Source organism: Shewanella sp. NFH-SH190041, from assembly GCF_024363255.1.
GTDB lineage: Bacteria > Pseudomonadota > Gammaproteobacteria > Enterobacterales > Shewanellaceae > Shewanella.
Map to the genome: position 1 here is coordinate 3,976,106 of NZ_AP026070.1, position 57,671 is coordinate 4,033,776.

Sequence of the window (57,671 nt, forward strand, 5' to 3'; positions counted from 1 at the left end):
AACCAGCATCAGTAGCAACAAAGGTAATATCATCCAACAGCCCGGGCATTTCATTTTCAGATGGCAACATTTTCAGTAACTCAGCAAATTGACTTTCCATCTCGGTGAGTTGCTGTCGATATAATGGCAAATTGGCTGCCAATTGATATTTACTGGCAAAGTCCGTTTTCAACTGCAGTTCCTGCGCCTGCTCAGCAGCTAAACTATCGAGCGCATCCGAAATAAAAAACAGGTAACTGCCACCAAATACCGTCAAGGCTAAAAATACACTAAACACCACTTTAACTAGCCGAGGCCAAGCACCGATATTGTCAAAATCAATATCATTAAATTGGCTCAAATCGATTTTCATTTCGTCGATGCCTCACTGGCCAATAAAGGTGGAGCTTCCCGGACGGTAATATTCAAATCAAATCGCTGTAAACTGCGCTGAGTATCTTGGTCAGAGACAATAGACTGCATATTGGGTTCATGGAGCCAATCAGAGCTGTTCACCCGACGCATCATATTGGCAACATTATTATTTGACTCGCTACGACCATTGATCCACAACATGCTGCCTTTCTTTTCAACTTCGGACAGATAAATCCCCGCAGGCACTACCCTAACCAACTCGTCCAGTACATGTGTCGGTAAATTTCTGGCTTGCTGCAGATCAAGAATAATCTCCGTACGCCGCTCAATATTGGCTTTACGTTTTTTTATTTGTCGAATTTCAGCAATCTGCTTTTCCAACAACTGAATTTCAGACTGCAGATAGTGATTTCGTTCCTGCTGCTGCTCGATCAACATATTTATCCCACCAAGGAACAGGTAGACGCATAAAGCACTCATTAGGAATACCAACACCAGTATTCCCATATAATCACGCTTTTGTTTCTCCCTCGCTTCTTCCCGCCAAGGTAGCAAATTTATGTTCGCCACTGACCATAGCTCCTCAGGGCCAAGCCACAGGCCACCATATATTTACCAATCCCGGTCTCCAGCCCCAAACGAATATCATCATCAGCAAAAAGACATCCCTGAAATGGGTTCGCAACCCGGGTTTGAATTGCCAGTTCACTGGTCAGCAGACTGGCCAGCCCATCGAGTTGCGCCGCGCCGCCACAAAGCACAATGTAATCCACTTTGTCTTTATCGCGGGAAGAACAGTAAATCTGCAAAGTACGTTTAATTTGCTGCACAAGCTGTGCCTGAAAAGGAGCATGTACATCAAGCACATAGTTTTCTGGTAATTGACCGCTGATTTTAGCTTTCTCGGCCTCTTCGTAAGTCATGCCATAACAGGCCTGAATAGATTGGGTAAAGTGCTCTCCACCAAAGGTCTGCTCACGCACAAATACGGTTTCGCCATGGTCAACCACAGCAAATGAGGTAATATTGGCTCCAACATTAACTAATGCCAGCGTTTTATGATGGGCGCCGGATGGTAGCTGGTTATAAATAAGCTCTGCCGATCGGCCTAGGGCATAGCTTTCGACATCCACAACTTTAGCTTCTAGACCAACCGCATCCAATGCATCAACCCGCCCATCCACATTTTCAGTACGACAGGCACTGAGTAACACATCGACTTTGGCAGAATCGGTACTGTTTAGCTGCAAGGTTTCAAAGTCGATACTGACTTCATCTAGGGAGTAAGGGATAAGATTATCGGCTTCAATTTCAATCTGGGCTTCCATTTCTTCTTCATTGAGGGAAGCATCCATATAAATCACTTTCGTGATCACTGCCGATCCTGATACAGCTACCGCAGCGTACTTCACACCTTTAGGAAGTTGCCGCACCAACTGCCGTAAGGTTTCAATAACAGCTTCAGGATCGCGAAGATCGTGATCAACTACTGCGCCCTTTTTTATCGGTACGCAAGCATAGCCAACCACTTTATATCCATCTTCCATCTGCTCAAGCAACATAGCCTTAACATCGTGAGAACCGATGTCAATTCCGACCATTTGCGGCGCATGACGATTCCATAGCTTTGCCAACATAATCCTTTGCCAATTTGTTTTATTTTTTATATTCCCTAACCCTGCTAGCGTAGCACAAATCCTGTTGGTAAAAACCTTTTGTCTAGAATGTTAACCATACGCTACTAACATCCTCAAGAGGGTGGCTATTTTGCTTCACCCGTGGAGATGAGCCTTATATACTATTTAGCTTTAAAAAATCTGTCGGGAACTCAAACGTGAAGTGGTTTAAACGCGCAATTATTGCTCTGTTCAGTCTGGCTCTGTTGGGGATCGGTGCCATCACTGCAGCGTATTTTTATGTTTTACCAGACCTGCCAGATGTTGCAACGCTGAAGACTGTCCAATTGCAGACCCCACTGCGAATTTTCAGCCGGGACGGTAAACTCATCTCACAATTTGGTGAAAAACGCCGAATTCCAGTCTCTCTCAGCGAAGTTCCTAAGCCTTTGATTCAAGCCGTTATAGCGACGGAAGATTCGCGGTTTTATGAGCATCATGGTATTGATCCTGTCGGTATTCTCCGGGCGGCAGTGATATTGATTACTACAGGTCAGAAACGCCAAGGGGCAAGTACGATTACCATGCAGGTAGCACGTAACTTCTTTTTGACCCGGGATAAAACCTACATACGTAAAATCAAAGAAATTTTTATCGCACTACACATTGAGCAATTGCTAACCAAAGATGAAATTCTGGAACTCTACATGAACCGGATTTATCTAGGTCAACGTGCCTATGGTTTTGGTGCTGCTGCGCAGGTTTACTATGGTAAAGAGCTAAAAGATTTGACTCTGGCTCAACAGGCTATGCTGGCCGGTTTACCTAAGGCGCCTTCATCCGTCAATCCAATTACCTCTCCTTCCAGAGCAGAGCGACGTCGCAATGTGGTATTAGGGCGTATGTTGGAAGTAGGCTATATCACCCAGGCTGAATACAACAAAGCCATTGAAACCCCAATTACAGCACGCTATCACGGAGCTGAAATTGATCTTTATGCGCCTTATATCTCAGAGATGGCTCGTGATTACATGGTGCAAAAATATGGTGAGGAAGAAGCCTACACCGGTGGTTATGATGTATATACCACCATTGATTCCCGTCTTCAGCGTTTAGCACAACAGGCTATGCGGAATAATGTTTATGCCTATGATCAGCGCCATGGCTATCGTGGCCCTGCCGCAGTTTTGTGGACTGGTGTTGAACCAACATCCGATACCATCATTGCCGCGCTGAAAAAAATCCAGGCAGTCGAAGAGCTGCAACCCGCTGCGGTATTGAAAGTTACAAAGCAACAGGCTGATGTAATGACTGTGGATGGCCGTATCCATACGCTGGAATGGGATGGATTAAAATGGGCTAGAGCATTTATCTCTGACAAGAAGCAAGGACCGCTACCTAAAACGGCTGCAGATATCCTCAAGGTAGGTGAGCGTATCTGGATCCGAAATAATGGTGAGTTCTGGCAACTGTCGCAAATCCCACAGGTCTCCAGTGCTATTGTGTCATTAGATCCACATAATGGTGCGATCCGCACTTTGGTCGGAGGTTTTAGCTTTAAAGAAAGTCAGTACAACCGAATCACCCAAGCTAAACGGCAACTCGGTTCCAATATCAAACCGTTTATTTATGCTGCAGCGCTGGAGAAAGGCTATACCTTGGCGACGCTGATCAATAACGCGCCGATTAACGAGCCCGATATCCGTCAAGGTATTGCTTGGCGCCCCAAAAACTCGCCCAATATTTATGGTGGCCCAACCCGATTACGTATCGGCTTGGCTCAATCCATTAACGTCATGTCCGTGCGGGCAATGCGCCATGTTGGACTGGATAACACCATCAAAAAACTGGAAGAGTTTGGCTTTGACTCTGCAGATTTACCCCGCAATGAATCCATTGCCTTAGGCTCTGCATCCGTCACGCCACTGCAAGTTGCAGCCGCCTTTACGGTGTTTGCTAATGGCGGGTACTTGGTAGAACCTTACTACATCGATCATGTGCAAAATTCTGAGGGGAAATTGATTGAACAAGCCAACCCAACATTAGCCTGTCCACCTGCACCGAAAGTCGCTACTAAACAGCCACTACAAACAGTGGCCACCGATGTCGCTAAAGATACGGGTAAAGATTTAGTAACCGGCGATAACACCTTGGCAGAATTGGAACATGAATCCAGCCCATTGGATAAATGTGATGCTCCTGATGCTCGTCATGCCAAACAGGTTATTTCCAGCCAGACCGCATTTTTAATTACTGATGCACTAAAAAGTGTCATTTGGGGTGGTGGAGACTGGAGTCATAATACGGGGTGGAATGGGACCGCATGGCGGGCAGCCCGTGTGGTGAAACGTCACGATATTGCGGGTAAAACAGGTACGACTAACGAATCCAGAGATACTTGGTTTAGTGGATTTAACCCTAATCTGGAAACCACGGTCTGGGTAGGTTTTGATGATCACAGTCGTGAGCTTGGTCGTACAACCTGGCGCAGTAATGGGTCTCAAGAGCAGATATCGGGCGCAGAAGCGGGTGCTAAAACCGCAGGACCGGCTTGGAACGAGTTTATGAAAGATGCCCTAGCTGGCACGCCAGAAGTACCCGCGACGCCACCGGAAGGCATTGTCTCTGTCAGAATTGACCGGGATACCGGCAAGTTGACCCATAAAACAGACTATACCACCCGGTTTGAATACTTTATCAATGGCACGCAACCAAAAGAGTACGCCACTGATGAACAACCGGACTCGGATCTGTTTAATGACACGCCCACCACGGACGATCTGTTCCAATAACTGAGTCAACACAACGGGCCCGGCCGCCTCTCTAGCGGCCGGGCCACTACAACAGAAAATAACGTACCCCACTCATAAGAGCACTTTTAAAAATGATGATAACCTTACTTGCCATAATCGGTGGTTTCGTGATCCTGACTGTCGGGGCCGAAGCCCTAGTCAGAGGCGCCAGCGCTATAGCACTGAAACTGGGGATCACACCTCTGGTCATTGGTCTGACTATTGTGGCATTTGGCACCAGTGCCCCAGAATTAGCCGTCAGTGTCAAATCGGCACTGGCAGGCAACTCAGGTATCGCCCTTGGCAATGTGATCGGCTCCAATATTGCGAATATCGGTCTTATCCTGGCATTAACAGCACTGATTCGCCCGATTAAAGTACAGTCCCAAATGGTCAAACGGGATATCCCGATTATGATCATTGCTAGCCTAGTGTTCTGGGGGTTATTACTCGATGGTGAACTCAGCCTCTGGGATGGGCTGCTGCTGCTCAGCGCTCTGACCGCTTATCTGGTATTTAGCTACATCAGCGCAAAAAATACGCCGGAAGAGCTGGATATCGATACCCGGCCACAACATCCAGCGTTATCAGCAGGGTTAATTATTCTTGGCATAACCATGCTGATCGGTGGTGGCGTGTTATTTGTTGATGGCGCAGTCGATCTCGCCAAGGCATTTGGTGTCAGTGAAGTGGTTATCGGCCTGACCATAGTGGCAATTGGTACCAGTATGCCAGAATTAGTCACCTCAGTTGTTGCAGCGCTAAAAGGTCAAAGTGATATTGCTATTGGCAATGTGGTGGGCTCTAACCTGTTTAATATTCTGGGGATTTTAGGCATTACTGCTGTGGTACAACCGGTATCTTCTGGTGGGCTGCAAAATTTTGACTTTATTGTAATGCTGGTATTAGCGGCCGTGCTACTGCCCTTTGCTTGGACAGGCCTACGCATTGGTCGCCGTGAAGGTCTGGTATTGCTAATTGTCTATTTAGGCTATATCAGTTTCCTCGTAGCAAACGCTACGGTATAACGCTTAGCGCGTGCAGTCGGTCTATTTCCGGCTGCACATTGCTGCTAACCACCTCGTATTTCTGTCTTCATCTCCAATCTCTATTCAACAACTTATTTTATCCTGTAGGTTTGCAATACCATCTCTGTTATGCTCAAAAAGCAAGCATAACCTCATGAGTAGCCCTTCCCTTTTTAACCCGGGATTGTCTTGCAACCGTTCTCTGATAATATATGTATAAATTCACAGTAATCGAGTGCTAAGGCATTGCAGCGACTGGATCTTACTCCTATAACAGATCTGAAAGGCGTAGCCGCAAAAATGGCGGAGCGGCTAGCCAAACTGGGGATACACAGTGTCCAGGATCTGTTGTTTCACCTACCACTGCGTTACGAGGATAGAACCCGTATTCTGCCCATCGCGGCCTTGATCCCCGGCACTCACGCCAGTATTGAAGCTGAAATCATGGCCAGCCAAGTCATTCATGGCCGCAAACGTATGCTGACTTGCAAAGTCAGAGACGCCTCAGGTCCGCTAACGCTAAGATTTTTTAACTTCTCTATGGCGCAACGCAATGGGTTACAAAATGGCCTGACTATCCGGGCCTATGGGGAGATCCGCACAGGCCAACAGCACTTGGAAATTATCCATCCCGATTACAAAATTATTCAGCCCGGAGAACCCGCAGGACTCACCGAGACCCTGACGCCAATCTACCCAACCACCGAAGGGTTAAAGCAAGCTAGTTGGCTAAAACTGACCAGTCAAGCATTGGTGCTACTCAATGACGATAATCTGCAAGAACTACTGCCTGAATCTCTACAACCTGGGCAAATGAAACTGGCCGATGCCATCCGGCTATTGCATCGCCCGCCAGCAGATGTGTCACTGTTTGAACTGGAGCAGGGGCAACATCCAGCACAGCAACGCCTGGTGCAAGAAGAGTTACTGGCCCATAACCTATCGATGCTAAAACTACGCCAGCGCAGTAACCGGGATAAAGCCGTTCCGCTCCGTCATAGCGGGCAACTCCTCAATCCGTTTCTGGCTGCATTGCCATTTCAACCGACTGGCGCCCAACAACGCGTCGTAAGTGAAATCAGCAGTGATATTGCCAAGCACGCCCCGATGATGCGGCTGGTACAGGGAGATGTGGGCTCCGGCAAAACCTTAGTCGCAGCAATGGCCGCACTACAAGCCATTGAAAGTGGTTATCAAGTAGCAATGATGGCACCAACCGAATTGCTGGCCGAGCAGCATGCGACTAACTTTGCCCGCTGGTTTGAGCCTTTAGGACTCAAAATTGGTTGGCTGGCCGGCAAACTAAAAGGCAAGGCCCGCACTCAGGCATTGGCTGATATCGCCAGCGGTGACGCCCATATGGTGATCGGCACCCATGCCATTTTTCAAGAGCAGGTAGAGTTTTATAATCTGGCGCTAATCATTATTGATGAACAGCACAGATTTGGTGTGCATCAGCGGCTGGGGCTTAGAGAGAAAGGCGCCAAACAGGGGTTTCAGCCCCACCAATTGATCATGACAGCAACACCAATTCCCCGCACACTCGCAATGACAGCTTACGCGGATCTGGATACGTCCATTATTGATGAACTGCCCCCGGGCAGAACCCCCGTCACCACGGTCGCCATTTCTGATTGCCGCCGACAGGAAGTGATCGAGCGAGTAAGACAGGCTGCACTAACTGATAACCGCCAAGCCTACTGGGTCTGCACTCTGATTGAAGAATCAGAAGTACTGGAATGTCAGGCAGCAGAGGATACTGCTCAAGAGCTACAGCAAGCGTTACCAGAGCTCAAAATCGGCTTAGTGCATGGGCGAATGAAAGCAGCAGACAAACAGCAGGTGATGGATGATTTTAAAAGCGGCAAACTGAATTTGCTGGTTGCCACAACCGTTATTGAGGTTGGAGTAGATGTGCCCAATGCCAGTTTGATGATTATTGAAAACCCGGAACGTCTTGGATTGGCACAGCTGCATCAACTACGTGGTCGGGTTGGCCGCGGCGCCATCGCCAGCCACTGTGTACTACTCTATAAAGCACCTTTATCCATGACCGCCACCAAACGACTCGGCGTATTACGTCAAAGTAATGATGGTTTTGTTATTGCTCAACAGGATTTGGAAATCCGTGGACCAGGTGAAGTACTGGGTACCCGCCAAACCGGATTGGCAGAAATGAAAGTGGCTGATTTAGTCCGGGATCAAGCATTGATCCCCCATGTTCAGAAACTGGCCCGACATATGATGGAGCAGGCACCAGAAAATGTTGATGCCATCATTCAACGCTGGCTCGGTGACAGAGAACAGTACGTACAAGCCTGATTAACTCCCTGTAATTATATGGACATAACAGGTTTTTTTGGCAGAATGGAAAACGCACAGTTTGCGTGTTTTCATTTATTTTCCCGGCTCAGCCATACTGCCGCCGGTATTACAGCTAAGGAAGTAACATGCAAGTCAATGAAGAAGACAGACTCGCTCCTCAGGAGAAATCCAGCGGCGGTAATGGTATCGCCATCGCTGCTATCGTATTTGTGGTATTACTCTCAGGCGGCGCCTACTACTACTTCAGCGCAGACAGTAACAACGCACCAGAAGTGGAAGTGACAGAAATTACCCTGCCTGATCCCGCACCGGCTCAACCACTCCCTGTGGCGGAGGCCGTGCCTGAACCAGAAACCATGCCAGAGCCAACACCAGTGGTTGATGTCAAACCTGAGCCTGTCACGCCGGTTTTAGCACCGCTGCCCAGCTTAAATGAAAGTGATCCTTTTATTGAGGAAAAAACCCTCGAACTGGCAGACGGTATGGATATCAGCAATATTCTGGTCAACCACGATATGGCCCGGCAATTTGTGGTATTTATCGATAATCTGGCTCAGGGGAATCTAGCTCGCAACGTCAGCCCTTTAAAAGGTCCGAATCAAAGCTTTACCGTTACGGATATCACCAACAAAACCTATCTAGATCCAGACAGTTACCACAGATATGACATCTATGCGGACTTTCTATCCAGTCTGAATGAGCAGCAATTGCTAGCAACCTATAAGCGTCTGTCGCCACTCTTAAATCAAGCATTTGGTGAACTGGGCTACCAAGATGTCACCTTTAAAGATCGGCTGAAGCAAGCAATTAATGAGATGCTCAATGCTCCCATCGTTGAAGAGCCAATAGAGCTAAGTACTATTAGCGTGAACTACCAATTTGTTGATCCCAAACTAGAAGCCCTGCCTGCTGCGCAGAAACTACTTATCCGTATGGGGCCTGATAATACTCGTAAGGTTAAGCTGGTATTGAAAAAACTAAAAACACAGCTGGATCAGGCATAGCGTTAACGCTTCCTTTGCCCGAGCAGAAAAACGCCCCCGTAGCAGTCATGTCACGGGGGCGTAGAGCCAAAGTCCAATTAAGCATGTGCAGTCATGAACAGGGTTGATGATGTTGGCTCTGAAATACAGTCACCAAACAACCTGTTTGGCAACATACTATTCACAACAATACTACCAACACACCTGACTTGCTATCAATAATAAAAACAGCTGGTTAAAACAAAACTGGGGCTATTCTGTATCAGACTCACACCTGTAGCTGAAACGTCACAGGACCATCATTAATCAATTCTACCTGCATGTCTGCGCCAAATCGGCCAGTCTCTACAGCCATGCCTTGCTCCTTGCAATAAGCAACAAATGCCTCATACAGGGTGTTGGCTTTATCCGGAGTACCTGCACCGGAAAAGCTGGGACGCAATCCCCGGCTCGTATCGGCAGCTAAGGTAAACTGAGATACCACTAATAAACGACCGCCAGCCTGACTGACATTTAAATTCATTTTGCCGTTTTCATCACTAAATACCCGGTATTTCATCACCTTATCAGCCAGCTTCCGCATCGCCGTTTCATCATCATGCTGCTCAACGCCAAGCAATACCAGTAACCCTTTATCTATCGCTCCAATCACTTCCTTCTCGACGGTGACACTGGCGCGACTCACCCGCTGTATTAACGCAATCACAATATTGTTCCTGTTAACTTAACTGAATAAAACTTTTATTAGCCTGCCTTTATCAACACAGACTGAAAATAATTTACTAACCGATTATTAGGTTCTAGAGAGAGGCTTGCTCGGCGCAATATCCTCAGCGCCTCTACGACGCAAATGTTCAAATTCCGGTAATGCCGCTGTGATGACCGCCCCAAGCAATACCACAATCCAAGACAAATACACCCAGACGAACAGAATCGGAATTGTTGCCAATGCGCCATAAATGGCTTCATAGCTAGGAAACTGCGTGAGATATAGCGCAAAGCCGCGCTTAGTCGCTTCAAACAATAATGCCGCGATAATAGCGCCTAACAAGGCATGCCAGAATTTTACCGGCTTATTGGGTACCACTGTGTACAACAGCATAAATGCCGCAATAGAAAACAACAGCGGCAGCCGAGATACGATAAGAGAGACCACCCCAGATAAATGGGCATCATGGAAAATCTGCAAAGACACGACATAAGAAGTCGCCACCAAACTGGCGCCCATTAATACCGGCCCCAGTGTCAGCACCATCCAGTACATGGAAAAAGAGATCACCATACGGCGTTTTTCCTGTACCCGCCAGATAGTATTCAGTGCCTGATCAATTGCTGAAATCAGCATAATCGCGACCACGACCAACGCAGCAATACCCACTGCCGTACCTTTTGAAGCATTGCCGACAAACTGGTTAATATACTGCTGTACTGTATCGCCCGCCGCCGGCAAAAAGTTATTATAGATAAAGCTTTCGATTTCACTGCGAATACCTTTAAACACAGGAAATGCTGACAGCATGGACATGGTAACCGCTACCATAGGCACAAGTGACAGCAAAGTCACATAGGCTAAATGGCCGGCCCGGATATTAATTTGGTCTTCTGACAACCGTTGTTTCAGGTGTTGCAGAAATTGCCATATGGTTTCAATAACGGCCCGGCAAAAGGCTATATCTAACTTGTATTTCACGCCTTATCTCTTGATTCATTTGGTGTTGGTTAAATATCTTCGTACAATACAGCCCACAACAGCTTGTTTACAAGCGTGAGGAGCAATCTGATGTCCGAACAAGGTTCTACCGGCAATGTTATCGCCGCACTGGCCAGTTTTTTTATCCCTGGACTGGGTCAGTTAATTCAGGGCAGGATCTTGCCTGCCATTCTATTTTGTATCTTTGTTTTTGCCGGCTACGCCCTGTGGTTTCTGCTATTTATCCCAGCTATTTTAGGTGGCATTATCCACATCTGGTGTATTGTTGATGCCGCGCGCTACATCCCACCGAGGTTGTACCGATGAAAAAAGCGGTTATCTCCCTCATGCTGGGCACCACCTTACTTATTAGCGGTTGCCAGAGCGCATATTACAGCGCAATGGAAAAAGTCGGTTATTACAAACGCGATATTATGGTGAATCGGGTTGAAGCTGCCCGTGAGTCCCAAGAGGAGGCTAAAGCCCAATTCAGCTCAGCCCTGGCTGAAATGCAGGCATTACTGAATCATGATGGTGGTCAGTTGCAAGATGCCTATGAAAAGGCGCGGGATGAATATGAAGCCGCCCAAAGTGCTGCTGATGATGTCAGTAATCGTATCGATAAAGTGGAAGATGTCGCCCAAGCATTATTTGATGAATGGCAAACCGAAATTGCTGAAATCAGTAATGCCGGACTACGCCGAGCCAGTCAAAACAAGCTGAATCAAACCCGACGTAACTACCGCCAATTACTCAGTGCAATGCAACGTTCTGAAAGTAAAATGCAGCCAGTGCTGACGGCGATGAAAGATAATATGCTGTATCTAAAGCATAACCTTAATGCTCAAGCCATAGGTGCAATTAAAGGAGAATTTAACGGACTGCAAACGGATATCAGCCGGTTAATTCGAGATATGAATAAATCCATTGATGAATCCAACCGCTTTATCAGTGCCATGGACAAGCACTAACAATCACGACAATACCAGCCACTCACCTGTGGCTGGTATTGAGATGTGATCCCGCCTAAGTTTTGCCCGCCTTGCAGCAACAAAATCGGATCTTCGCCACAATTTATAACTTCTTCATAAACTTACATCTCTATCTAGCGTCACAATAGCAATAAAACTCCTAATTTATTCGCCTTATGACTCTAATAGAATCTCTGACTCTAATGCTGGCGCTGGTCTATGTTGGTGCCCAATTATACTGGAGTAAACATACATTTGGTGCACTGGCCATGGTAATAGCCTTACCTATTGCCGTGCTAACAACCATGCACTCACAACTCTTTGCAGCATTGGCGCTGGCGCTAATTATTCTATTGGCATTAAAATTCGCCAAACCGCAATTATTTGCTAATGAAGTGCGAATCAATCCACTGCGTAAGTGGATCCAACATATATTAGCTGTATCAATTTTTCTTTCCGCAATTCATTATTGTATTTATCACCAACTTCTAATTACAGATACGCCCACAGTCTTACTTCGCCCCAATATTGTTGATGCGTTTTTACCTATTGCCGGAGCGATAGAACTACGCGCCGTAATAGAATATGGCCATTTAGATCCACACCATCCCGCTGCTGCAGTATTATTAGCCGTGGTGCTCTTAACCGGCTTACTGTGCAAACGTGCCTTTTGTGGGTGGGCCTGCCCTCTCGGGCTAGCTGGTGAATATCTACATAAGTGGCGCAGCAAGTTTTTTCCTGGTGAATACCTGCCCCCTAAATGGCTAGATATTGTACTGCGCAGCATAAAATACCTGTTGTTGATTGTGCTGCTGTATGTAGTAATCGGTATGCCTAGCGCCTTAGTACCTAATTATCTGAATGGTTACTACCATAAGGTTGCTGACTTAAAAATGGCGGCGCTTTTCGCCTCTCCCGGCCTATTCACCATCATGGCCTTGGCAGCCGTACTTTTATTAGCCGCCTGGCGACGACAGGCATTTTGTCGCTATCTATGCCCCTATGGCGCCTTACTGGGGGCGATAAGCTTGGCCAGTCCGCTGAAAATTCGTCGCAACCCGCAACACTGTATTAAGAATGCCAAAGGCATGCCTTGTGGTAAATGTACCCGGGCTTGTCCAGCGAATATCAAAGTTGATCAACTAATAACAGTTCGCAGTGATGAATGTCAGGCCTGTCTACGCTGTGTGGCGGCCTGCCCTAATAAGCATGCACTGGGAATGGGGTTAAGAACCGGGCAGCGGTTATCTCACCGGGGTGTTGCTATCTTATTACTGCTGATTATGTTTGCCCTTCCCTTTGGGGCTTATCTGGCCGGATGGTGGGAGAGTCAGACCCCTGAGCATCTGCGCCTGTATCTGATGCAAAACCTGGATCGTATTGGGATGTAATAACCGATTTCACTCAGTGGTTAAGCTGTTTCTATAGGATGTGAAACAAGGGCATCGGCGTTCTCCTGATAAAGGCGCTGCGTTGCCCTATTCCAGCAGCCATCTTGTCATAGGTTAATGGCACCCATGCTATCTCTGTAGCTTGCAAGTAACTGAGATCAATATGGCGCTGTTTGGAGAAGCTCAATACAATTCCACATGACTAACAGGCACAAAAAAAACCCACCATCAGGTGGGTTTTTTATTACTATAAAACAGCCGAATTAGCTGCGGTTAGCGCGCTTACGGTCGTTTTCAGTCAGGTGACGCTTACGTACACGAACACTCTTCGGAGTTACTTCTACCAATTCATCATCATCGATAAATTCCAACGCCTGCTCCAGAGTCATTTGAATTGGAGGTGTCAAAACCTGAGCTTCGTCAGTACCAGAAGCACGCATGTTAGTCAGCTGCTTACCTTTTAAACAGTTTACAGTCAGATCGTTAGAACGGCTGTGGATACCCACTACCTGACCTTCGTAAACTTCTGCAGCATGGCCAATCATCAGACGGCCACGGTCCTGCAGACCGAACAGCGCGAAGGTCAGTGCCTTACCAGTTGCGTTAGAGATCAGAACACCGTTAGCACGCTGACCGATATCACCACCCTTATGTGGACCGTAGTGGTCGAAGGAATGGTACAGCAGACCAGTACCAGAAGTCGCAGTCATAAATTCAGTTTGGAAACCAATCAAACCACGGCTTGGGATAACGAAGTCGATACGTACACGACCTTTGCCGTCCAGCTCCATGTTCTTCATGTCAGCTTTACGGGTACCCAACTTCTCAATGACGCTGCCCTGATGCTCTTCTTCAACGTCAACAGTCAGCTGTTCGAAAGGCTCGCACTTAACGCCATCGATTTCTTTGATGATTACTTCTGGACGAGATACGGCCAGTTCGTAACCTTCACGACGCATGTTTTCGATCAGGATAGACAGGTGCAGTTCACCACGGCCTGATACGCGGAAACGATCAGGACTTTCGGTTTCTTCTACGCGCAGTGCTACGTTATGTACCAATTCCTGCTGTAAACGTTCCAGGATGTTACGTGAAGTCACGAACTTACCTTCTTTACCCGCGAACGGAGAAGTGTTTACCTGGAAGGTCATGGTCAGAGTAGGCTCATCCACAGTCAGTGGCGGCAATGCTTCAACCGCACCAGCAGCACACACTGTGTCAGAGATCTTCAGCTCACCCAGACCAGTAATGGCTACGATGTCACCGGCATTGGCACTATCAACTTCGTGACGTTCCAGACCCATGTAACCCAGGACCTGACCCATTTTACCGTTACGAGTTTTACCGTCGGCACCAATAATAGTGACCTGTTGGTTGGTCTTCACGCTACCGCGCTTAATACGACCGATACCGATAACACCTACATAAGAGTTGTAATCCAGCTGAGAGATCTGCATCTGAAAATCGCCTTCTCCATCCGCATCTGGAGGAGAAACCTGATCCACAATAGTTTGGAACAATGGCGTCATATCTTCGCTGATCTCATCTGGATCCAGAGAAGCAAAACCGTTCAGTGCAGAGGCATAAACGATTGGGAAGTCCAACTGCTCATCAGTCGCACCCAGGTTGTCAAATAGATCGAATACCTGATCGATAACCCAGTCAGGACGAGCGCCTGGACGGTCGATTTTGTTGATAACAACGATTGGCTTCAGACCTTGAGCAAATGCTTTCTGGGTTACGAAGCGAGTCTGTGGCATTGGACCGTCTACCGCATCAACCAGCAGCAACACAGAGTCAACCATAGACAGAACACGCTCTACTTCACCACCGAAGTCAGCGTGTCCAGGAGTATCCACGATGTTAATGCGGTAATCGTTCCATTTGATGGCGGTATTTTTGGCCAGAATCGTGATTCCACGTTCCTTTTCCAGATCGTTGGAGTCCATCACCCGCTCAGTCGCTTCGCCACGGGTTGCCAGGGTGCCTGACTGCGCCAGCAGCTTGTCAACCAAGGTCGTTTTGCCATGGTCAACGTGCGCGATAATCGCGATGTTTCTTAATTTTTCCAGCACGGATAAACCTCTTACCATCAGTAAAATTGGGGGGTATACAAACCACCGCCGAAAACGGCCGCAGCTTTAAAAAGTGGGCTATTCTACTCCACCAGTGAGCTGTCGCACAGGATTATTTTTTGCACACCTTATTAATAATAGTTATTTCCGTGTAAATCTTCCCTGACCGCCCTAATGTGCACCAAGTTGGTTAACTTACCCAACACGCAACTAAATTGGTGCAGTAGATGCACTCTATTGGTGCAACTCAGCCTTGGCATTGATGCTGCCAAAATAAAATAATTCTGAAAATCAATACCTTGCAAGCTTGGCACAAGTTTAGCTAATTAGTTAACATAACAGAAAAAGCCAGCAATATAAGCTATAAGCTGGATTAACGTACAGAATACAGACATAAATTGAAGGAAGGTTTCCAACCTTTACCCCGTGGAGGCTCAGCATGTCATACGAAACAGTTTTAGAAAAACTGGCAGAAAACGAAGTCAAATTTGTGGATTTACGCTTTACCGATACCAAAGGTAAAGAGCAACACGTATCCATTCCTACCCATCAGGTAGATGCTGACTTCTTCGAAGAAGGTAAAATGTTTGACGGCTCATCCATCCAAGGTTGGAAAGGCATCAACGAGTCCGATATGGTGTTGATGCCAGATCCAGAATCATTTGTCTTGGATCCTTTCACCGAAGAAACCACAGCGCTAATCCGCTGTGACATTCTTGAGCCCGGTACCCTACAGGGCTATAACCGCGATCCTCGTTCCATTGCCAAAAAAGCAGAAGAATTTATGCGTGGCACAGGTATCGCAGATACTGTTTTGGTTGGCCCAGAGCCAGAATTCTTCTTGTTTGATGATGTTCGATTCGGCGCTGATATGTCTGGTTGTTTCTATAAGGTCGACGCCAAAGAAGCGGCTTGGAACTCAGGCACCAGTTATGAAGAAGGCAACACCGGCCACCGCCCAATGGTAAAAGGTGGCTACTTCCCAGTTGCTCCAGTCGACTCGTCCCAGGATCTGCGTAGCGCCATGTGTCTGGTGCTGGAAGAAATGGGCCAAGTCGTTGAAGCTCATCACCACGAAGTGGCAACCGCTGGTCAAAACGAAATTGCGACCCGCTTTAACACACTGACCAAAAAAGCAGATGAAATTCAGGTACTGAAGTATGTGGTGCACAACATGGCCCATGCTTACGGTAAAACAGCGACCTTTATGCCTAAGCCTATCGTAGGTGACAATGGCAGTGGTATGCACGTTCACCAGTCACTGGCAAAAGACGGGGTTAACCTGTTTGCTGGCGACAAGTATGGTGGCCTGTCTGAAACTGCACTGTATTACATCGGCGGTATCATCAAGCATGCTCGGGCTATCAACGCCTTTACCAACCCAAGTACCAACTCTTACAAGCGTCTGGTTCCTCACTTTGAAGCACCTGTTATGCTGGCTTACTCTGCCCGTAACCGCAGCGCCTCTATCCGTATCCCAGTGGTACCAAGTGCTAAGGCGCGCCGTATTGAAGTGCGCTTCCCTGACCCAATGGCTAACCCATACTTGGCGTTTGCAGCCATGCTGATGGCTGGTCTGGACGGTATTCAGAACAAGATCCATCCGGGCGAAGCCATGGACAAAGATTTGTATGACCTGCCAGCGGAAGAAGCAGCTGAGATCCCAACAGTTGCCACCTCACTGGAAAATGCACTGGAAGCACTGGATGCCGACCGTGAGTTCCTGACCCGTGGTGGCGTGTTCTGTGATGACTTTATTGACTCTTACATCGCGCTGAAAACAGCTGATGCAGAGCGGATCAGCCGTACCACTCACCCAGTAGAGTTTGAGCTGTACTTCAGCCTGTAATCGTCATCAGCTAATCCATTAGCGCATTAAAAAAACCCGGCTAAGGCCGGGTTTTTATTGCAAACAACGTTTCTATTTCACAAAGATAACGCTGAGTTAGAGGATTATTTAGCGCCGCTTATGGCTTAACGCCTCCGGCGCTACAGAGTCACCGTATAAAGTCAGAGATTGATTTAATGCCGTAACGGTTACCGGCAAAATCAGCCCCTGGCGGTTAAATGTCAGCTCCAAGGTGCTATCGACGCCCAAATTCTCTAACTGCAAACGTAAATCATCTCGGCTGTATACCCGCTGACCAGCCACAGTCATCAGTACATCACCATACTTAAGTCCTAAGGCTTTGGCGGCCTTGGTTTTGGTACTGCCAAGAAACAACATATTCGGTAATCCAGCTTGATGAAGCCCTGCCATATATTGCTGTTCCATCAGACTATTTTTCGCCTCTTGCCATAACTCTCGCCGCGCCTGATTCAACTGCCCCGCATCCGCCCACCCCTCGGCCAGTGCCTGTTTTTGCAGGGCAATATCAGCCCGTTGTACTCGAGCAACCAATGCCTGAGCATCGACACTATCCGGCTTTGGCTGTCCTTTTTTGGTAGGCGTATCTGCAGTAAATGAAGGGGGTGAAGTAACAGAGTTATCCGTCGTGTTTACCGGTGGTTGCGGGCGGCGCTGATGAGCTAACTGCCGGTAAGTCTGCATATGGTCGGCAATATCACCACGAAGACCAGCCTTAACCATACGCACCAGCAGATCATTTTCCAGCTGCTGCATAGCAATTTCGTTTTTCAGTTGCGTTAACTTCGCCGCATCATCACTCTCAGCTACCGGGGCTGAAAACTCATCGGTTCCGCCTAGCCAAGCCGCACCGTAACCAATCGCAACGCCAGTCAGACCGCTTAACATGATATTCCGTACCATACTTCAAGCATCCTCTGCTTAATGATCCGAAGCTTAAAATTACCAGTTTTCCCCGCCAGCGCAAACCACAACAAATTAAAATGCCGTGCACCAATACGTTCATTTTCCTGTGGTAATAACGCTGTTTTCCACCAATAAAATCATCAGCAAATGGCATTAATGCCGATCCTCGACTAAAACTTAATGGGTCGCCGCTCACAGAGGACAGCTTGGCTGTCTGACAAGAGATCCCTTTCGCATCAGAACAACACAGGTATAAAGCTGAAGATGGTCGCCAACTCTGCCCAGTTAACGCGGGACAAGCTGTTTGACTCACTGTTCTTACTGGACGATTACCCTTCCTGCCACCACCGCCATGGTAAAGGCTATGTGCAGCGGATCTCCTGTGACAATCTAGCCATTCTGGCTGAACGGCATCCAGAGTGGAGCCGTAATCCCTATATCCCCACCCTCAGCGTGTACGATAAATCAGACGACACAGATCATCTGGCTGTGATGCGTTATTTCCTTGCGCTGGAAAAAGATCCACAACTCAAACAGGCCATCCACCACAGCTTTGAAATGTCATTTGGTGTGGTAAAAAACCAGCAGCGCTGCAATGAATTTCTATTAGCCTTTGAAGAAAATGAGCCCGATAAACCCGTCGCCTTTATCTGTTTTAACTACTCGTTGATGGACAGCTGGGAAACCATGGGTAACCCCTCAGGAACGGAAGAATTCGGGCTTTGCTGTCATCTTATTTTCGGTTATGTCATGCCCACTTGGCGCACCTTAGGGCTGGGACACTGTCTTGCTGATGTTATGACTCGCCGTTTTGCCAATCAGGTCAAACACATCGGCGGATTGCTCAAAGGCACCCAATATGAAGTCACGCCACTGATTTATGAGGGACTTTATGCCAAAGGCGCAGAACACCTACTACAGCACTGTGAGCAAGATTTACAGCTATACTTGAAACAGCAGCAACAAGAATTACCTTTTCATGCCAGTGTCAGCAATGTTTAACCTTTGCCAATAACCAGGCCAATTTGTCTATCTCTGCTTCACGGGTATAGATATGCGGCGACACCCTCACACCTGCAGCGCGTAAATCGACACTCATTCCCGCTTGCTGTAATAACGTCAGTAAACGTTGATCATCCAGAGTATGAATAACTGCAGTGCCACTGCGTTTATCCCTCGCCATCGGGGAGATCAAATACTCCCCAACTAAGCTGTGTAACTTATCCAGTAAGGTCTGATTATGTTGGTATACCTTATCTCCCAGCCTCGCCATATAAGCAATACTGTCAGCAGCCAACACAAATGGCGCAATGGACGGCGTTCCGCCCCAGAATTTCAACGCATTTTGTTCGGCAACAAAATGGTGAATATCAAATTCAAAGGGCTCAGCATGACTAAACCAGCCAACATCCCTTGGGGTGCACTGAGGCAACATCGCCGGATTGCCCCATAAAAACCCTGCGCCCGGGCCACCACAAAGCCATTTCACACAGGAGCCAATGACAAAATCAGCATCTGTTACAGATAGATCCAGTGGAATCACCCCGGCAGACTGAGCAACATCCACCACAGTAATTATGCCCCGGGCGCGCGCCTCTGCGACTAACTGGGCTACAGGTGCCCGTTGGCCTGTATTGGAATAAACCTGACTGATAAACAGCAGATCTGTCTGTGCTGTAAACTGATCAAGCCAGACATTTACATCAGTGATATCAGCATTACGCGGTATAAACCGCAGTTGGGCATGCTCCGGCGCTTGCTGCATCACAAATCCCATACTGGGAAAATCCTGTTCACTGAGCAAAATATGAGGACGGCGAGCCAAGCGAGGATGACTTAACAAAATTTTGCTCAATGCTGAAGAGAGGTTCACTTGGGGACAGAAGTGCTCGGCATCATCATAAAACAACCTTGCCAGCGCCTGTCTAAACCCCGTAATCACCGTGAGCCAATCAGGCCAAGGCTCGGCTTCGCCCTGCTGCCAAGGGGTAAAAAATTGCCGGGCGAAAACCTCCGAAGCGCGGCGAAGCGGCCGACCAACCGAATGGCTGAGTAAATAGCTGCCTTGGGGTAAACAAAAATCCTGCTGCACACCCTCAGGTAATAACATACCGTCTTGTCTGTCAGCAGCAATCTTAGCTTGAGTGGGCGATATCATACCAAGCGCTCCAATTCCTGTTGCAACCGGACAATATCATCATGCCGGGTCGCAATATCATCCCGCTTAGCCGCGCATCGCCGATCTTTTAGCTTTTCTAGTCCGCTCAACAACTGAGCGAGAGCCGGCCCACTGGCCGTTACTTTATCCAGATATTCAGGCGCCAACGCACTGGCAGGTTGGCGAATATATTTTTCGACCAGTTGCTCATGGTGCTGAGCAGCGGTCACCCCATGGCTATGGCACACAGCCAAAAACAGGGCTAAATGTTTCGCAAACCAGGGCTGTTTTGTCTGGTGTTGCGCAATCAAAACCAAAAACTCATCCAGATAATTATTCATCCGCATACAATCACGCAATATCCGCTGATCCTCCGGCACCATATAGAGGAATTTATCCACCAGCAGTGGCGAATACGCCGGATCATTAGCCGGACATAGCCCTAGCAGCATATCAATCACATTGATGCCCGCAAAATCACCGGCATTGGCCCCACGATAAATCTGGCTCCCTACCCGGTAGGGTTTGTAATAGGGACGCACCTGATAAAAGAAGTCATCAGTGTTAAGTTGCTGGTACAACTCAGCATTGCTGCATTGAACCTGAGCCAGAGCATCATTAGCGACAGATAACAGATCCGCCGTCAGTGGATGAGACAAACCCAACGGACGAATTTTTAACAGGGCATCAGCGGCGCGTTTGTAGGCCAAAATACCGCGGGTGTTATAATCCAGAAACAACTGCTCAGCGGGCAAAGAGGTAAAACGCTTATACACGCCATTAATTGCCCGGTTATGGGTCGTCAGGTGTGCGGTGGCAAATCTGGGGGTAACGCCGATAGACGCACCAATGTGCATAGCCAGCGCAGAAGCCTCATACAGAGGGGACACGGTTTCCCGGAAAGGTTCGGTTAATTCATGTCGGCGGCAAGCCGCCATAAACAGACCAACATTACCGAGCAAATCAAATGCGGCATCAAATCCTTGATCGGTATTTCCCTCCAACAACAATGCGGAAATAAGCCTGTTACCTTCCTCCAGCAGCGTCTGTTTTAGTTCATCGCCAATGCCAACAACCCGACTGCGATCTGCCTGTTCAGCATATAACCGCTCTAACTCAGTATTGAGAACGACAAATCTATCCCGAATCCATTGATCAAACCTGTCACTGTGAGAGATCACGTCCAGTACTCCTTACTGTATCCCTAAATACGACCATCAGGTCGGCATCCATATATTACGCTCACCCGATTCTGTCATAACCAACACCCTGAAGCGAACCACTTACAAGGTGTTGAATAAAAAGACTTTTACATGACCGCCTCACAATGAATAAACATGCTTATCGTAAACGCCCTCCCTGTAGAGATATAAGCAGTGAATATATAAAGTTAAATTAGCTTTTGATGATATTTTTTACTTAATAAACATCAAGATAAAGTGCAAAAGATACAATTTATTACAGTATCTAAAATTGCCTACCCTATGGGCGCTTCCACTAAGATAGCGTCTAAATATCAATGCTTTCAGCCCCCTGTATTAAGTCAAAAAATAGACAATAACTTTTTGTTTACGATAGACTCAAATTGTGACAGAGATCACAACCGCAATATTACAGGAGTCTCGTATGTTTAAGAAATTACTGAATAAAACAGCCTTTATCGGACTGTCGCTGCTGTCATCTTCTGCCGTGTTTGCCCATCAGGCTGCGCCGCTGATCTGTAATGATTGCGGTAATGATGCTCTGCAGCAATTGGTTGCAGAAAAAGGCCAGAATCACAGCTTGTACCTGGTAGATTTTGTTAATGCAACCGCCCACAAATTTGATGCTGAGGGTAATGTTGTCCCTATGTCTCTGGGCGAGCTGAACGTGCTCAACCAGAAATATGATTACCGTAAAACGACGCTGCGAGCAGTTTCTCACTAGTAAGTGATACTGTGCCGCAACTGACATACTGCAGCGCCGCCTGACTGTCATGGGCCTTTCCCCTTAAAGGTCACCTCCACACATGACATCCTTCTCTTTCAGTCGGCATGCCCCCGGTCCTATCCGGGGGCCAGTTTGAACCTCTGAGCCAAAATCTGCTGATCCTAGATAACCACTCCAAAATCAACATTATTGACCAATGCGATTTCGCCTGCGGCTTCTATTCTATTTACACCGCCCGTAGAAAAAACAGAACAGGAGCGCCCATGCTAACCCCTAATCCTTTGAATCAAACTCTATGGCTTGATGGCTCGGATAACGACAGTAAACGCCGGGAACTAAAAGCCATGTTTAACCACACTTGGCAGCTGTATGAATCTTTATTTTCCCTTATCAGCAATGAACAGGCCTATTTCAGTCGGCCAGAGCCCCTTCGCCATCCACTGATTTTCTACTTTGGCCATACCGCCACTTTTTATGTCAATAAATTCAGGTTAGCCAAGTTAATTACCACAGGGATCAACCCGGATTTTGAATCCATGTTCGCCATTGGCGTGGACGAAATGAGTTGGGATGATCTCGATCAGCGCCACTACCAGTGGCCTTCTCTGCAGCAAGTCAGGGACTACCGGGCCAGAGTGTGCTCCTTGGTGAATGACATTATTGATTCGCTGGAATTAACCCTGCCGATCACGGCTCAAGATCCTGCTTGGGTGATTTTGATGGGCATTGAGCATGAACGTATTCACTTAGAAACCTCCTCAGTGATTATCCGCCAGCTTCCACTTGTCGATATTCATCCCAACAGCCAATGGCCGGGATGCCCAGAACAAGGACCTGCTCCTGAAAATAGCCTGATAGCCCATCCTGGTGGCAAGCTTACCCAAGGAAAATCGGAGCAAGATAAAACCTATGGCTGGGATAATGAATATGGTCATGCGCAACAAGAGGTTACTCCCTTTAAAGCCTCGCGTTATCTGGTCAGCAATGGTGAATACCTCGAGTTTGTGCGAGACGGCGGCTATCGTCAGCCTCACTACTGGAGTGAAGAAGGTCAGCGCTGGCTGGCCTACACCAAAGCCCAAATGCCTCGATTCTGGCGTGATACGGCCAATGGCCTGCAACAGCGTAATCTCACCGAAGAAATCCCATTACCGCTGAACTGGCCGGTTGAAGTTAATCAGTTAGAAGCCGCAGCCTTTTGCTGTTGGAAAGCGCAGCAAAGCGGCACTCATATCAGCCTACCCACTGAAGCCCAATGGCAATTACTGCGGCAACAGCTAGCGTGCGATCCCGCGCAATGGCCAGAAACTAAAGCCAATATAGCCCTAGGCCACTACGCTACATCCTGCCCCGTTAACCGTTTTGCCCAAGGAGACTTTTTTGATATCAGCGGCAATGTCTGGCAATGGACCCGCTCCAGCATTGATGGCTTTAGCGGCTTTGCTGTTCACCCCCTGTATGATGATTTCTCTACCCCAACCTTTGATGGCCAACATAATCTGATCAAAGGCGGCAGCTGGATCTCCACTGGTAATGAAGCCATCAGGGCCTCCCGCTATGCTTTTCGCCGCCATTTTTATCAACATGCCGGGTTCCGCTATGTGGAAAACAGCGTCGCAATTGAGCCAACACCTCAAGTAACCCCTTATGAAACAGATACCCTAGTCGCGCAGTATTTGGAATTTCATTATGGCGATCGCTACTTTGACACAGATAACTTCTGCACCGCTGCAGTACAAGCCGTCTTAACCGAACTGCCAGATCATTTTGCCCACCGGGCATTGGATATCGGCTGCTCAGTCGGACGAGCCAGTTTTGAGCTAGCGAAGCGGTTTGCCCATGTAGACGGTATCGATTTCTCAGCCCGATTTATCTCCCAAGCCTGCGCCTTAGCCGGACAGGGAGAAAAACGTTATGCCATTGCGACCGAAGGGGAATTACAACAATTTAAAAGCATTGACCTTGCAAGACTGGGATACCGTCAGCTTTCCCATAAAGTGCATTTCTCCCAAGGGGATGCCAATAATCTCAAAGCCAGATTCAGCAATTACCAACTAATATATGCCGCCAACCTGATTGACCGGCTCAGCCAGCCAAAAGCGTTCTTACAACAAATAGGCAGTCGTCTGGTGCCTGGTGGTTATTTGGTGATTAGCTCACCTTACACCTGGCTGGAAGTATATACGCCAAAAGATCAGTGGCTTGGTGGCATTAAGCGTAACGGGGAAAATTTGACCACATTAGAAGGCCTCACGGAGACGTTAATCGGAGAGTTTGAATTGGTAGCAGTAAAAGAGATCCCATTTGTGATCCGAGAAACTAAACGTAAATTCCAACATTCAATATCAGAAATGAGCATTTGGCGTAAACGTCAGGCAGATTAATCCGCAGCAAACGGTAACGACAGTACTCACAACCAGCTCTGATTAAAATGCAAAAAACCGCCCCCAACTGAGGGCGGTTTTTGTTCGTTTAGTGACTGACCTAGCGGTAATTACAAGCCATAGCTATAGCTGGCCTGCAACCCCAGCGGTAGCCCCAGTGCCCAATAGGCTAGCAAGAAGGCTGTCCAACCAATTAAAAACACCACAGAGTAAGGCAGCATCAAAGCAATCAGGGTTCCTATGCCGGTATCTTTGACATATTTCTGACAATACACCACCACCAGCGGGAAGTAAGGCATCAGTGGCGTAATAATATTGGAGCCAGAGTCCCCGATGCGGTAAGCGGCCTGAGTCAAATCGGGAGAGATATTTAACTGCATCAACATGGGCACGAAAATCGGCCCAAGCAATGCCCATTTGGCAGAGCTAGAGCCAACAAACAGGTTCACAAAAGCGGTCAGGAAAATAATACCGACAATGGTGACACTGCTCGGCAAGGCCAATACCTTAAGCACTTCAGCCCCCTCAATGGCTAACAATGCCCCCAAGTTAGATTGACCAAATGCAGCAATAAATAGCGCACAGAAAAAGGCCATCACAATGTAGTAAGCCATGCTGCCCATAGACTTACTCATGGCCTCAATCATATCTTTACTGCTTTTAAAGCTGCCCACAGTAAAGCCATACACAGCGCCAGGTATCCAGAACAGCAAGAAAATCAATGGCACAATGGACTGCATCAGCGGCGCTTTAAAATCCGTCAGCTCACCATTGCCTGCCCGTAGCGGAGAATCTGCTGGGGCACTGGCCAGAAATAGCCCCACCAACCCCAAGAGCATTACAGCGGATGCCAACAAAAAACTGCGCTTTTCTTGGGCTGTCACTTCGTCAAATGATGGCAACGAGCTGGTATCCCCATCCACCTTGGTTGCCTGCAATCTCGGCTCAATAATTTTATCTGTGATATACCAACCCAACATGACAATAAATAGACTGGAAGCCGAAGCAAAAAACCAATTGTTGAGCGGGTTAACTGACATTTGTGGATCAATAATCTGCGCAGCGCTCTGAGTGAAGCTCTGCAGCAACGGATCCAACCCGGAGGGAACAAAGTTAGCACCGAAACCACCGCTGACTCCGGCAAATGCGGCCGCGATCCCGGCCAGTGGATGACGTCCCATGGCATAAAAAATCACCCCCGCCAACGGGATCACCAATACATATCCGGCATCTGTCGCAGTATGGCTGACAATAGCAATTAAGATAATCGAAGGGGTCAGCAACTTAGCTGGGGTCACTTTCAGCATCATTTTCAGTGCGGTATTGATAAAGCCTGAATGCTCGGCAACGCCAACCCCAAGCATTGCCACCAACACCACCCCCAATGGGGCAAAGCTGGTAAAGGTGGTTACCATCGAGGCCAGAAAGCCAGCCATCGCATCACCGGTCAGCAGGTTATGCACCACCAAGGCTTCCCCGGTGCGAGGGTCCAACGTGGAGAAAGTCATCTGGGAAAACAGCGCTGATAGCAACCAGATAAGTACCATGGCAACGAGGAAAATCACCGCTGGATCGGGTAGTTTATTCCCTACCCGCTCAATATTGTTCAACATTCTGCCAACCATGCCGGTCGGCTGCCCGCTATCCACCTGCTGCATACTTCACTCCCTTTTATCTTTGTTATTATCCGGCGCTTTCCAACCCCAAAGGGTTCGCCTGTGGCAGTTATTCTGCCTGTGACAGCTAAAGTAAAGGCAAATCAGCATTGACTCAAGCAGGCTTGCTATCTTAAACCAACACTATTACTCACATTTTTAACTATTTTCAGATTAATCCTGCTGTTTTTTCATCTTACATCACATCCTGCAACTAGCATTCAGTACCCGCAAGTGTGATTCACCACAGCGTGCTCTTCCATTAATAGCCGCCGTATATGCCATTAATCCACTCAAAAACATGCCGTTGCAGACATCCTCGCTGTACAAGCATTATCTAGACTGAACCGTACACAAACGGTGCTTTTTTGCGCAAAGCGAGGTACCCTCAGCAGAACAAGGATATCGGTAGAAAAGGGAACATAGGGTTCGGCTAAAAGCGTTTTACTCTTTGTTGAGTGGCTTTTGCTTAGAATAACTAAGCCGCAACCCACTCGCCGCGATTAAAATGCTTTTGTCTCGAACAAAATTTAACCATGAAAGGTCAACAGATCCTAAGGGCATTCGATGGCTAATTCTGCTTATCACGTTAAATTCAGAGATCGGCTACAGGCATCATCTGGCTCCGCCGTAATGATGCTGATAACGGTATTTGCGATGTCGTTACTGACTCAAGTCACCGCTCAAGCTGCTGTGTATAAATGGATTGATAAACAGGGGCGGGTACATTATTCCGATACCCCAAGAGAAGATGCCAGTGTGGTAACACCTGCGGCCAATACTGAAAATCGTATCGCATTGCCACAGCAAGCACAGCGGGAGTCATTGTCACCTGCAATAACAGCAACTCAGTACCAGTTGACCATCACAACACCTGAGCCAGAAGCTACCATCCGAAACAACAAGGGTGACTTTACCGTGCAGGTAGCCATCACTCCCTCACCGCCAACTTCTACCCGTTTCCAGTTGCTACTGGACAACAAATTGTTACTGCCGCCACAACGCAGCCCGTTGTTTCAACTGCGCAATGTTGATCGGGGTGCCCATCAGATCCAAGTTCAAAGCTTATTGCCTGATGGTCGCATTCTGGCAAACAGTGCCAGCCACACGGTATTTCTGCATCGAGCGATTCACCGGCCACCGAAAAAACCTCAACCAAGACAGTAAAGAGCCCCTCTTAAAACGCCATTATCATATCTGCGGCTCACTATGGTATTGCCAAGGTTGTCGCAAAGATCTTGAGCGTGGTTTAACAGGTAACTATCGCTAAACCTCTCTCTTTATTTGAATATGCTCTTTCGTTCATCCCTATATCTTCATTCTCAATTCTGCGGTTATGGTGCGCAATTGTCCCTATCAGTGACCCCACTGCTGAGCACGATAAATCTGGCATCTATCAATAAAAGCCAAACGGTTAAAAATGGCAGAAATACGGCTTTGATCGCGCTAAGCAAGCAAAGTTAAAAATATAGCCAGACCCTAGGGTCTGTTGACGTTTCATGATTAAATTTTGTTCGAGATAAAAGCGTTTTAATCGCGGCGAGTGGTTTGTCGCCTAGTGATTCTAAGCAAGAACTGCTCAACAAAGAGTAAAACGCTTTTAGCCGAACCCTGCGGGCAGCGTTTGAGGCTCCTGTCTACTGCGTTATCGGCCTATCAGGTAGCGCAACTACCTATCAAAGCCTCTGCCTTGTATAAAGCATCCTCAAATCGCTGCAAAACAAACTTGAAAGGTCAACAGACCCTAGAGATAACCATTCAGGCCACAAAATTGCATTACTAACAGCTTGAGGGTGCTTTATTAGCAGTAACGCCTTGGTAACACGGCGCCCAAACGACTGAAAAACAATCCGCTCAGCACATGATGAGATAAAGCCCATCGTTGAATGATGTAGGTAAAAACTCTACGTGCCTAGGCAAAATAACAACATATCGATTAGCCAGTAGAAGGTTAAACCCTATTTGAATGAAATACTGGTATATCGCGATAAGGGAAAGGTCATGATTACCGTGAGCTTAAGGCGACAAACTGAGTTATTGCGGCAATGACTGTCACGCTTAGGCTGAACAGATCTCGGGGTTGAGTGATGCACCAATATAGTGCAACAATAGCGTTACTAGGATAAGTTGCTGTGCAATATTACTTTTTAATCATATGGACGGAGAGATGCAAACGATTCCGGAAACGGCAACCCTGCTCAACCATCAGGTCACCTCAGTATTGGTGATCGACCATCGACTAACGGCCAGTTACGCCAATGCAGCAGCAGCGCAACTGTTCGGGCTGGGTAGTCACAGGTTGCGACAAGCGCCACTGCCAGAAATGTGCGAACAGCTAGGCATGTCCACGATTCAGTTGGAGCGAGCGGTCAAAGAGCGCCAGAGTCTGACGGTCAATACAGCAACGCTTATCACCCTCGATGGCCGCCAGCATGCGGTGGATATCACCTTAGTACCGCTAGAGCTGGAAAATGCCGCCTCGCAGCAACCTCTGAGTTTACTTGAGCTACGTCAGGTCGATCAGCAGCGGCGTATTCACCAGCAACTGAGCCAAGATGCCCAGCAACAGGCCGCTCAGTATCTGGTACGCAACCTAGCCCATGAGATTAAAAATCCCCTTGGGGGACTGCGAGGCGCTGCACAACTGCTGGATCGGGAGTTGGCCGATCCCCAGCTGAAAGAATTTACCACCATGATCATTGAGCAGGCTGACAGATTGCGTAATCTGGTCGATCGGCTGCTGGGGCCACAAAAACCAACCCCCCATACACTGCACAGTATCCATGAAGTCACCGAAAAAGTGCTGCAGTTATTGGCGCTGACTCTGCCACAGAATATCCGTATTCAACGGGATTATGATCCCTCCATTCCGGATATCGCCATGGATGCCGATCAACTGCAGCAGGCGCTGCTCAATATTGTACAAAACGCTGTGCAAGCACTTGCTGGGCAGCGCGGGGAAATCCGTCTCCGTTCCCGCACGCAACATCAAGTCACCATTGGCAACATCCGCCATAAACTGGTGCTGGAATTGTCAGTTACAGACAATGGCCCTGGCATTCCCCCAGAGCTGATGGATACGCTGTTTTACCCCATGGTCACCGGGCGGGATGCGGGCTCAGGTCTGGGGCTGTCTATCGCCCACAATATTGCCCGGCTGCACGGAGGCCGCATTGATTGCACCTCCACCCCGGGCCACACCGAATTTACCCTGCTGCTGCCGGTACTGCAGCAGCCTGCATAAGGACACATCATGAGCGAACAGGTTTGGATCCTAGACGACGACAGTTCTATCCGCTGGGTTCTGGAACGCGCCTTGGCGGGCGCGGGGATCAGTTGCGCCAGTTTTGCTGCCGCTGAATCCCTGTGGCAAGCGTTGCAGATCAGCCAGCCCAAGGTAGTGATTTCCGATATCCGTATGCCGGGGACAGATGGGCTGACGCTGTTGGAGCGACTGCAACTGCATTACCCGCAGCTGCCGGTTATCATCATGACGGCTCACTCAGATTTAGACAGTGCCGTCAGCGCCTATCAGGCCGGGGCCTTTGAATATTTGCCCAAGCCCTTCGATATCGATGAGGCCATCGCCCTGACGGAACGGGCATTAAGTCATGTCACTGAGCAGAGCCAATCCCAACCACCGGAGCCTGAGGTAAAAACCCCAGAGATTATCGGTGAAGCCCCGGCAATGCAGGAAGTCTTTCGCGCCATCGGTCGACTATCACGCTCCTCTATCAGTGTGTTGATCAACGGCCAGTCCGGTACCGGCAAAGAACTGGTCGCTGGCGCACTGCATAAACACAGCCCTCGCAGAGATAAGCCTTTTATCGCCCTGAATATGGCCGCTATCCCCAAGGATTTGATTGAATCTGAGCTATTTGGCCATGAAAAGGGCGCGTTTACTGGCGCGTCTGCCGTGCGCCAAGGCCGTTTTGAACAGGCCAATGGGGGCACTTTATTTCTCGATGAAATCGGCGATATGCCACTGGACGTGCAAACTCGTCTACTGCGGGTGCTGGCCGATGGTCAGTTTTATCGGGTCGGGGGGCATTCGCCGGTACAGGTAGATGTACGCATTATTGCCGCGACCCATCAAGACTTAGAGCAGCGGGTTGCCGCAGGACATTTTCGGGAGGATCTGTTCCACCGCTTGAATGTGATCCGCATACATTTGCCGCCACTGGCGCAGCGACAGGAAGATATTCCCCAGTTGGCGAGTCATTTTCTTGCATCAGCTGCACGGGAAATGGGCGTAGAAGGAAAAATCTTAGGACGAGAGACAGCAGTTAAACTGCAACAGCTACCTTGGCCGGGTAATGTGCGGCAGCTGGAAAACACCTGCCGCTGGCTGACAGTGATGGCATCAGGCCAGGAAATTTTGCCTCAGGATCTGCCGCCAGAACTGTTACAGCCGCAAACTCAAGTCGATCACAATAGCGCCACGGCAGCGCCCCATTCCTGGCAAAGTGCCCTGCAACAAGAAGCCGAGCAGAGATTGCAGGCCGGTGAACTCGATTTGCTGACCGATATGCTGCCGCAATTTGAAAAAATCTTACTGGAAAGTGCCCTCAGTCATACCAAGGGCCATAAACAAGACGCGGCCAAATGCCTTGGCTGGGGTCGCAACACCCTGACCCGCAAGCTCAAGGATTTAGCGCTGGATTAAGCCACTAGCTCAATCATGGGTATTGACGGGATCCTGATGCACGATCACCTCGGCATTGGCGAAGGCGCCACGGATACGTTTTTCCGTGGTGTCAGCGATCTCGTGGGCTTCATTTAATGTCAGCAATCCATCTAGCTCCAGATGCAGCTGGATAAAAATCATCTTCCCGGAGCGGCGGGTACGTAAATCGTGATAGCCCTGCACCCGAGGATCGGCAACCGCTAAGGCCGCAATTTTCTGTCGTACATCCACATCTAACTCTCTATCCAGCAGCGACTGGGCACTGTCATAGGCCAGCTCTGTTGCCTGAAAACCAATGTAAATTGCAATCAACACCGCAAACAGACCATCGGCCCATAACCAACCGTAATGGGCCAGCACTAACGCCAACAACACCCCGGCATTTAAGAACAGATCAGATTTGTAATGCAGAGAATCTGCCGCCACCACAGTGCTACCGGTCGCAGCCAAGGCGCGTTTTTGCAGTATCACCAACCCCAAGGTCAGCGCAATCGCCACCACAGAAACCAAAATACCAATACCGGCATGTTGCAGCGGCTCAGGTTCGGCTAAGCGTTCAGCACCATGGATAAGCAGCAATAACGCTGAGCCCATAATAAAGGCTGACTGAGCCAGTGACGCTAAAGGCTCTGCTTTGCCATGGCCGTATCTGTGGTCTTTGTCAGCCGGGACAATGGCATAGCGCAGAGCCAGCAGATTGACAATGGATGCCAGTGCATCCGCGAAAGAGTCGGTAAGGGATGCCAGCATACTGGCGGAGTCAGAGTAGAGCCAAGCAAACAGCTTAATGGCAATCAGGGTCAGCGCCGTGGCCACCGAAGCGCGGCTGGCGAGTCTGACCCAAAAATCGTATTGGGAAGAGTCTGTCATAGAAGCAATCAGGGTAATTATCAGAATAAAATTTCAGCGCTAATAGTAACCCAATCGCCCGGGGGATAAATCAGCTTTTTTTACTCCGGTTAGGACAGTGTTCCATCCGCTGCTTGACGATCTGTTGTTGCTCTGGCGTCAGCAGGTTAAAGATTTTATTCTGGGTTTCTAACCGGGCTAAAGCATGCTGCTGCCGATACTGGTTATGTTGCGCCAGTAACTGCTCCGCCTGCTGCTGATCAAACTGTGGTGCTGTGATCAATGTCTGCCACTGCTGGCGGTGATGTTGCCGCTCATCGGCATCTGGTCGGGCGGCCTTAAATGCCTTGCGCTGCGCTTGTTTTAGCGCCTTAATCTCGCTGCGCTGCGCCTCAGTCAAATCCAGCCCGCGATAGAGGCCCCGTCCAGTCATGCCGCATCCTGTGTGCCGCCCCATATGACCATGGCCGCCATGATGATAACCCCGCCCTTCACGCTGATAATGACCATTATCACCATTACCGCCATGGTATCCATGACCAGCAAAAGCCGGTACAGAAAAGAGTGTCAGGCCAGTCAAAGCGGCCAATGTCAGGGTTTTTACCTTTCTGAGCGTCATATTATTTACCTTTAAGCTAGGAGGTCAGGAGTTGCTGTTCAGTGTACGGCGCGCAACGTAAGAGAGGGTTTAGCTAAGGTAAATCTCTGTAAAGGCAGCTGATCTTTACGTTGCCTTACAATCACTGACTGCAGTTGACTGGAAAAAATGTATACTGCTCAGGCAATAATCAGGCGAGGATGCAAATGAACCGGATTCTGTTAATCGATGATGATTTAGGGCTGTCAGAACTGCTGGGACAACTGTTGGAGCTAGAGGGATTTCGGCTCACCATTGCCCATGATGGCCAAAGTGGGCTGGATATGGCGCTGGGCTGTGATTTTGATTTGATCCTGCTTGATGTAATGCTACCTAAACTCAATGGTTTTGAGGTACTCAAAGCCCTGCGACTGCATAAACAGACGCCAGTCATGATGCTGACGGCTAAAGGCGATGAAATCGACCGGGTGGTGGGGCTGGAAATCGGCGCCGATGACTACTTGCCCAAACCTTTCAACGACCGGGAGCTAGTTGCCCGGGTTCGCGCGATTATCCGTCGCTCCGGCCTAACGATTCAAGAACTGCAATCCCCTCATGGTTTGCGGCATGGGGATTTACTGTTGGATCAAGCCCGCCAAGAAGCCTACTGCAATGATCAATTACTGTTGCTCACCAGCACGGAGTTTAGCCTGCTTTGCGCACTGGCTGATAATGCCGGTGAACTGATGACCAAAGAGGCGCTCAGCGAGCTGGTATTAGGCAAAAAACTGATGCCGTTTGACCGCTCGCTGGATATGCATCTGTCCAATCTGCGCAAGAAACTGCCGCCAAGGGATGATGGCCGCCCCCGGGTGAAAACCCTGCGGGGTAAAGGCTATATCTGGATCCCCTAATGGCACGCATCTTCAGCGCCAATCGCATTTTTATCAAGCTACTGCTGGGGTTCTGGCTTTGCAGCTCCTTGATTATTGCCCTGGTGGCTTTGTTGCCTCTGCTACAGCAAAACTATGATCGCGCCCCGCTGCCGGCCAAACTAGAACAGGTACTCGCCCGCAGCGCCAAACAGTTGCAAGACAATGCGGCCGCCCATCCGGAAAAACTGCTGCGCTGGCAGGGCCACCGTCATGGTGGCAATAAACATATGCGGTTATTTTTGACCGATGAAGAGGGACGGTTGCTCAATGGCCGCCGCAACTCCCGCACCATGCGCCATTTTATGCTGATGGCCGAAGAGGCTGGCCACCCTATCAGCCACCAATTTCGCGATGATCTGATGTTCGGCCCCTATCAATTTGCCATCAATGGTAACCATTATGCCTTGTGGGGCAGGTTACCGGCGCGCCATCCTCGCCCTTGGTTCCTGTTTTTAGCCGACAATATTATGCTGACGTTGGGGCTGGCCATCGCGCTATCTGGGCTGATCTGCGCTCTGCTAGCCTGGCATCTGGGCAAGCCGTTGCGGCAACTAAAACAAAGCGCCGATGCCCTGGCGAATGGTGAACTGGGCTGCAGGGTGAATGAACAAACTTGTCGTCGGGGTGATGAGATAGGCCAGCTGGCTAATGCCTTTAATGCCATGGCCGATGCCATTGAACAGACCATGCATAGCCAGCAGCGGCTAATCAGTGATGTATCCCATGAACTACGTACCCCGCTGACCCGACTACAACTGGCGCTAGCACTAGCCCGCAAACAGGGGCTGGAGGGAAAAGAGCTGTCGCGCATCGGTTATGAAGCGGAGCAGCTGGAGTTATTGATCAGCGAATTACTGGAACTATCCCGGGTAAAGAACCGCGACTTGGACAAAATGAAAGTCTATGAGCTAGCTGAAACCCTCAGTCAGGTGTTGGATGATGCTGAATTTGAAGCAGAGCAACAACATAAACAGTTAACCATTATCTTACCGGAAGATCTCTGTCTGCCCCATCATCCCCGCAGCCTGTCCCGGGCGATCGAAAACCTGCTGCGCAATGCTATCCGTTATGCCGACAGTCATATTCGGCTCAGCGCAGTACAGCAAGGCAAGCATATCAATATTGTGATTGAAGATGATGGCCCCGGGATCGATGCCAGCGAATTGGAAGCCATTTTTCGTCCCTTCTACCGTCCCCATACCGCAAGGGAAAGGGAGAGCGGCGGCTGGGGACTGGGGCTGGCCATCACCCAAGCGGCCGTTACAGCCCACCGAGGTACGATTAGTGCCGCCAACCGACCACAGGGTGGCTTGATGATTCGTATCAGCCTGCCGTGTTGACCAACTGCGTCATCTCAGCAAACAGCACTTGTTGTAGTTTGGCATCATCCGGTACTCGCTGCTCTGATTGCCCCAATAACTGCAACAGGGCATAACAGAACTGTCGGTAAAGTGCCAAATCAGCAAAATCCCGTCCGGCATCATCCGTATTGATCAATGTGCCACGAATAAAGCCCGACACTAACTCAGTTCTGTCATATCCCTCTAACTCACCAATCTGCTGGATCAGCGTTCGATTCCACTGCTCATAGGCATCATATTGGTGCCGAAATGCCGCCGCATGCACGGCTGTGGCCTGAGTCAGCAAGGTTTGATTCGGCATAATGCGGCCAATGACAAAACAGCGTTGTTGCAGCATCGTTTTTAGCCGGCGACTGTGGTGATACAGAAAGCAGGCCAGCGGCACGGTAAACTCTTCACTGTCACGCTGCGCCGCCATATTCCACTGGCGGTAACAATCAGTGGCAATGGCCACAGGTAAATCTGCTTCGGTTGGGAAATGATTATAAACCGTCCCGCGAGAGATCTGACTGGCATGCACTAACTGAGCCCGGGTTAAGGCGAAAGTTTTGTGCCCCTCCAGACAGCGCTGCGCGGCGGCAATAAGAAAGGCTTCTCGCTGTTCCCAGCTGCTCATAGTGTTCAGATCCCATCAAGGTAAAGCCCACCGGCGGCGACTTTATCTGCTAGTTTTTTTGCGCGATAATCATAACACGATAATCAGTGCCTTCTTGCTATGACCTGCCTGCCCCTGCTGGAACAGTTTCTTCATCTTTGCCGCTCCGCCAGCCAAGCTAGCGGGCCAGTTAATCTAGCTGCGCTACCTGACAGCAGCGCCGCAGCTCAAACTATGGCCGAACTGTCTCAGCGTCTCGGTCAGCCAATCATCCAGTCCGATACCCCACTTTGGCAACTGACGGATGCCGGGAAAGCCCTTTATTGCTATGCCGCAGTCATGCAGCGGTATAGCGGCAATAAACAGGCGCAGGAAAATGGGAGTGATAAGGTGCATTGGAATACTGAGCGTCATACATTGCGTCTTGGGGTACCAACAGATTATATCAGCCGCTATCTCAACACTGGACTACTGCAATTTATCCGCGAATTTACCCCAATGAAATTGGTTATCGATACTGATGTCAGTGGCAATCTATTCAAACGGCTGAAACAGGGCACTTTTGATATGATTATTGCCACTCACTGGCAAGCCCAGCCTGATGGCGATAAATTGTTTGAACGCCGTTTTCATTGGGTAGCGGCAGCCAACAGCCAATTATTGCAAAGCCCTGTACTGCCTATTGCACTGTATCCGGAAAACTGCCCTATCCGTGCTCAGGTCTTTGCCAACCACAGTATCAACCAGCCACCGCTTAATATCGTACTTTCCTCGCCCTCTCCATTGGCACTGTGCGAAGCTGTCACTCAAGATATTGCTATTGCCCCAGTGGCAGCATTTCGCATCACGGATGCCATGCAAATTCTCAATCCGGCACAATTTGGTCTGCCGCAACTACCGGTTTTTAATGAAGCTGTGTATCTGACGGATATCGACAACAAACAGACGGCGACACCGCGCTATGCTGCCCTGAAGCTGTTGCGGGATCTGTTTAAAGCTAACAGTCAGCTGTTAGGCGAACAATGCCCTCTGATGGATTGATAAGCCCTATCTTGCTTTCGCTTTACCTTCGAGTCCTTGGTGCAACGAGCCTAGCGAGTACTTCGTGGTCGTTATCTTTTGATTGTTCTAGCTAATCAATACAAAACACGCCCCTTTACCACCACGGCGAATATGGCACAGCCATATGCTTATGAGCGAGAGCCAAGGATTGGCGAACTGGCTTTTTAACCGGGATGTTATTGGGCGCGAAGATACACGAAGAAAAGCAATAAGCACGGCAGAAACTCAATGCCTTACCTTGCTGTTGTTTTACCTTCGAGTCCTTAGTGCAACGAGCCTAGCGAGTACTTCGTGGTCGCCATCTTTTGATTGTTCTAGCTTATCAATACAAAACATGCCCCTCTACCACCACGGCGAATATGGCACAGCCATATGCTTATGAGCGAGAGCCAAGGATTGGCGAACTGGCTTTTTAACAGGGATGTTATTGGGCGCGAAGATGCACAAAGAAAAGCAATAATAACGGCAGAAATTCAATTTCTTACCTTGCTGTTGTTTTACCTTCGAGTCCTTGGTGCAATGAGCCTAGCGAGTACTTCGTAGTCGTCATCTTTTGATTGTTCTAACTCATCAATACAAAGCACAAGGAAGAAAATCCTGTTATCCATCACAACAGTAAATCAGCGCTCGACTCAACAAGGCGAAAACATAGCAGAGAAATTCAAAAAACATCATCTCCACACAGTCCAAATGTAATAAAAATATTTCCTAACATGTATTAAATAATATCTCTGATGGATAATCTCAGCTTAAAAACAGCCAGAAAATTAACATAACCCGGGTTAATTTAATTCATATTATTGTGGTAAAAATACTATTTTGGAATTGATTCCAAAATATTAACTCGCGCATATTAATTGAATATTCATCACGTTCAATATTATGGGAATTAGAGATATTCAATATCAATAGTATTGAATATCGCGTGTCTGCGGAAATAGTAATAGCACAAATATAAATATAAAAAAGCCGGAACAAGGTCCGGCTTTTTTATCAATGGGGAAAAAGTACAATTACAGCTTTACTAATACTCGGCCAGTAACCTGTCCCTTGATAATATTGGCAGCATACTCAGGAACTTGCTCTAGACCAATAGTTTCACACGCTTGCTGGTAAAAACTTTCCGGCAGCAGCGCCAATACCCGATCCCAAGCGGCTTTACGCTGTTCAAATGGGCAATAGACTGAATCTACACCCTGCAGACGAACACCACGTAGAATAAATGGCATTACCGTTGTTGGCAGGGCAAAACCGCCCGCCAAACCACAAGCTGCGGCCACAGCGCCATATTTCATCTGGGACAACGCTGTTGCCAATACCTTGTTACCAACAGTATCCACTAAGCCAGCCCAGAGCTGTTTGTCCAACGGACGCGCTTCCCGATCCAGCTCACTGCGATCTAATACTTCAGCGGCACCAAGGGATTTCAGTAATTCACCGTTTTGCTCAACACGACCACTGCTCGCCACCACGTGATAACCCAGTTTTGCCAATAGCGTCACAGCAACAGAGCCCACTCCACCACTGGCACCAGTTACCAGCACAGGGCCATCTTCTGGCTTCACACCGCCTTCAACCAAGGCATCCACACACAGCATGGCGGTCAAACCTGCGGTGCCGATCTGCATGGCTTTAACTTCATCACAATCGGCAGGCATAGGCACCAACCAGTCCGCTTTAAAGCGGGCTTTTTCTGCCATGCCACCCCAGTGGCCTTCCCCCACACCCCAGCCAGTCAGCAATACTTTATCCCCTGGCTGATAGCGAGCATCACTGGACTCCAGTACCGTACCGGCGCAGTCAATACCTGGAACCATAGGGAAACGGGTCACAACCCGACCGGCTCCGGTCACGGCCAGGCCATCTTTGTAGTTCAATGAACTGCAGGCAACATCAACCAGAACTTCACCTTCAGGTAAATTGGCAATATCCAGGGAAGTGATTTCAGCGATGGTCTTTTTTTCCTGCTGAGTCAGCACGATAGCTTTTACCATAAATAAACTCTCTTAACGCCAGGGGAAATAATATTTCTCGTCATCATATGATGACACAGAAAATATTATCCAACTTTAAAACTTGCATTAGTCTAATACCGAATTATCTTTACCAGCAAGGTTATTTCAGTAAAAACTAAATTAATCTAATTGATATGCATCAATTGCAATAAAATAAAACAGCTGCTGCACATTAGCCCAAAATGAAATAATAAAGCAAGCATACTACCAGTGCTTCGCTGCCCGTCTTAATGGTGCCTAATGTAACAAAGTTGTAGTGTTATTGAATCTAACAAGTCATCGTATTCCACTGTAGCAAGTATACTGATAATCGATGAATGAAGCAGACAGTTGCCCCAATTCAGGCCACAACTGATATAATCCAGCGACCAAAATTTATTCATATATCCTTATGTTCCATATCGCCCTCTATGAGCCGGAAATCGCTCCCAATACCGGCAATATTATGCGTCTGTGTGCTAACAACGGCTGTCAGCTGCATTTGATTGAACCACTTGGCTTTGATCTTGAAGAGAAAAAGCTACGCCGCGCCGGACTAGACTACCGGGATATGGCCCATGTCACCCGGCATAAGGATTTTGCGGCATTTTTAACTGCCATGCAGGGCAAACGCATTATGGCCTGCACCACCAAGGGCAGCCGCCCCCATTCAGAATTACAGTATCAAGCCGACGATGTGCTGTTATTTGGCCCGGAAACCCGTGGCCTGCCAATGGATATTATTAATGCGACTCCAACTGAGCAGCGGCTAAAAATTCCTATGGTGCCAGATAGTCGCAGTCTCAATTTATCCAATGCTGTTGCTATCATCAGCTATGAAGCCTGGCGACAATTGGGCTATGCCGGCGCAGTCGGCCTGTAGCAGACGACAGAGCGGCATTGATGCAAAAAGGGCTTTACGCGTTCCTACGTAAAGCCCTTTTGGTATCTTGTATATATGGATCAGTTGCCGCTAGGCTTGGGCTGCATATCAATACCGCGGACAAAAACAAAGCCATCGGTGTCGCTATCAAGAAACTGCACCTGTTGCAGCCATTGCCATCCCTTGCGACGCTTATCGAATCTCAGTTGAATCAATGCTGGACGATTATGTACTTTACCCTCCCCCAGTAAAGAGAACCCCTGAGGTTTGCGATAAAGCGTAAATATCCTGGTACTGGGGTCATCATTCCCATTATGGTAAGTCAGCAATACATCCTTTCCGTGCTGGCGAAACCACCAAGTTTCACTAGCTGCAGATGAACCACCTGGAATCACCGTCATATACAACTGTCGTCGGTCGGCGGAACACATACCATCAACCCGGGCCTTTTTCGGTTTTTTCTGATCACTGATGGCGGAATAACCACGCCACTGCCCAGCCATTGCTTCACAAAAACTGGCCAAGGATATTTTCTCTGCTGCTGCCGGCATTGCCACCAACCAAGACAGCACCAATGCTTTAGAAAAGTTCCACATCATCGTTAGGCTCAATATAGTCAGTTCGATACAGTTCCAACGCCTCATGCAGTGGCGTCCCCTGAATCACCAAATCAAACATCTTGCGTTCACAATCGAGGGAGTAATTGGTTTTTATCTGGGTCTGAATATTTTTCCAGGCCTGCGGCTTAAGGCGGCGCTGCTCATCACTAAGAATTTCTTCTGTGAGTGCCAACACATTGACCACATGCTCAAGCCGCTGAGACAGGCGATCATAAAACTGAAATGCCACCACCCCTTCATTGATTTTCGACTCCAATTGTTGACCATGGGCCAAGATCTCTGTTGGAGTATCTGGTTCACTCTGTAGATGGTGGTTCATCTTGCGCAGATGCTCTGCCATTTCGGTGAACTGCTGCCCAAGTCCGGTGACATTATGATCGCCATCGGTCAGGGTCAGTTCAATCTGAGCCATAGACAGCAGTAGCAATTTGACTGTCTCATGGATATGGATCCAATCCACCGGCTGATTTCCTGCCGGAGTTACGTTAGCAGCCGCCATCCCTGTCGGGTGCAAATTCAAATCTGTCATGCGCCATTCCCTGTCTATTGCACTTATTACTTTGGCTCTAGCTAAGCCAAAGTAATAAGTGTAGAACACTTCTGTCAGGGCGCTGACAAGAATAAATCACTAAAAACTACCCCTTAGGCTTGTGCAGAAGCACCACATCTGTCCCCGCCGGAATAAGCTGCCAACCCAACTCATCCGCCAACCACTGAAAAGTCGTCATGGCATAAAAGCAGATATGAGTTGGATCATTTTTATAGTGCCAACGGGCAAATGCGTTCTTATCCTGTACCCGCTTCGTCATCACGGCTAACAAGCCATCGGGCAGCAGCATGGTATCGAGCTGACGTACTAAAGCCGCTGCATCAGCAATATGCTCGATAACCTCCGTCATGAGAATCAACTGATACTGTTGCTGTAGTAATGTCGACTCAGGATGGTAATAGAGATCATAATTAGCCAGCGTAATGCCATCAGCCGCAGCAATGCGGCTCATTACTGCGCCTTCACCACAACCAAAATCTAAGCCGCTAATCGTTGTCAGGTTATCGCCTCGGGCTTGAAACCAAGCGAATACAGGATCCCAACAACGGCGTAAAAAGCGGATATAACCAGCATCTGCGGCATGGTTATCGTGCTTGTCATACTCAGCTTTTTCATCACAGCAACTTAAATGGTACTGCGGCGGCACACTCACCAGATGACAACAGGGACACTGCATATAATGGCGGCGCTTATCTTCAGCAAAAGGCTTTAAGGTCGCATAGTGACATAATGGACAGGGGGATGGACGGGACACGGCTCCTCCAAAAAAATCTATCAGCCGCTGCCAAAAGCGGCGGTAAACTCAGGGTTAAACAGGGATCAATGTTGTTGACTGGTGCTGACTGGCTCGGGATGACCGGTGCGAGGCGCGATTTTGTTTTGTTGCTGCGCGGCCTGTTTTGCCTGACGCAAATAGCGCTGCTCCCGATCGGCTCGCTGTTGAAATTGCAATCTGGCTTTATCCTGCTGCTGCGACTGCCACGCCCTTTTTGAATGAGTCGGTGCCTGCTGGCGGGACAGCACTTTCTGCTCCCGCCTAACAGTGGCCTGCGCTGCCTGACGGGCTTTTTGCAGTTGCTCCTGTAACTGCTCAGACTGCCATGGCTGCGCCTCACCGCCATGACGGTTCTGAGATGTGTCAGCAGCATAGCCAACTGACAATCCAGACGTTAACACAACCACAGAGATAATGGCGGTACTAAAACACTTAAAGCATGTCTGATAACGAATGCGGCGCGTGCGGTAGCTGATCATCATCCCGTCCTTGGATACCATCAAAAATACGACAACGATTATTAAAACAGTTTTGTTGCCAGAATAGGACAAAATCTTTGGCTGCTAATGGCTTGGCATAGAGATACCCTTGTTGGAAACATACGCCTTTTTCCAGAAGGGCCTGGGATTGAGCTTGGGTTTCCACCCCTTCAGCAATAATTTCCAGATTCAGAGTACGGGCCATTTGCAGATAGGCATCCAACACTTGGCTTTTATTGGCAGAAAACATCAAGGTATCGACAAACAATTTGTCGATTTTCATAACATCGATATGCAATTCCTGCAGATACGATGCGCCGCCATAGCCAGTACCGGCATCATCCAACTCCACGCAGATACCTAATGCCCGGAAACGGGCAATCGTTGCCTGCGCCTTGGCTAAATCCCGCAGCGGCAAGCGCTCTGTTATTTCCAATGCCAATTGATGACAAGGGAACCCATCCCGGGCCAAACGTTCCAAATGGTCAACAAACTCATCATTTTCCAGATGCTCTGGCACCAAATTAATGCTGCAGCGGAAATTATCCGCCTGGGCTAAAATCTCAGCTAAATCCTTTGGCATACGCTCCAGTATATCCAGCGTCACCTCGGTGATCAGCTCACTTTGTTCTAGCTCACTGATAAAGCGTCCGGGTTTTTCTATTGTGCCATCTTCTTTTATCCAGCGGATCAATGCTTCTGCGGCAATAACCTGCCCGGTAGAGACATCGACGATCGGCTGATAAAACGCCTTTAATTCTTTATTTTTAGCCGCCCTGTACAGCTGGAAGCCCATACTGAGCCGGGCTTTGAAGATGGCTTTAATCAGGTAAAAACACAGCACAAAAAAGATGGTATAAACCGGCAGGAATAAAATCCCCAAATGCCAGGCCGTTTTATATACCCGCTGCATATCCAATGCAGAGCGGATATAAATTGGGTAGCGGTAACTGTAAGTAATAATATGACGGGCATCGCTATCATCAAACTGCCCAATGGAGAACACCTCGTCCCCATTAGTTAGCCGCAATTCAATTTTTCTACTGGCCATAGATGAGGGTTGGAAAAACGAATAGCTTTCCGCTTTGGGCATTCTCACCGTGCTAATGTTTTCTCGCCCAAAATAAGCCAAAAACAAACTGGACTGCTTACGCCCATGCCTATGGTAGGTCGCCATAGTCAAAATCATCTTGTCCCGCCCCGGGAGGGCAACATAATGGGCATGCTGATTGGGCGGCACATCAAAACGCACTGGCCCCATTAATGAGCAATACAACCAAGGCTTACCATCTAAACGGCGCATCAAAAACAACCCACCATTTAAGTGCTGGTACAGGTATTGCCGTAATAGGTGCTGACCCTGAGCATCGCATGTGTGGAAATCCAGCTTATCCAACTGCTTCACATTTATGATGGCATCATCAATCTCATGCTCGGTAAAATTGAGGATATGCTTGGCATCTTGCTTCACCTCGTTGGCTACTTTCCAGTAGGCATAACTGAATACGCAGACAAATGAGAGAAAAAATGCCATCAAGCTGGCAAACAGCAAGGCATATTTACCGGTTCGATTAACCGAGGAGAAAAGCTGATTCACACTGAAAAACCTGTTGGTTACATCCCAGCCGAAGTGGCTAGTTATACGATTAAATCCTGTCCCTGCTCAATGAACATTAACTATGTATCAAAAAAACATTAGGTAATGTGTGATAAACATCAGTCATGCCAAATGTAGGCATCTTTTCCTACCTTGCCATAATCAATACGCTTAGATAATTAAGACGTTGAATAGCGCTGGCGTACTAACGCTGGCATTGCCGCCAACCTGTGCTCAATCAGTGCATCAAAGGCTCGGAATAACGGAGCAACTGACAAAGCAGGTTCCAACTGGGCCAAACAGTAAGCCGTTGCTTCCAAGGTTGATAAGCTATCTGGCCGACTGGCCTTACGGATAGTGTAACGCCCTTGTATCTCCTCCCCAAGATGCAGCGCTGGCAATTGTTGCAACCAAGGATTGAGCTTGAACATTTTCAGCGCCTTGCGCCAAGTTGCATCCAATAAAACCAGTGTTAGTGGCCCCTGGTCATCACAGCATGCCGTCACTGATGCAGCCGGCTCGCTCTGCGCTGATGGATACAAAAGATAAACCCTGTCACGCTGGCTGAGCTCAGCTCGAATCGCGGCAAAATCATCGGCACTTTCCCCTAAATAAACCTGCGCCTGCGGTAATACCCGGCGCAACAATCGCACACTGTTTTTAGCATGTTTAGCTTCTGCTGGATGTTGCAAAATGACCACCTGAGTCTGACTGACGATGGGGTCAATATGGGCACATAAACAGGCATTTTCCGGATAGTCACAAGCCAGGCAGTGACGGCGTTTACTCATGGGAATTATCAAAGCGGTGTACAGACGGGCAGTATACCAGCCACAGCATCTGCTCGCCCGGGATTTCCCAGGAAAATTCAATCACACTCGCTGCAGCATTATCTTCGCCACTAACCCCAGCCCCTAGGGTCTGTTGACGTTTCGTGATTAAATTTTGTTCGAGATAAAAGCGTTTTAATCGCGGCGAGTGGTTTGCCGCCTAGTTATTCTAAGCAAAAACCGCTCAACAAAGAGTAAAACGCTTTTAGCCGAACCCTGCGGGCAGCGTTTGAGGCTCCTTTCTACTGCGTTATCGGCTTATCAGGTAGCAAAACTACCCATCAAAGCCTCTGCCTTGTATAAAGAACCCTCAAATCGCTGCAAAAACAAACTCGAAAGGTCAACAGACCCTAGAAACAACAATGGCCGCCTTTAGGCAGCCATTGGAGCAATAAGAAAGATAATTATCTCATCAATCAGTTAGCTGATTTAATTGAGTGATGGTTCACTGTGCCAGTGGGCAAAACGTTTCAGCATCATAATCGCCAAAAAAATCACTGCCATAATCACCATCATCAAGCCAACAGCCTCCGGCGCAGGCAAACTGGTTTGTTGCAGCAGCGCCGCCATCACTGACGCGCCACTCATCTGAATACAACCTAACATAGCCGCAGCAGTCCCAGCACGGTCACCAAAAGGTGCCAATGCCATAGAGGTGGCAGGGCCAAGTAGCAGAGCAAAACCGGCACACAACAGCATCATCGGCAGCATATAGCACAAGGCACCAATCAAGCCTTGATGGCCAGCAATATAGTACAGCGCCAACTCTAATAACCCGGCGACTAACATCAGCCCCTGGGCGACCATCACAGTGCGGCGATTCCCCAGACGGCGGATCACCTGCGGAGCGGTAAAACAAGCCGCAATATTGATACAGGCATTAAGGCCGAACAGCGCCGTAAAACTCAGTTCATTCATCCCCAAATGATCAATCAACCACACAGATGAATAAGACACATAACTGAGAATCGCGCCCATGGCGGCCATACAGGTCAGGGCATAAAACATAAAGTGACTGTTCGCCAATACCGGCCGGTAACGGCCCCAACGGTATAGCGGGCCAGAAGTGTCAGTATCAGCCGGCCGAGTTTCTTGAAAACGCAAGGTAATGACCAGCAGCATGATCAAGCCAAAGATAGACATAAACATAAAGTTGGAGCGCCAACCAAACTGCAACGCCAACAAACCGCCCAAAGTCGGGGCCAAAGCCGGCACCACACAAATAGCGCCATTAAGATAGCTGTAAATTTTACTGCTTTCTTTCGGGCTGTAGCAGTCACGTACAGCACTGAATACCACAATAGAGGACGCGCAAGCGGCTAGCCCTTGCAACACGCGAGCCCACTGCATAACAGCAAAATCCTGCGCCAAAGCAGCCAGAGCACTAGACAGGGTATACAGTACGACACCAGCCAAAACCACTGGTCGGCGACCGAATCTGTCTGTCAGCGGCCCAATCACTATCTGCCCCACCCCCATCGCAAACAAAAACAGGGCAATGGTGGACTGCACTTCACTGGCCGAAACCGAAAAATCTTTCGCCATCGCAGGCATGGAAGGCAGGTATATATCAATCGCCAATGGGCTAAATAGCACCATCAGCATCAGCAGCGGCAATAATCCGGGTCGCATAATCATCTCAGGTAAAACAAAAAAAGAAGGAAGGGTGTTACAGCGAGTATTTTACGCCGGATGAGGTATGAGCAGAAATGATATATATTCCAGAGAGAATTTCCCTACAGGAATATCATGTGAAACTGGATAATTTATTGCGCATTGACCTCAACTTACTGGTGATCCTGCAGGTACTGCTGGAAGAGCAGAATGTGACCCGAGCAGCCCGTCGCTTGCATCTGACCCAATCAGCTCTCAGTAAAAGTCTCAACCGACTACGTGATGCACTGGGCGATCCGTTGTTTGTCCGCACCGCCCGGGGGCTTAAGCCTACCGCCCACGCCCTGCAGTTAGCGGTACGGTTACCGGATATGCTTGAATCCCTGTATCAACTGACCCAGCCACCCGGCTTTGTCCCCGCCTCCAGCGAACGGGAATTTTCCTTTGCTATGGTGGAAAGTGCCTATGAAACGCTGATCCCCCATTTTATCGGCCCACTGTTAACAGCCGCGCCCAATATTCGGCTTAACAGTTATCTGTGGAATGAACACTCCATGCAGGATCTACTGCAAGGCCAGTTAGATTTCGCCATTGCCGGGCGGGATTTGCATCCTCAATCTGAATTTAAGGTCACTAATTTGCCTGAGGGTATCGCCCATAAAACCCTGTACCAAGATCGCCAAGTTTGCTTGGTTCGTCAGGGACACCCGGCGCTACAAGCCCGGGATGCTGGATTTTGGCATCTGGATTACTATCTGTCGCTGAGTCATGTGCAGGTGCGCTGCGAAGGGAATGACTGGTGGGCTTTGGATTACCATTTAGCCCAATCGGGACAGCGACGACACCTCAGTGCCACTGTGCCGGATTTTTATGGGGCGGCCAGTATCTGTGCTCACAGTGATCTGATATTTACCTTGCCTGCCAGCTTTGCCCGACATGCCAGTAAGCTCTATCCACTGGCCACACTTCCCTTGCCGCTGGATTTTTCCCCACTGGTATATGTCTTACTGTGGCACAGTCGCAACAATGACGAACCCGGCCATCAATGGGTCAAACATACCATTCTGGCCAAGGTGGAGCAGGTACTGGGGGCTCAGTCCAATGAACTGGCAATCAGTGAGCAAACCTCATCGGCTAACCAGTCTAACTGAGGCTCTCGCTCCTCTTTTCGCCGCACCAGATACAGATTAGAGGTTGGAAATTTATCGGTTAGGCGACTGACTTCCCGGGCTGATAATCGGCAGGCATGCAGTCCGGGAATATCGGAAAATTTGTCATATAAAGAACTGTATGAAGTTAACGCCAGAGAATCAGATCCCAGCAGATAATCGATCAGGGTTGCCACATTACGAATCGTGATTTCTGTATGCAGCGCAATCCCTTCTGCCATACAAAACCGTTGGAATACGCTGGTTTTTTCTTCCGGCTTACCGAACTCAGTGTAAATAAAGGGATACTGGGCAATCTGCTCAAATCCCAACTCTGAATTCAACACCGGGTGACCGGCACGGGACAGGAGGTACAAATTCCCCATGGTTTTGATCGGCACAAATTCCAATTTATCACTATATCCCTGCAAGGCTTCATCGGCGTAATGGCACAATACCGCAAAGCTAAGATCGCCATTTAATACTTGTTGAATTGCCGTTGCACTCCATAACTCCAGAGAGATGCTGATCGGGTGGGTTTTATTTTGCACTATCTGCATCAGAGGCTTCATCATGCTGCAGCTGATTGCATCGGGAATCGCAATAGGGTACTCAGGCTTAGGAGGGCGGCAGGTGGGATCTAAGCGGCTAAAGCCGCTGGCAGTGTCGACGATATGTCTCGCAAGCGGATAAATCTGCTCAGCAAACTCATTGGGGTGCATACCATAACGGTGACGGACAAAAAGATCATTGCCAAAGGTTTCCCGCAACTGTTTTAAGCAACGGCTAATTTTAGGCGCAGGAATTTTTAAAGCTTTTGATGTAATAGTTGCTGATTTATTTTCATATAATAGAACAAATATATTTAAACTCAGCAAATCTATCCTTTCAAAATCTATCTCTCTAGCCATAACGAGTTCCTTTCTTGGCCTGCTCCCCCAAAAGACATTCTAAACAAGAAATACTATATATCAATAAAAAACACTAATAAACAATCCTGATTTAAAAGCATTCACTAATAAACCTTAATGCACTAAAACAACAAATCTTAGTTCCCAAAATCAGAAATCTTGTTTTTATTTATAAAAATAAAAAACCAGTATTTAAAATTGAGAAATCAATATGGAATATTTAACCGAAATGAAAGTTAGCGTTATTTCAAGCTATCTACACGGGAAATATTAAATTTCAATGAGGTATGGTATTAAACCAGATAGGGAAAGATAACTACAACAACCCGGAGAAGCCCTATGAACACATCAGTCATCGCCAGCTATGCTTTTATCTATTCTGTACTGTTTCTTATTGTTCCCTTCGTCACGATTTCTTTTATTTTAACCTGCATTAAGTTTTTCAAAAAAGAAAACAATATGGATACAGGAAGCATTAACATTATCAATAAACCTCAATTTTGCAATAAGCAAGTACTGAATTACATTCATGACCTGAATGCAATTTCAGGTGGTCGCTATGATGTACTCTATGGCTTAAAAATGGATGAATTAGTTGAGGCTCAAGGTAATGAAGAGCTTAAATCCGTTTTACACAACTGCACTATTAATTATGTTGTTGTTGACCATGATTCAAGCGAAATTAAATTAGTCATTACCGACGAGCAGGATCAAGAAAAAACCTCTCTTATCCATAAAATATTCAGCCAGTTCAATATTAATCATATTCAGATCACGCCTAACACACCTTTTGATAGCGGCAAAATTAAAACAGCGCTAACAGCCTAAATCCGCCACAGGGGAGTCAAACTATGTGGCACATCTATGCTGCTTCATTATTGGCGGCGTTGTTACTTCCCCTGCCGCTATCGGCGGGGGATATAACAGGTAAGCCGCTAGCCCAAGCAATACATAATAGTCCCTGTATGAAATGCCATAAACGCAATGGCAGCATGCAAGGTATCCACGGCCAGAGCGATATCCGCTGTATTGACTGTCACGGAGAAAAACAGGGGCACCCGAGAAAAGCCTCCAATCTGGTGAAATTTAATGATCCAGCCAGCACATTGCAGGCACAAATAACCCCCTGTCTCAATTGTCATGATCCCCGTTCTCTCGGGGAATCTGAATGGACCCATGATGTGCATATCCTCGGTGTCAGCTGCAGTAGTTGCCATCAATTGCACTTAGCGCAGGATCCTATGCGGACATTGACCCCGACCGACAGAGTCGCCCTGTGCAGCGAGTGCCACCGCAGCCAATAGGATTGAATCATGGACAAAAGCAAACGTCTTTTTTTGCAAGGTGCCGGTGCCATATTGGCTGGCATCAGCCTATATCAGACTCGGCTAGCCACAGCCCGCGAACCTCAAGCAAGCAAGGTCAAATATGCTCTGCTGCACGATGAAACCCTGTGCATTGGCTGTGATGCATGCACACTGGCCTGCCGCGAAGCCAATCAGGTTCCCGCGGATGTCACCCGCCTGACGATGGTCAGAAGCGGCCCGTTTGGCGAATATCCTAACCGGCGCTACCACTTTTCCCGTCAATCTTGTCAGCAGTGTGAAAATGCCCCCTGTGTCACTGTTTGCCCAACCGGGGCGGCCTATATCGATGCGCAAACGGGTATTGTGAAAGTTGATGACTGGAAATGTGTTGGCTGTCAGTACTGTATTGCAGCCTGCCCATACAAGGTTCGCTTTATCCACCCGGTAACCCGGGCAGCGGATAAATGTGACTTCTGCGCTGACAGCCGCTTACAGCACGGGCAACAACCCGCCTGTGTCAGCGCTTGTCCCACCAAAGCACTGATCTTTGGTGATATCAGCAACCAACTGGCCCCCATCACCCGCCTGATAAAACACAATGCGGTGGACAGGGATAAAGTATCTCTCGGTACCCGGCCGAAATTATTTAAAATCCGCGCCCCCAGCGGGGAGGTCATATTATGAGTCCATTTCATTTTGACGGGCTGGTATGGCATTGGCCTATCGCCATTTATCTGTTTCTGGCCGGTATGTCAGCCGGGGCAATTTTCTTTGCCATCTTGCTGAAATACTTCTGTTTGAAACAGCATGCCCACCATTCAAGTTTTGTAATTGCGGCCTGTATTATCGCCCCGTTAACAATCTGGGCCGGATTGGGCATTTTAGTGATTGATCTGACCAAGCCGCTGGATTTCTGGAAAATTCTGGTGTTCTACAATCCGCTGTCGGTTATGTCGCTGGGGGTAATGGTGCTGCTGGTATTCCAGCTGTTTATGTTTGCCTGGATAGCCATTGTCTTTGCGGTGCCCCTGTCAGCTTGGCTATCTACCCGGCTGCCATTGGCTGAGCGATTGCTGCAACAACTCACCCGCTATGAAGCCGGCATCACCGGACTCACCATGATTCTGTCTTTAGCACTGGGGGCCTATACGGGCTTTTTATTGTCAGCATTGCCGGGCTACCCCTTGTTAAATAATCCGGTTCTGCCACTGTTATTCCTTATCTCAGGTCTGTCATCCGGGGCGGCCGGAGCCCTGTTGCTGGGCGTATTACTCAAAGGGCAAGCTGACAGCCGGGAAGTCAAATTTATCCATAAGATAGAGATCCCCTTGATCCTGACGGAGCTGGTGATGCTATTCACCTTCTTTGCCGGCTTGGTGCTCAGTGGTGGTCAACGACAAGTGGCAGCGTGGAATGCGTTAGGGCCAGGGTTCTGGGGCTGGGTGTTCTGGGGAGGGATTATCGGGCTGGGGCTATCACTGCCACTGGCAATGAACCTGTTTATGACCGCCTCTGCCCAACGCCGCTTCAGCTATGTGGCCGCCACAGCATCCATGAGTTTGTTGGGCGTCTTGCTGCTGCGCCACTTTATCCTTTATACCGGGCAAATGACTTCGTTATAATCCTATCGGCAGAGGATTGTCTACGGCATCATCTGCCTAATTTACGCCCAAAGTGGATGAAAAATACTTCATTCGCTTTCCCCGATTCCTCAGGGCAAACTAACAAAAAGTTAATGAGGAATGACATATGTACCGTACTGTTAAGTTACAAATGAAAAATATCCCCGGACTTCAACGTTTTATCGCACTTGTAGCAACAGGTGCTCTGCTGGCAGCAGCATTTATCGCCCTGCCATTTGTACTGTTATTTGGTGCCCTGATGATTTTAACCATCATGGTTGCAGCCCGACTGTATGTCAGTTATCAGGTGAAACAATACCAGCGTCGCCAAAATCGTGGTGCCCCACAAGGCGATACTGTTAATCAGCCAGATCCGGCTGCTGAACATCACAATAGTATTTTAGAAAAAGACCACTTCAAACCGCGTCCTCATGTGGGGCAGGTATACGATAACGGTCAGTACTAATCTTCACTCAGCAGTTCTTGGGCTCGGCGCAGCGATTTTTGCTCGCCGGGATCTTGGCTCAGAGGAGTCACCCGCTGGATCTGCTCTAACAACGATGCCCACAAAGGGCGGATGACTGCCAACTGCTCGTCATCAGCTAAACTGCGCGCCAACTTCAGCAATGCCGCAGCACCAACAACATCAATTCGCCCCAACATGCCATCGGCTAGCGCAATACTCAGCTCTAGCATGGCTGGCACACTGTGGCCAAAGCGGATCACCTGACGCAGATAATTTTCCGCCTCGGACAGATCACTGCCAAATGCCTGTTCATCATTGAGCATATGCCGCGCCCGTTCCAACATGGCATCCAGCTGACCATGTTCTGCGGCCTCGGCCAACCAGTGTTCACTGGCGGCGGTATCGGCATCACAGCCTTCGCCCTGCGCTAACATCAACGCCAAATGGTATTGAGCATTGGCAAAACCGCTACGGGCTGCGCGAGAAATCCATCCAAATGCCTTATCCAGCTCACCACGCTGATACCACAGTACCCCGAGATTAGACATGGCCTCACTGTTACCCGCCTCTGCCGCTTGGGTCAGATACTTTTCTGCCTGCAATTCATCTGCGGAAATACTGTGCCCGCCGACCAGATAGAAATATCCCAGCAAGGCCTGAGCCGCCGGTAATCGGTAACCTGCCGCTTCAGCAATTAATGCTTCCCCCGCAGCCGGTTCCGCCTGACCACGATAACCGTGCAGTAACGCCACCCCATGTTCAAATAAGGCACCATGGTGGGCAGGGGCGGCCAGCTCAAACCAATATGCCGCCTGACTGAAAGTCGCCGCAGAATGGCTCTGTGGCGCTCTGTCTTCCTCGTCTAATGCCTGTGCTTGCTCCTGCTCCAGTTCCATCAGCGCCTTGGCTTTCAGCGACATACCAACTAAGTACCTCGCTTCGGCATCATCCTGCATCACGGCCCGGTAACACAGCTCTTTTGCCGACAAAGCCGCGGCCTGCTCAAACTCATAGGTCGGTGCCGGTTTACGATGCCATTTGTAATACAAATGCTCCAACAACGAGAGGCAATCTCGAATTGCCTTCTGTGCCAGGGTTTGTAACTGGGATTTGGTCAGATGGTATTTTTCCGGATGGGCGCCACGGTTGCCATGCCCCCGGAGTTTATGCAGCGCCCGGGCCGTAGGCACATCGATAAGACGCTGCTGGTTGAGCTGTTCAATGCGCTCATACAAATTAGGACTGGTGAAACTGACCCTATCCGCCGCCAATCTGCGGGTTAGCCGATGCGCGAGAGCGCGAATATGCAATAGCGACTGGGTCGGCACATCGGCCGCATAGCCTTTGGCATCTTGATAATCAGCCAGTAGTTCAGGCACTAAATCACGGACAAAGTCAGTATCAGTCATGGGGTTATCCCTGTACGGCCTCAGCACGCTTACGGTTCACCATATACAGGCGGAACAGCGCAATGTTGACGAACAGACCAATAAAAGCAATCAGCACTTCCACCACAAACTGCAATGGCGCACCAGCAGCAGATGCCAACTTAATCAGCAAACCGCCAAACTGCAAAATCGGCAGATACACCAGCAGGACCAGCATGGTCTTCAGTACTAGAGTGCCGTTGGCAAATCTGAAGCTGGCTTTTATGGCTTCAAATGGGGTCAGGCGTTCAGTGACCACCATAAAATTGACGTAAGCCAGTCTGGCAAAAAGATAAATACTCAACACCAAACCGATGATCCACAGCGGCCCAAAGGCGGCGCTCAGCATACTTGGCGCAACGATCAACAGTGCTGAAAATACCCCGGCCAACAATAGCGGTGGCACAAATTTCAAACTACCAACCAGAACCTGGCCATTTCGAGGAGAGTACCCCTGGGAGCGCCATTCCAAAAACAAAGTCAATGCAGCAATAAACCAAGAAAACACCAGTAAGACGACCATCACGGCGATCATATGGCTGGTGTGAAATGCTGGATTATTCTGATCAATCGCTTGAAACTGCCCCCCTAGCCAATATTGGATCCCTAGCTGTACCACAATAAATGGTAAGGTCAGCAGGGCAAGCTGGCGGAGGTGGTTACGGAAAAAGTAGAACGCTTCGCTGAATACAGAGGACAAAGACATGGCTTTCCCAAAAATGAATTAATACTGAACAACAGGCAGTAAGAATACCCAAATTCCCTATCCCTTGCACTGGGTTGCAGCCCAGAGCAAGATGATACGCGCAGAAACATGTGCAAGCGGTTTGTTGAAGCAATAGAATATGCCTTAGAACTTAACTACCTGCATTACCGGGAAACTATGAAAAGAACTATCAGTATCGCAGCCCTGCTGGCTGCCTCCGCCGTGGCCGTGCCAGCACAGGCTAACTGGTTTACCGATCTGTTTATGCCAAAAAGTGAGCCTGCGGCTCAGCAACAGACACCATCTCTGTCAGCCGTTGCCAGCGATGCCTTAGCCCATAACCCACTGGTGAAAGACACCATGAGTAAATTGGGTATGACCCAAGAACAGGCGCAAGGTGGTCTGGGCACAATACTGAGTCTGACTAAATCCACTCTGGGTGAGCAGAAATTCCAATCGTTGAGCAAAGATATCCCTGGGGCAGACGCTTTGCTGGCTGCGGCGCCCGTATTAGATAAAAACAGCGGCATGTCCGGATTGTTGTCCGAGGCAGGCGATCTGGGGAAATCCTTCCAGGGCGGCGCGATGGTCTATGATGCCTTTGCTAAACTGGGCATTGCCAAAGAACAAGCCATTCCGCTGATCAATATGCTCAAAGAGTATCTGCAAAAACACTCTGACAACCATGCGGTCGCGCTGTTGAGTCAAGGGCTGAACGCCTTGCTGTAAATCAGCATCATCATCCGGCCTGACAACATGCCAAGCCGGATGATCATCTGTTCATTTCAATTGCAGCGGCAACCTATGCTAGCCTTTAATGACGTAAACAGACAAAGCCCGCTGCCCATGCTTGCTAAACTGAAAAATTTCCTGAACGCGCACCTGCAAACCCAATCCCCGGAAGAAAAACAACGCCAACTCAATCTGGCGGCCGCCAGTATGCTGCTGGAAGTGGTATTTGCCGATGAAGTCTTGGCGCCAGAAGAAGAACACCTGCTACCACAGGTAATGCAACAAACATTGGGATTAAGCGCCACTGACAGCCAAAGTGTGATCGATGAAGCACGAAGCCGACAAAAAGAAGCCACGTCACTGTACGAATTCACCACTGAAATTAATGCCGCCTTTTCCATTGAACAAAAACAGCAACTGGTACTGGCTATGTGGCAATTGGCCTATGCCGACGGCAAACTGTGCCAGTATGAAGATCAAATCATCCGCCGGATGGCCGATCTGTTATACCTAAAACATTCAGAGCTAATTCAGGCACGTAATCGTGCGATTGAGATACAGCGCGCCCAAGATTAAATCGAATCTAAACACCGGCCCTCAATGGCCGGTGCAGCGTTACCCCCCTCTTGGGGGAGTGGTACACTGGCAGCATCTTTCACTACCAAACACACTGATGCGCAAGTTATTTCCCCAAATTCTTTTCAGCTTTTCATTATTTTCCCTGCTATTGCTGTTAAACATCCCTGCAAATGCTGCGCAATTCACCGAACGACCACTGGCGCAGTTTGACCGATTAAATGATTACCCTTCTACGGCCGCCTTTGACAAATATATCGCTGACTATACCCAGCAATGTTTGGATAACAGTTATGGCGGCTCGTTAGCACCTCGCTGCTTTGTCGGCAGTCAAGTTTGGGATAGGGAACTCAACACCTATTACCAATTGCTGATGCAGACATTGAATAAAAGCGGCCAGCAAGCCCTGCGCCAAAGCCAACGGGCTTGGCTGCTATCACGTGACCGCACCATGGATTTCAACCACTATGTTGAAGCGCTGAATATGCAACAAGGCACCATGTATATTGCCATGGCGGCTGGGGACAGGGACGCAGCGATTACGCCAATGATTCGCCATCGGGCTTTACTGCTGAAACGCTGGTTGGAAGCCATGACGGCATCACAACCCTAACCTGACACAGGACAGAGACAATGACTGCGTACGAACTTGAAGGCCGTGCCATCTGGCAGGACTGGATGCAACAAGATCTAAAACCCCTGACAGAAGCGGTAAAAACCGCCGTAATCACCCATATGAGCCAATTCCGGGCAGCATTTCCTCAGCTAAAACCCTATGGCTATGCCCTATATAGCTGTGGTGGCCTGCCCCATTTTTATCCCGTGATGAATACCATTGAACGTGCCATCGATGAGTACGATAAGTTCTGTCCTGATGAATGGCATCTGCATGAAGACAATAATGCCTGCATCGCACCAGCAAATGCTATTTTGGATCAGTTACATCAAACCTTTGAACGTTGTCAGCGAGAATTTGATGATTATTATCAGGAAAGTGATGATCCGATAAATCAAGATGTACTGCAATTTTGGCAAACCCACATTGAGAAACTCTTCAACGCCATGCTGCAAGCCCTGCAAGAGCTAGATAAAGCTGGCGAGTTTGACTGGCTGGAACAGCAAAATAAACTGGTACTGATTTGGTTTTCTGATGCATCAGAATGGGAATTAGCACTGTCTACCAGCGCCGTGAAAGCATTAGCTGGCTCCGAGCTTGCGCAACAGTTTTATCACTGCCTGCAGTAATACTGGCCACCCCGTATTTTCACCACGATTACCCATTACGGCGGTAATCGTGGCAGACAGTTATCAGACTCAAACTCTTAATGGACAGATAAATGGATCACAATATTGAACTGATCACGGCAACCCTTACCGAACTTGGTATTTTGACCGCAGCTAAACTCAACCCCGGCGCCAGCAACGATGAAATTAGCGGGCTGGAGCAGCACCTTGGCCAAACTCTGCCGCAAAGCGTTAAAAATCTACTGGCGGTTTATAATGGTCAGCAGCATGATGCTCTAGGCATTGCCTTTGGGGCACGCCTGCTATCAATTGATGGGATCAAACAATGCTGGGATCACTGGTTAAATTTGGACGATGAAGCATTAAACCAAGAAAACCGTGGTTTAATGGAGTCAGACCCTGTGGGCGTCATCAAGCCTTTATACACCAATCCCCACTGGATCCCCGTTACCGATGATGGCAGTGGCAACTTTATGGCGCTGGACTTTGATCCTGATATCCGTGGCACACAGGGACAGATAATATCCTGCGGCATTGATGAGGATGTGAAATGCCTAGTCGCCAGTGATTTTGAAGCCTTCCTCGAGAATATGGTGACTTACCTGAAAAATGAACGCTGGACAGAAGCGTATCTGGACTGACACCAACCCATATATAATCTCCACCAGCAGAACGGGGCTCATCTGTCGATGCCTGATCTGCTGGGGACAATATTCATGCACATCGATAAACAATTCACAGCGTCATACCGCAAGCCAAAACAGTACACAAAATGAATCAACTCTACAGCTATATCAGTGCCATCAATCAATTACCCTCTGTGGTCAGTATTGACCATCAACAGCAACAACAGCAGTGCCACACTGACAGTATCGGTAGCCTGACCGAAACCGACACCCTGTACCACTTCAACAATGGGGTGACGGTACGCTGCCAAATCGAGCAGGAAGATCCGGCCACAGCAGATTCACTACAAAGCTGCCCTGAATGCTGGATCAGCTATCATATCGGCGACAGTGCAGGGCTGAACATTCATCCCGCTAGCAAGCAGTTTTATAACCGCTGTCAGCAGACATTCTGGCTGAAAATGCAATCGGCGCAGCAAAAGCGCTAAAGCGTCGCTACAGGTCCCTATACCCCCTGAGCCAAAGGGTAAATTGCGCTAAAAATACGGTCGGAGTCATAGCTCTGGGGTAAACACCTTGCCCAATCGATATATATTAATGTATATAACGCGTGTTTTACCCCTGTCTGACAGCGGCTCTTTCGGGCTGCACCACAAGGAAACTGACCATGACCCTATTCACAAAAGGTTTTTCCCGCACCCTGTTTACCGCAGCCCTGCTGCTGGCTGGCACAATTCAGGCGCAAGCAACCGAAAAGGTGTTAGTTTTTGCACCACCGGCGCTGACCAACGCCCTGACAGAGCTAGGACAGACATATGACAAAACCCATGACACCAAGGTCGAGTTTTCCTTTGCCTGTGCAGCTTCATTAGCCCGCCAAATAGTACAAGGTGCCCCAGCACAAATTTATCTGTCAGCTAACCAGAAATGGATGAAATACCTGATCGATAACCATGCCGTTACCCCAAAAACGCCGGTTACGTTGCTGACAGCGAATCTGGTGATGATCGCGCCCAAGAACAGCCCACTACAGCAGGTTGATTTATCAGCCAAATGGGATCTTCGCGCCGCGCTGCACGGCAGCAAAATGGCAGTCTGCGATCCCGAGCATGCCCCAGCGGGACGCTATGCCCAACAGGCACTGCAACATTTTGATTTGTGGCAACAAGCTAAACCAGAACTGGCTTATGCCGCCAATGTGCGTAAAGCGGTGGCACTTGTCGAAAGTAAAGAATCAGCCCTTGGCATTGTTTATGACACAGATGCCAAGAGTGCAAAAGCGGTGAAAATTGTTGCGACTTTCCCTCAAGACAGCCACCAGCCAATTCAATATCCAATGACTTTAATTGGTGCCACCCCTTCTGCTGCCGCCA

At 48.6% G+C, this 57,671-nt stretch carries 55 protein-coding genes (2 of these 55 running past the window's edge); 31 read left to right on the forward strand and 24 right to left on the reverse strand.

The window, feature by feature from the left end; translation table 11 throughout:
* The 3 genes in view from NFHSH190041_RS17710 to NFHSH190041_RS17720 are tightly spaced (each overlapping or abutting the next) and all read right to left on the reverse strand, a layout consistent with a single transcriptional unit that may run on beyond the window.
* Positions 1-352 carry the 5' portion of a type 4a pilus biogenesis protein PilO gene (locus NFHSH190041_RS17710; RefSeq protein ID WP_261923030.1) on the reverse strand. It extends 260 nt beyond the left edge of the window, so only the first 352 of its 612 coding nucleotides appear in the window; its start codon is at positions 350-352; the stop codon falls past the left edge of the window.
* Positions 349-924, reverse strand: a complete 576-nt coding sequence (locus NFHSH190041_RS17715) for a PilN domain-containing protein (RefSeq protein ID WP_261923031.1) — start codon at positions 922-924, stop codon at positions 349-351. Before NFHSH190041_RS17715 ends, NFHSH190041_RS17710 begins: the two co-directional genes overlap by 4 nt.
* Positions 912-1,991, reverse strand: a complete 1,080-nt coding sequence (locus tag NFHSH190041_RS17720; protein WP_261923032.1) for a pilus assembly protein PilM — start codon at positions 1,989-1,991, stop codon at positions 912-914. Before NFHSH190041_RS17720 ends, NFHSH190041_RS17715 begins: the two co-directional genes overlap by 13 nt.
* A 197-nt stretch (positions 1,992-2,188) precedes the next feature.
* On the opposite strand from NFHSH190041_RS17720, the gene NFHSH190041_RS17725 reads away from it, so the two are divergent.
* The 4 genes from NFHSH190041_RS17725 to NFHSH190041_RS17740 all read left to right on the forward strand — a co-directional run bounded on the left by NFHSH190041_RS17725 (position 2,189) and on the right by NFHSH190041_RS17740 (position 9,119).
* Positions 2,189-4,762 carry a penicillin-binding protein 1A gene (locus NFHSH190041_RS17725; RefSeq protein WP_261923033.1) on the forward strand — a complete coding sequence of 858 codons (2,574 nt, stop codon included), beginning with the start codon at positions 2,189-2,191 and terminating at the stop codon, positions 4,760-4,762.
* Between the two features lie 95 nt (positions 4,763-4,857).
* Entirely contained in the window at positions 4,858-5,790 is a 933-nt protein-coding gene (locus NFHSH190041_RS17730; protein WP_261925172.1) for a calcium/sodium antiporter, read from the forward strand.
* 246 nt (positions 5,791-6,036) lie between these two features.
* Positions 6,037-8,112, forward strand: coding sequence for an ATP-dependent DNA helicase RecG (recG, locus tag NFHSH190041_RS17735; RefSeq protein WP_261923034.1), 2,076 nt, complete (start codon positions 6,037-6,039; stop codon positions 8,110-8,112).
* Between the two features lie 128 nt (positions 8,113-8,240).
* Positions 8,241-9,119, forward strand: a complete 879-nt coding sequence (locus NFHSH190041_RS17740) for a DUF3014 domain-containing protein (protein ID WP_261923035.1) — start codon at positions 8,241-8,243, stop codon at positions 9,117-9,119.
* A 247-nt stretch (positions 9,120-9,366) separates the two neighbouring features.
* Here NFHSH190041_RS17740 and dtd read toward each other — a convergent pair whose 3' ends face one another.
* Entirely contained in the window at positions 9,367-9,804 is a 438-nt protein-coding gene (dtd, locus tag NFHSH190041_RS17745; RefSeq protein ID WP_261923036.1) for a D-aminoacyl-tRNA deacylase, read from the reverse strand.
* A gap of 87 nt (positions 9,805-9,891) precedes the next feature.
* The gene (locus NFHSH190041_RS17750; RefSeq protein WP_261923037.1) at positions 9,892-10,788 is read right to left on the reverse strand and encodes a virulence factor BrkB family protein; all 897 of its coding nucleotides are present in this window, start codon (positions 10,786-10,788) and stop codon (positions 9,892-9,894) included.
* Between the two features lie 90 nt (positions 10,789-10,878).
* On the opposite strand from NFHSH190041_RS17750, the gene NFHSH190041_RS17755 reads away from it, so the two are divergent.
* The 3 genes from NFHSH190041_RS17755 to NFHSH190041_RS17765 all read left to right on the forward strand — a co-directional run bounded on the left by NFHSH190041_RS17755 (position 10,879) and on the right by NFHSH190041_RS17765 (position 13,150).
* Positions 10,879-11,115 (forward strand): hypothetical protein, encoded by a 237-nt coding sequence (locus NFHSH190041_RS17755; RefSeq protein ID WP_261923038.1) that lies wholly within the window; start codon positions 10,879-10,881, stop codon positions 11,113-11,115.
* Positions 11,112-11,759, forward strand: a complete 648-nt coding sequence (locus tag NFHSH190041_RS17760) for a DUF2959 domain-containing protein (protein ID WP_261923039.1) — start codon at positions 11,112-11,114, stop codon at positions 11,757-11,759. The genes NFHSH190041_RS17755 and NFHSH190041_RS17760 overlap by 4 nt, the downstream gene beginning before the upstream one ends.
* 176 nt (positions 11,760-11,935) lie before the next feature.
* Positions 11,936-13,150 (forward strand): 4Fe-4S binding protein, encoded by a 1,215-nt coding sequence (locus NFHSH190041_RS17765; RefSeq protein ID WP_261923040.1) that lies wholly within the window; start codon positions 11,936-11,938, stop codon positions 13,148-13,150.
* 263 nt (positions 13,151-13,413) lie between these two features.
* On the opposite strand, the gene typA is transcribed toward NFHSH190041_RS17765, so the two are convergent.
* Complete coding sequence (typA, locus tag NFHSH190041_RS17770; protein WP_261923041.1) at positions 13,414-15,225, reverse strand: translational GTPase TypA; 1,812 nt, start codon at positions 15,223-15,225, stop codon at positions 13,414-13,416.
* Between the two features lie 439 nt (positions 15,226-15,664).
* On the opposite strand from typA, the gene glnA reads away from it, so the two are divergent.
* Complete coding sequence (gene glnA / locus NFHSH190041_RS17775; RefSeq protein WP_261923042.1) at positions 15,665-17,074, forward strand: glutamate--ammonia ligase; 1,410 nt, start codon at positions 15,665-15,667, stop codon at positions 17,072-17,074.
* Positions 17,075-17,182: 108 nt separating this feature from the next.
* On the opposite strand, the gene NFHSH190041_RS17780 is transcribed toward glnA, so the two are convergent.
* Positions 17,183-17,995, reverse strand: a complete 813-nt coding sequence (locus tag NFHSH190041_RS17780; protein ID WP_261923043.1) for a hypothetical protein — start codon at positions 17,993-17,995, stop codon at positions 17,183-17,185.
* A 267-nt stretch (positions 17,996-18,262) separates the two neighbouring features.
* On the opposite strand from NFHSH190041_RS17780, the gene NFHSH190041_RS17785 reads away from it, so the two are divergent.
* Positions 18,263-19,000, forward strand: coding sequence for a hypothetical protein (locus tag NFHSH190041_RS17785; protein WP_261923044.1), 738 nt, complete (start codon positions 18,263-18,265; stop codon positions 18,998-19,000).
* Here the strand turns inward: NFHSH190041_RS17785 and NFHSH190041_RS17790 are convergent.
* Entirely contained in the window at positions 18,987-20,108 is a 1,122-nt protein-coding gene (locus NFHSH190041_RS17790; RefSeq protein WP_261925173.1) for an aminotransferase class V-fold PLP-dependent enzyme, read from the reverse strand. The two genes, NFHSH190041_RS17785 and NFHSH190041_RS17790, sit on opposite strands and share 14 nt — an antisense overlap.
* 44 nt (positions 20,109-20,152) lie before the next feature.
* Positions 20,153-21,337, reverse strand: a complete 1,185-nt coding sequence (locus NFHSH190041_RS17795) for a PrnB family protein (RefSeq protein WP_261923045.1) — start codon at positions 21,335-21,337, stop codon at positions 20,153-20,155.
* 445 nt (positions 21,338-21,782) lie between these two features.
* Here NFHSH190041_RS17795 and NFHSH190041_RS17800 point away from each other — a divergent pair, with 445 nt between their 5' ends.
* The gene (locus NFHSH190041_RS17800; protein ID WP_261923046.1) at positions 21,783-22,082 is read left to right on the forward strand and encodes a hypothetical protein; all 300 of its coding nucleotides are present in this window, start codon (positions 21,783-21,785) and stop codon (positions 22,080-22,082) included.
* A gap of 266 nt (positions 22,083-22,348) precedes the next feature.
* Positions 22,349-24,469 carry a 5-histidylcysteine sulfoxide synthase gene (gene ovoA, locus NFHSH190041_RS17805; protein ID WP_261923047.1) on the forward strand — a complete coding sequence of 707 codons (2,121 nt, stop codon included), beginning with the start codon at positions 22,349-22,351 and terminating at the stop codon, positions 24,467-24,469.
* A gap of 110 nt (positions 24,470-24,579) precedes the next feature.
* Here ovoA and NFHSH190041_RS17810 read toward each other — a convergent pair whose 3' ends face one another.
* Positions 24,580-26,127: an AbgT family transporter gene (locus NFHSH190041_RS17810; protein ID WP_261923048.1), complete on the reverse strand. Its 1,548-nt coding sequence runs from the start codon at positions 26,125-26,127 to the stop codon at positions 24,580-24,582.
* Between the two features lie 564 nt (positions 26,128-26,691).
* Between NFHSH190041_RS17810 and NFHSH190041_RS17815 the strand changes: the two genes are divergently transcribed.
* The 3 genes from NFHSH190041_RS17815 to glnG all read left to right on the forward strand — a co-directional run bounded on the left by NFHSH190041_RS17815 (position 26,692) and on the right by glnG (position 30,790).
* Positions 26,692-27,291, forward strand: a complete 600-nt coding sequence (locus NFHSH190041_RS17815) for a DUF4124 domain-containing protein (protein WP_261923049.1) — start codon at positions 26,692-26,694, stop codon at positions 27,289-27,291.
* Positions 27,292-28,291: 1,000 nt separating this feature from the next.
* Positions 28,292-29,368, forward strand: coding sequence for a nitrogen regulation protein NR(II) (glnL, locus tag NFHSH190041_RS17820; RefSeq protein ID WP_261923050.1), 1,077 nt, complete (start codon positions 28,292-28,294; stop codon positions 29,366-29,368).
* A 9-nt stretch (positions 29,369-29,377) separates the two neighbouring features.
* A complete protein-coding gene (gene glnG, locus NFHSH190041_RS17825; protein ID WP_261923051.1) occupies positions 29,378-30,790 on the forward strand; it encodes a nitrogen regulation protein NR(I) in 1,413 nt (470 codons plus the stop codon).
* Between the two features lie 9 nt (positions 30,791-30,799).
* On the opposite strand, the gene NFHSH190041_RS17830 is transcribed toward glnG, so the two are convergent.
* Both NFHSH190041_RS17830 and NFHSH190041_RS17835 read right to left on the reverse strand, forming a co-directional pair.
* The gene (locus tag NFHSH190041_RS17830; RefSeq protein WP_261923052.1) at positions 30,800-31,681 is read right to left on the reverse strand and encodes a cation diffusion facilitator family transporter; all 882 of its coding nucleotides are present in this window, start codon (positions 31,679-31,681) and stop codon (positions 30,800-30,802) included.
* Between the two features lie 70 nt (positions 31,682-31,751).
* Positions 31,752-32,279: a Spy/CpxP family protein refolding chaperone gene (locus tag NFHSH190041_RS17835; protein ID WP_261923053.1), complete on the reverse strand. Its 528-nt coding sequence runs from the start codon at positions 32,277-32,279 to the stop codon at positions 31,752-31,754.
* Positions 32,280-32,464: 185 nt separating this feature from the next.
* Between NFHSH190041_RS17835 and NFHSH190041_RS17840 the strand changes: the two genes are divergently transcribed.
* On the forward strand, positions 32,465-33,151 hold the full coding sequence (locus NFHSH190041_RS17840) for a response regulator (protein WP_261923054.1): 687 nt from the start codon (positions 32,465-32,467) through the stop codon (positions 33,149-33,151).
* The gene (locus NFHSH190041_RS17845; protein WP_261923055.1) at positions 33,151-34,512 is read left to right on the forward strand and encodes an ATP-binding protein; all 1,362 of its coding nucleotides are present in this window, start codon (positions 33,151-33,153) and stop codon (positions 34,510-34,512) included. Before NFHSH190041_RS17840 ends, NFHSH190041_RS17845 begins: the two co-directional genes overlap by 1 nt.
* Here the strand turns inward: NFHSH190041_RS17845 and NFHSH190041_RS17850 are convergent.
* Positions 34,496-35,149 (reverse strand): TetR/AcrR family transcriptional regulator, encoded by a 654-nt coding sequence (locus NFHSH190041_RS17850; RefSeq protein WP_261923056.1) that lies wholly within the window; start codon positions 35,147-35,149, stop codon positions 34,496-34,498. The genes NFHSH190041_RS17845 and NFHSH190041_RS17850 overlap by 17 nt on opposite strands.
* Before the next feature lie 99 nt (positions 35,150-35,248).
* Here NFHSH190041_RS17850 and NFHSH190041_RS17855 point away from each other — a divergent pair, with 99 nt between their 5' ends.
* Positions 35,249-36,169, forward strand: coding sequence for a LysR family transcriptional regulator (locus NFHSH190041_RS17855; protein WP_261923057.1), 921 nt, complete (start codon positions 35,249-35,251; stop codon positions 36,167-36,169).
* 1,034 nt (positions 36,170-37,203) lie between these two features.
* On the opposite strand, the gene NFHSH190041_RS17860 is transcribed toward NFHSH190041_RS17855, so the two are convergent.
* Complete coding sequence (locus NFHSH190041_RS17860) at positions 37,204-38,184, reverse strand: MDR family oxidoreductase (protein WP_261923058.1); 981 nt, start codon at positions 38,182-38,184, stop codon at positions 37,204-37,206.
* A 412-nt stretch (positions 38,185-38,596) separates the two neighbouring features.
* Here NFHSH190041_RS17860 and trmL point away from each other — a divergent pair, with 412 nt between their 5' ends.
* Positions 38,597-39,067, forward strand: coding sequence for a tRNA (uridine(34)/cytosine(34)/5-carboxymethylaminomethyluridine(34)-2'-O)-methyltransferase TrmL (gene trmL / locus NFHSH190041_RS17865; RefSeq protein WP_261923059.1), 471 nt, complete (start codon positions 38,597-38,599; stop codon positions 39,065-39,067).
* A gap of 80 nt (positions 39,068-39,147) precedes the next feature.
* Here trmL and NFHSH190041_RS17870 read toward each other — a convergent pair whose 3' ends face one another.
* The 7 genes from NFHSH190041_RS17870 to NFHSH190041_RS17905 form a co-directional block, all read right to left on the reverse strand.
* Positions 39,148-39,666, reverse strand: a complete 519-nt coding sequence (locus NFHSH190041_RS17870) for a hypothetical protein (protein WP_261923060.1) — start codon at positions 39,664-39,666, stop codon at positions 39,148-39,150.
* Positions 39,647-40,216, reverse strand: coding sequence for a hypothetical protein (locus NFHSH190041_RS17875; protein ID WP_261923061.1), 570 nt, complete (start codon positions 40,214-40,216; stop codon positions 39,647-39,649). Before NFHSH190041_RS17875 ends, NFHSH190041_RS17870 begins: the two co-directional genes overlap by 20 nt.
* A 106-nt stretch (positions 40,217-40,322) precedes the next feature.
* A complete protein-coding gene (locus tag NFHSH190041_RS17880) occupies positions 40,323-40,991 on the reverse strand; it encodes a class I SAM-dependent methyltransferase (protein ID WP_261923062.1) in 669 nt (222 codons plus the stop codon).
* A gap of 65 nt (positions 40,992-41,056) precedes the next feature.
* Positions 41,057-41,491, reverse strand: a complete 435-nt coding sequence (locus NFHSH190041_RS17885; protein ID WP_261923063.1) for a hypothetical protein — start codon at positions 41,489-41,491, stop codon at positions 41,057-41,059.
* Entirely contained in the window at positions 41,445-43,088 is a 1,644-nt protein-coding gene (locus tag NFHSH190041_RS17890; protein ID WP_261923064.1) for an EAL domain-containing protein, read from the reverse strand. Before NFHSH190041_RS17890 ends, NFHSH190041_RS17885 begins: the two co-directional genes overlap by 47 nt.
* Positions 43,089-43,267: 179 nt before the next feature.
* Positions 43,268-43,879 carry a tRNA-uridine aminocarboxypropyltransferase gene (locus NFHSH190041_RS17895; protein WP_261923065.1) on the reverse strand — a complete coding sequence of 204 codons (612 nt, stop codon included), beginning with the start codon at positions 43,877-43,879 and terminating at the stop codon, positions 43,268-43,270.
* A 468-nt stretch (positions 43,880-44,347) separates the two neighbouring features.
* Positions 44,348-45,550, reverse strand: coding sequence for a multidrug effflux MFS transporter (locus NFHSH190041_RS17905; protein WP_261923067.1), 1,203 nt, complete (start codon positions 45,548-45,550; stop codon positions 44,348-44,350).
* A 119-nt stretch (positions 45,551-45,669) separates the two neighbouring features.
* On the opposite strand from NFHSH190041_RS17905, the gene NFHSH190041_RS17910 reads away from it, so the two are divergent.
* On the forward strand, positions 45,670-46,683 hold the full coding sequence (locus tag NFHSH190041_RS17910; RefSeq protein ID WP_261923068.1) for a LysR family transcriptional regulator: 1,014 nt from the start codon (positions 45,670-45,672) through the stop codon (positions 46,681-46,683).
* Here NFHSH190041_RS17910 and NFHSH190041_RS17915 read toward each other — a convergent pair.
* Positions 46,626-47,591, reverse strand: coding sequence for a LysR family transcriptional regulator (locus NFHSH190041_RS17915; protein ID WP_261923069.1), 966 nt, complete (start codon positions 47,589-47,591; stop codon positions 46,626-46,628). The two genes, NFHSH190041_RS17910 and NFHSH190041_RS17915, sit on opposite strands and share 58 nt — an antisense overlap.
* Positions 47,592-47,930: 339 nt before the next feature.
* Here NFHSH190041_RS17915 and NFHSH190041_RS17920 point away from each other — a divergent pair, with 339 nt between their 5' ends.
* The 5 genes from NFHSH190041_RS17920 (at position 47,931) to NFHSH190041_RS17940 (ending at position 50,986) form a co-directional block, all read left to right on the forward strand.
* Positions 47,931-48,419 carry a hypothetical protein gene (locus NFHSH190041_RS17920; RefSeq protein ID WP_261923070.1) on the forward strand — a complete coding sequence of 163 codons (489 nt, stop codon included), beginning with the start codon at positions 47,931-47,933 and terminating at the stop codon, positions 48,417-48,419.
* A gap of 23 nt (positions 48,420-48,442) precedes the next feature.
* On the forward strand, positions 48,443-48,895 hold the full coding sequence (locus NFHSH190041_RS17925; RefSeq protein ID WP_261923071.1) for a cytochrome c3 family protein: 453 nt from the start codon (positions 48,443-48,445) through the stop codon (positions 48,893-48,895).
* 9 nt (positions 48,896-48,904) lie between these two features.
* A complete protein-coding gene (locus NFHSH190041_RS17930) occupies positions 48,905-49,582 on the forward strand; it encodes a 4Fe-4S dicluster domain-containing protein (RefSeq protein ID WP_261923072.1) in 678 nt (225 codons plus the stop codon).
* Entirely contained in the window at positions 49,579-50,520 is a 942-nt protein-coding gene (nrfD, locus tag NFHSH190041_RS17935; RefSeq protein WP_261923073.1) for a cytochrome c nitrite reductase subunit NrfD, read from the forward strand. The genes NFHSH190041_RS17930 and nrfD overlap by 4 nt, the downstream gene beginning before the upstream one ends.
* A gap of 127 nt (positions 50,521-50,647) precedes the next feature.
* The gene (locus NFHSH190041_RS17940; RefSeq protein WP_261923074.1) at positions 50,648-50,986 is read left to right on the forward strand and encodes a hypothetical protein; all 339 of its coding nucleotides are present in this window, start codon (positions 50,648-50,650) and stop codon (positions 50,984-50,986) included.
* Here the strand turns inward: NFHSH190041_RS17940 and NFHSH190041_RS17945 are convergent.
* Positions 50,983-52,395: a DUF4145 domain-containing protein gene (locus NFHSH190041_RS17945; protein WP_261923075.1), complete on the reverse strand. Its 1,413-nt coding sequence runs from the start codon at positions 52,393-52,395 to the stop codon at positions 50,983-50,985. The two genes, NFHSH190041_RS17940 and NFHSH190041_RS17945, sit on opposite strands and share 4 nt — an antisense overlap.
* Positions 52,396-52,399: 4 nt before the next feature.
* Entirely contained in the window at positions 52,400-53,119 is a 720-nt protein-coding gene (locus NFHSH190041_RS17950; protein ID WP_261923076.1) for a hypothetical protein, read from the reverse strand.
* Between the two features lie 177 nt (positions 53,120-53,296).
* Between NFHSH190041_RS17950 and NFHSH190041_RS17955 the strand changes: the two genes are divergently transcribed.
* From NFHSH190041_RS17955 to modA, 7 genes are all read left to right on the forward strand, one after another.
* Positions 53,297-53,848: a DUF2780 domain-containing protein gene (locus tag NFHSH190041_RS17955; protein WP_261923077.1), complete on the forward strand. Its 552-nt coding sequence runs from the start codon at positions 53,297-53,299 to the stop codon at positions 53,846-53,848.
* Between the two features lie 117 nt (positions 53,849-53,965).
* Positions 53,966-54,427, forward strand: a complete 462-nt coding sequence (locus NFHSH190041_RS17960; protein ID WP_261925174.1) for a TerB family tellurite resistance protein — start codon at positions 53,966-53,968, stop codon at positions 54,425-54,427.
* Between the two features lie 97 nt (positions 54,428-54,524).
* The gene (locus NFHSH190041_RS17965; protein WP_261923078.1) at positions 54,525-55,040 is read left to right on the forward strand and encodes a lysozyme inhibitor LprI family protein; all 516 of its coding nucleotides are present in this window, start codon (positions 54,525-54,527) and stop codon (positions 55,038-55,040) included.
* 20 nt (positions 55,041-55,060) lie between these two features.
* Positions 55,061-55,672: a DUF4303 domain-containing protein gene (locus NFHSH190041_RS17970; RefSeq protein ID WP_261923079.1), complete on the forward strand. Its 612-nt coding sequence runs from the start codon at positions 55,061-55,063 to the stop codon at positions 55,670-55,672.
* Positions 55,673-55,764: 92 nt separating this feature from the next.
* Positions 55,765-56,313: an SMI1/KNR4 family protein gene (locus NFHSH190041_RS17975; protein WP_261923080.1), complete on the forward strand. Its 549-nt coding sequence runs from the start codon at positions 55,765-55,767 to the stop codon at positions 56,311-56,313.
* A 131-nt stretch (positions 56,314-56,444) separates the two neighbouring features.
* Positions 56,445-56,786: a hypothetical protein gene (locus tag NFHSH190041_RS17980; protein WP_261923081.1), complete on the forward strand. Its 342-nt coding sequence runs from the start codon at positions 56,445-56,447 to the stop codon at positions 56,784-56,786.
* Positions 56,787-56,965: 179 nt separating this feature from the next.
* On the forward strand, positions 56,966-57,671 hold the 5' portion of the coding sequence (gene modA, locus NFHSH190041_RS17985) for a molybdate ABC transporter substrate-binding protein (RefSeq protein WP_261923082.1). 77 nt of this gene lie beyond the right edge of the window; the window shows 706 of its 783 coding nt (coding positions 1-706); its start codon is at positions 56,966-56,968; the stop codon falls past the right edge of the window.

Bases quoted from the DNA above. Each gene is read 5' to 3' on its own strand.
- NFHSH190041_RS17720 (WP_261923032.1), bottom strand. From the start codon at position 1,991: ATGTTGGCAAAGCTATGGAATCGTCATGCGCCGCAAATGGTCGGAATT.
- NFHSH190041_RS17730 (WP_261925172.1), top strand. From the start codon at position 4,858: ATGATAACCTTACTTGCCATAATCGGTGGTTTCGTGATCCTGACTGTC.
- NFHSH190041_RS17740 (WP_261923035.1), top strand. From the start codon at position 8,241: ATGCAAGTCAATGAAGAAGACAGACTCGCTCCTCAGGAGAAATCCAGC.
- NFHSH190041_RS17755 (WP_261923038.1), top strand. From the start codon at position 10,879: ATGTCCGAACAAGGTTCTACCGGCAATGTTATCGCCGCACTGGCCAGT.
- NFHSH190041_RS17760 (WP_261923039.1), top strand. From the start codon at position 11,112: ATGAAAAAAGCGGTTATCTCCCTCATGCTGGGCACCACCTTACTTATT.
- NFHSH190041_RS17765 (WP_261923040.1), top strand. From the start codon at position 11,936: ATGACTCTAATAGAATCTCTGACTCTAATGCTGGCGCTGGTCTATGTT.
- glnA (WP_261923042.1), top strand. From the start codon at position 15,665: ATGTCATACGAAACAGTTTTAGAAAAACTGGCAGAAAACGAAGTCAAA.
- NFHSH190041_RS17780 (WP_261923043.1), bottom strand. From the start codon at position 17,995: ATGGTACGGAATATCATGTTAAGCGGTCTGACTGGCGTTGCGATTGGT.
- NFHSH190041_RS17785 (WP_261923044.1), top strand. From the start codon at position 18,263: ATGGTCGCCAACTCTGCCCAGTTAACGCGGGACAAGCTGTTTGACTCA.
- NFHSH190041_RS17790 (WP_261925173.1), bottom strand. From the start codon at position 20,108: ATGTTATTACCTGAGGGTGTGCAGCAGGATTTTTGTTTACCCCAAGGC.
- NFHSH190041_RS17800 (WP_261923046.1), top strand. From the start codon at position 21,783: ATGTTTAAGAAATTACTGAATAAAACAGCCTTTATCGGACTGTCGCTG.
- ovoA (WP_261923047.1), top strand. From the start codon at position 22,349: ATGCTAACCCCTAATCCTTTGAATCAAACTCTATGGCTTGATGGCTCG.
- NFHSH190041_RS17810 (WP_261923048.1), bottom strand. From the start codon at position 26,127: ATGCAGCAGGTGGATAGCGGGCAGCCGACCGGCATGGTTGGCAGAATG.
- NFHSH190041_RS17815 (WP_261923049.1), top strand. From the start codon at position 26,692: ATGGCTAATTCTGCTTATCACGTTAAATTCAGAGATCGGCTACAGGCA.
- glnL (WP_261923050.1), top strand. From the start codon at position 28,292: ATGCAAACGATTCCGGAAACGGCAACCCTGCTCAACCATCAGGTCACC.
- glnG (WP_261923051.1), top strand. From the start codon at position 29,378: ATGAGCGAACAGGTTTGGATCCTAGACGACGACAGTTCTATCCGCTGG.
- NFHSH190041_RS17830 (WP_261923052.1), bottom strand. From the start codon at position 31,681: ATGACAGACTCTTCCCAATACGATTTTTGGGTCAGACTCGCCAGCCGC.
- NFHSH190041_RS17835 (WP_261923053.1), bottom strand. From the start codon at position 32,279: ATGACGCTCAGAAAGGTAAAAACCCTGACATTGGCCGCTTTGACTGGC.
- NFHSH190041_RS17840 (WP_261923054.1), top strand. From the start codon at position 32,465: ATGAACCGGATTCTGTTAATCGATGATGATTTAGGGCTGTCAGAACTG.
- NFHSH190041_RS17845 (WP_261923055.1), top strand. From the start codon at position 33,151: ATGGCACGCATCTTCAGCGCCAATCGCATTTTTATCAAGCTACTGCTG.
- NFHSH190041_RS17850 (WP_261923056.1), bottom strand. From the start codon at position 35,149: ATGAGCAGCTGGGAACAGCGAGAAGCCTTTCTTATTGCCGCCGCGCAG.
- NFHSH190041_RS17855 (WP_261923057.1), top strand. From the start codon at position 35,249: ATGACCTGCCTGCCCCTGCTGGAACAGTTTCTTCATCTTTGCCGCTCC.
- NFHSH190041_RS17860 (WP_261923058.1), bottom strand. From the start codon at position 38,184: ATGGTAAAAGCTATCGTGCTGACTCAGCAGGAAAAAAAGACCATCGCT.
- trmL (WP_261923059.1), top strand. From the start codon at position 38,597: ATGTTCCATATCGCCCTCTATGAGCCGGAAATCGCTCCCAATACCGGC.
- NFHSH190041_RS17870 (WP_261923060.1), bottom strand. From the start codon at position 39,666: ATGATGTGGAACTTTTCTAAAGCATTGGTGCTGTCTTGGTTGGTGGCA.
- NFHSH190041_RS17875 (WP_261923061.1), bottom strand. From the start codon at position 40,216: ATGACAGATTTGAATTTGCACCCGACAGGGATGGCGGCTGCTAACGTA.
- NFHSH190041_RS17885 (WP_261923063.1), bottom strand. From the start codon at position 41,491: ATGATCAGCTACCGCACGCGCCGCATTCGTTATCAGACATGCTTTAAG.
- NFHSH190041_RS17895 (WP_261923065.1), bottom strand. From the start codon at position 43,879: ATGAGTAAACGCCGTCACTGCCTGGCTTGTGACTATCCGGAAAATGCC.
- NFHSH190041_RS17905 (WP_261923067.1), bottom strand. From the start codon at position 45,550: ATGCGACCCGGATTATTGCCGCTGCTGATGCTGATGGTGCTATTTAGC.
- NFHSH190041_RS17915 (WP_261923069.1), bottom strand. From the start codon at position 47,591: ATGGCTAGAGAGATAGATTTTGAAAGGATAGATTTGCTGAGTTTAAAT.
- NFHSH190041_RS17920 (WP_261923070.1), top strand. From the start codon at position 47,931: ATGAACACATCAGTCATCGCCAGCTATGCTTTTATCTATTCTGTACTG.
- NFHSH190041_RS17925 (WP_261923071.1), top strand. From the start codon at position 48,443: ATGTGGCACATCTATGCTGCTTCATTATTGGCGGCGTTGTTACTTCCC.
- NFHSH190041_RS17930 (WP_261923072.1), top strand. From the start codon at position 48,905: ATGGACAAAAGCAAACGTCTTTTTTTGCAAGGTGCCGGTGCCATATTG.
- nrfD (WP_261923073.1), top strand. From the start codon at position 49,579: ATGAGTCCATTTCATTTTGACGGGCTGGTATGGCATTGGCCTATCGCC.
- NFHSH190041_RS17940 (WP_261923074.1), top strand. From the start codon at position 50,648: ATGTACCGTACTGTTAAGTTACAAATGAAAAATATCCCCGGACTTCAA.
- NFHSH190041_RS17945 (WP_261923075.1), bottom strand. From the start codon at position 52,395: ATGACTGATACTGACTTTGTCCGTGATTTAGTGCCTGAACTACTGGCT.
- NFHSH190041_RS17950 (WP_261923076.1), bottom strand. From the start codon at position 53,119: ATGTCTTTGTCCTCTGTATTCAGCGAAGCGTTCTACTTTTTCCGTAAC.
- NFHSH190041_RS17955 (WP_261923077.1), top strand. From the start codon at position 53,297: ATGAAAAGAACTATCAGTATCGCAGCCCTGCTGGCTGCCTCCGCCGTG.
- NFHSH190041_RS17960 (WP_261925174.1), top strand. From the start codon at position 53,966: ATGCTTGCTAAACTGAAAAATTTCCTGAACGCGCACCTGCAAACCCAA.
- NFHSH190041_RS17965 (WP_261923078.1), top strand. From the start codon at position 54,525: ATGCGCAAGTTATTTCCCCAAATTCTTTTCAGCTTTTCATTATTTTCC.
- NFHSH190041_RS17970 (WP_261923079.1), top strand. From the start codon at position 55,061: ATGACTGCGTACGAACTTGAAGGCCGTGCCATCTGGCAGGACTGGATG.
- NFHSH190041_RS17975 (WP_261923080.1), top strand. From the start codon at position 55,765: ATGGATCACAATATTGAACTGATCACGGCAACCCTTACCGAACTTGGT.
- NFHSH190041_RS17980 (WP_261923081.1), top strand. From the start codon at position 56,445: ATGAATCAACTCTACAGCTATATCAGTGCCATCAATCAATTACCCTCT.